At 64.6% G+C, this 43,441-nt stretch carries 38 protein-coding genes and 1 pseudogene; 25 read left to right on the top strand and 14 right to left on the bottom strand.

Features of this window, described 5'->3' with window-relative positions:
* The 9 genes and pseudogenes from CN97_RS18055 to CN97_RS18095 form a co-directional block, all read left to right on the top strand.
* Positions 1-307: pseudogene (locus CN97_RS18055) on the top strand (erythrose-4-phosphate dehydrogenase); the annotation flags it as partial.
* Positions 308-319: 12 nt separating this feature from the next.
* On the top strand, positions 320-1,399 hold the full coding sequence (gene fba / locus CN97_RS18060) for a class II fructose-bisphosphate aldolase (RefSeq protein ID WP_035714480.1): 1,080 nt from the start codon (positions 320-322) through the stop codon (positions 1,397-1,399).
* A gap of 12 nt (positions 1,400-1,411) precedes the next feature.
* A complete protein-coding gene (locus CN97_RS18065; RefSeq protein WP_035714483.1) occupies positions 1,412-2,866 on the top strand; it encodes a form I ribulose bisphosphate carboxylase large subunit in 1,455 nt (484 codons plus the stop codon).
* A gap of 122 nt (positions 2,867-2,988) precedes the next feature.
* Positions 2,989-3,384, top strand: a complete 396-nt coding sequence (locus tag CN97_RS18070) for a ribulose bisphosphate carboxylase small subunit (RefSeq protein WP_035714486.1) — start codon at positions 2,989-2,991, stop codon at positions 3,382-3,384.
* Between the two features lie 81 nt (positions 3,385-3,465).
* Entirely contained in the window at positions 3,466-4,371 is a 906-nt protein-coding gene (cbbX, locus tag CN97_RS18075) for a CbbX protein (RefSeq protein WP_088217497.1), read from the top strand.
* Complete coding sequence (gene rpe / locus CN97_RS18080; RefSeq protein ID WP_035714490.1) at positions 4,368-5,087, top strand: ribulose-phosphate 3-epimerase; 720 nt, start codon at positions 4,368-4,370, stop codon at positions 5,085-5,087. Before cbbX ends, rpe begins: the two co-directional genes overlap by 4 nt.
* A complete protein-coding gene (locus tag CN97_RS18085; RefSeq protein ID WP_035714493.1) occupies positions 5,080-5,799 on the top strand; it encodes an HAD-IA family hydrolase in 720 nt (239 codons plus the stop codon). Before rpe ends, CN97_RS18085 begins: the two co-directional genes overlap by 8 nt.
* Positions 5,796-6,446, top strand: a complete 651-nt coding sequence (gene gph, locus CN97_RS18090) for a phosphoglycolate phosphatase (protein ID WP_035714495.1) — start codon at positions 5,796-5,798, stop codon at positions 6,444-6,446. Before CN97_RS18085 ends, gph begins: the two co-directional genes overlap by 4 nt.
* A gap of 115 nt (positions 6,447-6,561) precedes the next feature.
* Positions 6,562-7,515, top strand: coding sequence for a YncE family protein (locus tag CN97_RS18095; RefSeq protein ID WP_051911423.1), 954 nt, complete (start codon positions 6,562-6,564; stop codon positions 7,513-7,515).
* Positions 7,516-7,517: 2 nt separating this feature from the next.
* On the opposite strand, the gene CN97_RS18100 is transcribed toward CN97_RS18095, so the two are convergent.
* Both CN97_RS18100 and CN97_RS18105 read right to left on the bottom strand, forming a co-directional pair.
* Complete coding sequence (locus CN97_RS18100; RefSeq protein ID WP_035714497.1) at positions 7,518-8,597, bottom strand: NAD(P)/FAD-dependent oxidoreductase; 1,080 nt, start codon at positions 8,595-8,597, stop codon at positions 7,518-7,520.
* 39 nt (positions 8,598-8,636) lie between these two features.
* The gene (locus CN97_RS18105; protein ID WP_254915522.1) at positions 8,637-9,185 is read right to left on the bottom strand and encodes a TetR/AcrR family transcriptional regulator; all 549 of its coding nucleotides are present in this window, start codon (positions 9,183-9,185) and stop codon (positions 8,637-8,639) included.
* A gap of 119 nt (positions 9,186-9,304) precedes the next feature.
* On the opposite strand from CN97_RS18105, the gene CN97_RS18110 reads away from it, so the two are divergent.
* From CN97_RS18110 to CN97_RS18120, 3 genes are read left to right on the top strand one after another with little or no spacing between them, the layout of a single operon-like run.
* Positions 9,305-10,597 (top strand): efflux RND transporter periplasmic adaptor subunit, encoded by a 1,293-nt coding sequence (locus CN97_RS18110; protein WP_084684256.1) that lies wholly within the window; start codon positions 9,305-9,307, stop codon positions 10,595-10,597.
* Positions 10,594-13,680, top strand: a complete 3,087-nt coding sequence (locus CN97_RS18115; RefSeq protein ID WP_035714498.1) for an efflux RND transporter permease subunit — start codon at positions 10,594-10,596, stop codon at positions 13,678-13,680. The genes CN97_RS18110 and CN97_RS18115 overlap by 4 nt, the downstream gene beginning before the upstream one ends.
* 20 nt (positions 13,681-13,700) lie before the next feature.
* Positions 13,701-14,120: a bleomycin resistance protein gene (locus CN97_RS18120; protein ID WP_035714500.1), complete on the top strand. Its 420-nt coding sequence runs from the start codon at positions 13,701-13,703 to the stop codon at positions 14,118-14,120.
* Between the two features lie 476 nt (positions 14,121-14,596).
* Here CN97_RS18120 and CN97_RS18125 read toward each other — a convergent pair whose 3' ends face one another.
* The 7 genes from CN97_RS18125 to xdhA form a co-directional block, all read right to left on the bottom strand.
* Positions 14,597-15,679 (bottom strand): BMP family ABC transporter substrate-binding protein, encoded by a 1,083-nt coding sequence (locus tag CN97_RS18125; protein WP_035714502.1) that lies wholly within the window; start codon positions 15,677-15,679, stop codon positions 14,597-14,599.
* A gap of 30 nt (positions 15,680-15,709) precedes the next feature.
* Positions 15,710-16,636, bottom strand: a complete 927-nt coding sequence (locus tag CN97_RS18130) for an ABC transporter permease (RefSeq protein WP_035714503.1) — start codon at positions 16,634-16,636, stop codon at positions 15,710-15,712.
* Complete coding sequence (locus tag CN97_RS18135) at positions 16,636-17,715, bottom strand: ABC transporter permease (RefSeq protein ID WP_035714505.1); 1,080 nt, start codon at positions 17,713-17,715, stop codon at positions 16,636-16,638. Before CN97_RS18135 ends, CN97_RS18130 begins: the two co-directional genes overlap by 1 nt.
* Positions 17,702-19,243 carry an ABC transporter ATP-binding protein gene (locus CN97_RS18140; RefSeq protein ID WP_035714549.1) on the bottom strand — a complete coding sequence of 514 codons (1,542 nt, stop codon included), beginning with the start codon at positions 19,241-19,243 and terminating at the stop codon, positions 17,702-17,704. Before CN97_RS18140 ends, CN97_RS18135 begins: the two co-directional genes overlap by 14 nt.
* Before the next feature lie 35 nt (positions 19,244-19,278).
* Positions 19,279-20,247 (bottom strand): xanthine dehydrogenase accessory protein XdhC, encoded by a 969-nt coding sequence (gene xdhC / locus CN97_RS18145; protein WP_035714506.1) that lies wholly within the window; start codon positions 20,245-20,247, stop codon positions 19,279-19,281.
* A gap of 145 nt (positions 20,248-20,392) precedes the next feature.
* On the bottom strand, positions 20,393-22,807 hold the full coding sequence (gene xdhB / locus CN97_RS18150; protein WP_035714508.1) for a xanthine dehydrogenase molybdopterin binding subunit: 2,415 nt from the start codon (positions 22,805-22,807) through the stop codon (positions 20,393-20,395).
* A complete protein-coding gene (gene xdhA / locus CN97_RS18155) occupies positions 22,804-24,177 on the bottom strand; it encodes a xanthine dehydrogenase small subunit (RefSeq protein WP_035714509.1) in 1,374 nt (457 codons plus the stop codon). Before xdhA ends, xdhB begins: the two co-directional genes overlap by 4 nt.
* Positions 24,178-24,415: 238 nt before the next feature.
* On the opposite strand from xdhA, the gene CN97_RS21145 reads away from it, so the two are divergent.
* From CN97_RS21145 to CN97_RS18170, 3 genes are all read left to right on the top strand, one after another.
* The gene (locus CN97_RS21145) at positions 24,416-24,559 is read left to right on the top strand and encodes a hypothetical protein (RefSeq protein WP_176414903.1); all 144 of its coding nucleotides are present in this window, start codon (positions 24,416-24,418) and stop codon (positions 24,557-24,559) included.
* A gap of 614 nt (positions 24,560-25,173) precedes the next feature.
* On the top strand, positions 25,174-28,668 hold the full coding sequence (dnaE, locus tag CN97_RS18165; RefSeq protein WP_035714513.1) for a DNA polymerase III subunit alpha: 3,495 nt from the start codon (positions 25,174-25,176) through the stop codon (positions 28,666-28,668).
* A 21-nt stretch (positions 28,669-28,689) separates the two neighbouring features.
* Complete coding sequence (locus tag CN97_RS18170; protein WP_217872245.1) at positions 28,690-30,267, top strand: phospholipase D family protein; 1,578 nt, start codon at positions 28,690-28,692, stop codon at positions 30,265-30,267.
* Positions 30,268-30,388: 121 nt separating this feature from the next.
* Here the strand turns inward: CN97_RS18170 and CN97_RS18175 are convergent, their stop codons facing one another.
* The 3 genes from CN97_RS18175 to tpiA are packed head-to-tail and all read right to left on the bottom strand — an operon-like array spanning position 30,389 to position 32,825.
* The gene (locus CN97_RS18175) at positions 30,389-30,901 is read right to left on the bottom strand and encodes a GNAT family N-acetyltransferase (RefSeq protein WP_035714515.1); all 513 of its coding nucleotides are present in this window, start codon (positions 30,899-30,901) and stop codon (positions 30,389-30,391) included.
* The gene (locus CN97_RS18180; RefSeq protein ID WP_035714517.1) at positions 30,898-32,085 is read right to left on the bottom strand and encodes a cytochrome P450; all 1,188 of its coding nucleotides are present in this window, start codon (positions 32,083-32,085) and stop codon (positions 30,898-30,900) included. Before CN97_RS18180 ends, CN97_RS18175 begins: the two co-directional genes overlap by 4 nt.
* Positions 32,082-32,825 carry a triose-phosphate isomerase gene (gene tpiA / locus CN97_RS18185; protein ID WP_035714521.1) on the bottom strand — a complete coding sequence of 248 codons (744 nt, stop codon included), beginning with the start codon at positions 32,823-32,825 and terminating at the stop codon, positions 32,082-32,084. Before tpiA ends, CN97_RS18180 begins: the two co-directional genes overlap by 4 nt.
* 118 nt (positions 32,826-32,943) lie before the next feature.
* Here tpiA and CN97_RS18190 point away from each other — a divergent pair, with 118 nt between their 5' ends.
* The gene (locus tag CN97_RS18190; protein ID WP_035714552.1) at positions 32,944-34,542 is read left to right on the top strand and encodes a peptide chain release factor 3; all 1,599 of its coding nucleotides are present in this window, start codon (positions 32,944-32,946) and stop codon (positions 34,540-34,542) included.
* 3 nt (positions 34,543-34,545) lie between these two features.
* On the opposite strand, the gene CN97_RS18195 is transcribed toward CN97_RS18190, so the two are convergent.
* Entirely contained in the window at positions 34,546-35,289 is a 744-nt protein-coding gene (locus CN97_RS18195; RefSeq protein ID WP_084684257.1) for a transglutaminase-like domain-containing protein, read from the bottom strand.
* A gap of 86 nt (positions 35,290-35,375) precedes the next feature.
* Positions 35,376-35,792, bottom strand: coding sequence for an OsmC family peroxiredoxin (locus CN97_RS18200; protein ID WP_207391645.1), 417 nt, complete (start codon positions 35,790-35,792; stop codon positions 35,376-35,378).
* Between the two features lie 231 nt (positions 35,793-36,023).
* Here CN97_RS18200 and CN97_RS18205 point away from each other — a divergent pair, with 231 nt between their 5' ends.
* The 9 genes from CN97_RS18205 (at position 36,024) to CN97_RS18245 (ending at position 43,415) form a co-directional block, all read left to right on the top strand.
* Positions 36,024-37,520, top strand: a complete 1,497-nt coding sequence (locus tag CN97_RS18205) for a DEAD/DEAH box helicase (RefSeq protein ID WP_035714523.1) — start codon at positions 36,024-36,026, stop codon at positions 37,518-37,520.
* 107 nt (positions 37,521-37,627) lie between these two features.
* Positions 37,628-38,407, top strand: a complete 780-nt coding sequence (locus CN97_RS18210) for an SDR family oxidoreductase (protein WP_035714526.1) — start codon at positions 37,628-37,630, stop codon at positions 38,405-38,407.
* A 248-nt stretch (positions 38,408-38,655) separates the two neighbouring features.
* The gene (locus tag CN97_RS18215) at positions 38,656-38,880 is read left to right on the top strand and encodes a twin-arginine translocase TatA/TatE family subunit (protein ID WP_035714528.1); all 225 of its coding nucleotides are present in this window, start codon (positions 38,656-38,658) and stop codon (positions 38,878-38,880) included.
* 26 nt (positions 38,881-38,906) lie between these two features.
* Positions 38,907-39,416, top strand: coding sequence for a Sec-independent protein translocase protein TatB (gene tatB / locus CN97_RS18220; RefSeq protein ID WP_035714530.1), 510 nt, complete (start codon positions 38,907-38,909; stop codon positions 39,414-39,416).
* On the top strand, positions 39,413-40,276 hold the full coding sequence (gene tatC, locus CN97_RS18225; RefSeq protein ID WP_035714532.1) for a twin-arginine translocase subunit TatC: 864 nt from the start codon (positions 39,413-39,415) through the stop codon (positions 40,274-40,276). The genes tatB and tatC overlap by 4 nt, the downstream gene beginning before the upstream one ends.
* Positions 40,273-41,118 carry an ATP-binding protein gene (locus CN97_RS18230; protein ID WP_035714534.1) on the top strand — a complete coding sequence of 282 codons (846 nt, stop codon included), beginning with the start codon at positions 40,273-40,275 and terminating at the stop codon, positions 41,116-41,118. The genes tatC and CN97_RS18230 overlap by 4 nt, the downstream gene beginning before the upstream one ends.
* A 63-nt stretch (positions 41,119-41,181) precedes the next feature.
* Positions 41,182-42,087, top strand: coding sequence for a LysR family transcriptional regulator (locus CN97_RS18235; protein ID WP_035714536.1), 906 nt, complete (start codon positions 41,182-41,184; stop codon positions 42,085-42,087).
* A 99-nt stretch (positions 42,088-42,186) separates the two neighbouring features.
* The gene (locus CN97_RS18240; protein WP_035714540.1) at positions 42,187-42,606 is read left to right on the top strand and encodes a DoxX family protein; all 420 of its coding nucleotides are present in this window, start codon (positions 42,187-42,189) and stop codon (positions 42,604-42,606) included.
* Positions 42,606-43,415, top strand: coding sequence for a VOC family protein (locus CN97_RS18245; protein ID WP_088217499.1), 810 nt, complete (start codon positions 42,606-42,608; stop codon positions 43,413-43,415). The genes CN97_RS18240 and CN97_RS18245 overlap by 1 nt, the downstream gene beginning before the upstream one ends.
* Positions 43,416-43,441 lie beyond the last annotated feature (26 nt).

The raw sequence follows: 43,441 nt of genomic DNA on the forward strand, positions 1-43,441 counted from the left end.
GGTTCCGACACCGAACGTCTCTGTCGTGGACCTGGTGTTCGAGGCGGCGCGGGACACGACGGCGGAGGAGATCAACGCGGCGATCCGCCAGGCGGCGGCGGGGCGGCTGGCGGGGATCCTCGGCTTCACGGAGGAGGCGAACGTCTCCTCCGACTTCAACCACGACCCCCGCTCCTCGGTGTTTCACATGGACCAGACCAGAGTGATGGAGGGCCGGCTCTGCCGCATCCTCTCCTGGTACGACAACGAATGGGGCTTCTCCAACCGAATGGCAGATACCGCCGCCGCTATCGGACGGCTGATCTAGGGAGGACTACGGATGGCACTCATCACACTCAGGCAGCTTCTTGACCACGCCGCGGAACGCGGCTACGGCGTGCCGGCCTTCAATATCAACAACATGGAGCAGGGCCTCGCGATCATGGAGGCGGCCCGCGCGGTGGACGCGCCCGTCATCATCCAGGCGAGCCGGGGCGCGCGGAGCTATGCCAACGACATCATGCTGGCCAAGATGATCGAGGCGCTGGCCGAGATCTATCCAGAGATCCCGCTCTGCATGCACCAGGACCACGGCAACAACGAAGCCACCTGCATGACCGCCATCCGGCACGGCTTCACCTCCGTCATGATGGACGGCTCGCTGAAGGCCGACGCCAAGACGCCCGCCGACTACGACTACAACGTGACCATCACGGAGCGTGTCTCCCGCATGGCGCATTGGGTCGGCGCCAGCGTGGAGGGGGAACTGGGTGTGCTCGGGTCGCTGGAAACCGGCGAGGGGGAGGCGGAGGACGGGCATGGCGTGGAGGGCAGGATCGACCACGCGCTGCTGCTGACCGACCCCGATCAGGCCGTGGACTTCGTGGCCCGGACCGGGGTGGACGCGCTGGCCATCGCCTGCGGCACCAGCCATGGGGCTTACAAGTTCTCGCGCAAGCCGGATGGCGACATCCTCGCGATGAAGGTGATCGAGGAGATCCACTCCCGCCTGCCGAACACGCATCTGGTGATGCACGGCTCCTCCAGCGTGCCGCAGGAGTTGCAGGACATCATCAACGAAAATGGCGGTGAGATGCCCCAGACCTTCGGCGTGCCGGTGGAGGAGATCGTGCGCGGCATCCGCCACGGCGTGCGGAAGGTCAACATCGACACCGATTGCCGCATGGCGATGACCTCTGAATTCCGGCGCATCGCCAAGGCCAACCCGCGGGAATTCGATCCGCGCAAGTTCCTGAAGCCCGCCATGGACAGCATGGCGAAGCTCTGCCGCGATCGCTTCGAAGCCTTCGGCACTGCCGGGAATGCTTCGAGGATCAGGGTGATCCCGCTCGACGACATGGCGAAGCGCTATGCCTCCGGCACGCTCTCGCCCGCCACTTCCACCGCCAAGGCTGCCTGAGGAGGACATGCCATGACCGAGATGAAGGAAATCAAGGGCAAGGAACGCTACAGGGCGGGTGTTCTTAAATACGCCCAGATGGGCTACTGGGACGGCGACTACGAGCCCAAGGACACCGACCTGCTGGCGCTGTTCCGTATCACTCCGCAGGAGGGCGTGGACCCGATCGAAGCGGCGGCCGCAGTCGCCGGCGAAAGCTCCACCGCCACCTGGACCGTAGTCTGGACCGACCGCCTGACGGCCTGCGACCAGTACCGCGCCAAGGCCTACAAGGTGGAACCGGTTCCGGGCCGTCCGGGGGAGTTCTTCTGCTACGTCGCCTATGACCTCATCCTGTTCGAGGAAGGCTCCATCGCCAACCTCACCGCGTCGATCATCGGCAACGTGTTCAGCTTCAAGCCGTTGAAGGCCGCACGGCTGGAGGACATGCGCCTGCCGGTGGCTTACATCAAGACCTACAAGGGCCCGCCCACCGGCATCGTGGTGGAGCGCGAGCGGCTGGACAAGTTCGGCCGCCCCCTGCTGGGCGCGACGACGAAGCCGAAGCTCGGCCTGTCCGGCAAGAACTATGGCCGCGTGGTTTATGAGGGGCTGAAGGGCGGGCTCGACTTCATGAAGGATGACGAGAACATCAACTCGCAGCCCTTCATGCACTGGCGCGACCGGTTCCTCTACTGCATGGAGGCGGTTAACAAGGCGCAGGCGGAGACAGGCGAGGTCAAGGGCCACTATCTCAACATCACCGCGGGCACGATGGAGGAGATGTATCGGCGGGCGGAGTTCGCCAAGTCTCTGGGTTCGGTCATCGTGATGATCGACCTGATCATCGGCTACACGGCGATCCAGTCGATCTCCGAATGGTGCCGCCAGAACGACATGATCCTGCACCTGCACCGGGCGGGTCACGGCACCTATACCCGCCAGAAGGGCCACGGCATCTCCTTCCGCGTGATCGCGAAGTGGATGCGCCTTGCGGGGGTGGACCATATCCACGCGGGCACAGCGGTCGGCAAGCTGGAAGGCGATCCGCCCACCGTGCAGGGCTACTACAACGTCTGCCGGGAGATGCATAACCCGGTCGATCTGGAGCGCGGCATCTACTTCGAGCAGGACTGGGCCGACCTCAAGAAGGTGATGCCCGTCGCCTCCGGCGGCATCCATGCCGGCCAGATGCACCAGCTGATCGACCTCTTCGGCGAGGATGTGGTGCTGCAGTTCGGCGGCGGCACCATCGGTCACCCGATGGGCATCCAGGCGGGCGCGACCGCGAACCGCGTGGCCCTGGAGGCGATGATCCAGGCCCGGAACGAAGGCGTGGACATCAGGAATGAAGGCCCCGAAGTGCTGCGCAAGGCCGCCAAGTGGTGCAAGCCGCTGGAAGCCGCCCTCGATACCTGGGGCAACATCAGCTTCAATTACACATCGACCGACACGTCCGACTTCGTGCCGACCGCAGCGGTGAACTGACGGCAGGCCGGACGCGCGCGGGCCGCTTTCCCCCGTTCCCTTGCGGGGAGCCGGTGCGGCAGACCGATCCCCCCATCCGGCGGAGTCTCCGCCCCCTTCATAATACCTCACAGGAGGCAAAGATGCGTATCACCCAAGGCTGCTTTTCTTTCCTGCCCGACCTGACGGACGAGCAGATCACCGCACAGGTGGAATATTGCCTGTCCCGGGGCTGGGCCATCGGTGTCGAATACACGGACGAACCGCACCCCCGGAATACCTATTGGGAGATGTGGGGCAATCCGATGTTCGACCTGCGGGACGCCAAGGGCGTGATGATGGAGCTGGACGAATGCCGCAAGGCATTCCCGGACAGCTACATCCGCCTGAATGCTTTCGACAGCACACGCGGGTTCGAGACGGTCACGATGAGCTTCATCGTCAACCGTCCGAAAGTGGAGCCGCGGATCCGCATGGTGCGGACCGAGGTGGACGGTCGGTCCATCCGCTACACCCATGAGGTCGTCCGCCACGGGTGACCTCTGCGTTCCTCCGGCCTCTCTCTCATCATCCCCTCCGGCCGGGGGGACGCCCGATTCCCGGCAAACGGAGAAATCACCATGAATGCCGACACGCCGCTGACCGTCGATCTTGCCGCCGAATACGAAAGCTCTGGCGTCCGCGAAGTGCTGGACGAGCTGGACCGGGAACTTATCGGACTCGCGCCCGTGAAGGAGCGCATCCGGGAAACCGCGGCGCTGCTGCTGGTGGACCGTGCGCGCCGCCAGATGGGATTGACCCAGGAAACGCCGACGCTGCACATGTCCTTCACCGGCAATCCGGGGACGGGCAAGACCACCGTGGCGATGAAGATGGCAGGTCTGCTGCATCGGCTGGGCTATGTGCGCAAGGGGCACCTCGTCTCCGTCACGCGGGATGACCTTGTGGGCCAGTATATCGGCCACACCGCGCCCAAGACCAAGGAAGTGCTGAAGAAGGCCATGGGCGGCGTGCTGTTCATCGACGAGGCCTATTACCTCTATCGCCCGGACAACGAGCGCGATTACGGGCAGGAGGCGATCGAGATCCTGTTGCAGGTGATGGAGAACAACCGCGATGATCTTGTCGTCATCCTCGCGGGTTATGCTGATCGGATGGACAGGTTCTTCCAGTCGAACCCCGGCTTCCGCTCCCGCATCGCGCATCACATCGAATTCCCGGACTACACCGATGGGGAGCTGCATCGCATCGCCGATCACATGCTGGAGGATCAGAGCTACACGCTGACGGAGGAGGCGTCGCGGGTGCTGGCCGATTACATCGCACTCCGGCGCCAGCAGCCGCATTTCGCCAATGCCCGCTCCATTCGCAATGCGCTGGATCGAGCACGGCTCCGGCAGGCCAACCGGCTGTTCACCACCTCCACAGGCCCGGTGGACGCCGCGACCCTGAGCCGGATCGAGGCCGAGGACATCAATGTCAGCCGCGTCTTCAGGGGCGGGCTGAAGATCGGGGCGGAGACATGAGCACCTTCGACAGACGCATTCGTATCGCGCCCTCCATCCTCGCGGCTGATTTTGCGGATTTCGGACGAGAGTGTGAGGCGATAGAGGAACAGGGCGCCGATTGGGTCCATGTTGACGTGATGGACGGGCATTTCGTGCCCAACCTGACCTTCGGACCCCAGCTTTGCACGGCGATCCGGCCGCATATCCGGGGCGTCATGGATGTCCACCTGATGATCGCTCCGGTCGACAGCTATATCGACGCCTTCGCGGCCGCCGGGGCCGATATCCTGACGGCCCATCTCGAGGCCGGCCCGCATATCCACCGCACGCTGCAGGCGATACGCGGCGCCGGAATGCGCCCCGGGCTGGCGCTCAATCCGGGAACGCCGGTGGAGGCTGCGGCCCCGCTGCTCGACATGATCGAGCTGGTCTGCGTGATGACCGTCAACCCCGGCTTCGGCGGTCAGAAATTCATTGCGAGCCAGGTGGATCAGGTACGCAGGCTCCGCGCCCTGATCGGCGACAGGCCGGTGCATATCGAGATCGACGGCGGCGTGATCCCGGAGACAGCGCCCCTTGTCGCAGCGGCGGGGGCGGATGTGCTCGTCGCCGGCTCGGCAGTGTTCAACGGCGGATCGGTGGCCGATCCCGCCCCCTACGGCAACAATATCCGGGCCATACGTGCCGCCGCCGAAGCGGCGGTTCCGCGCAGAAGGGAGGAAGCCCATGCCTGAACATCGCTGGCCGCGCGCGCTCATCTTCGATGTGGATGGAACGCTGGCGGAGACGGAGGCTCTCCATCTCGCCGCGTTCAACGAGACCTTCGCCGCCCGTGGCCTGCCATGGCGCTGGTCCCGTGAACAGTATCGCGACCTGCTGACGACAACCGGCGGCAAGGAGCGCATTTCCCGCTTTCTGGAGGAGCTTGGCGAGACGCCGGACGATTGGCCTGTGGCCGCGCTTCACGCCGAAAAGACGCGCCGGTTCGGCCTGCTGCTGGCGCGGGGCATACCGCTTCGCCCCGGGATCGCCGCACTTGTGGCGGAGGCGCGTGGGGCAGGTTGCCTTCTGGGCGTCGCGACAACCACGACGCCTGCGAATGTGGAGGCGCTTTGCCGTGCGGCTTTCGGCGTGGGCGCGGGGGACGTGTTCGACGCCGTGGCGGCGGGGGACATGGTGCGGGCCAAGAAACCTGCGCCCGATGTCTATCGTCTGGCGCTCTCCATGCTCGGCGTCGCGCCGGGAGAGGCGGTGGCGTTCGAGGATTCGCGCAATGGTGTTCTTTCGGCGCGGCAGGCAGGCATTCCCGTGGTGCTTTCGCAGGGGATATTCACGCAAGGGGAGGCCGCGGAAAATCCAACGTTGCAGCTGTCCTGCTTCTCTGATCTGGGTGGGCTGACGGGCCTTCGGACAAGGCTGGGCAGAAGAACCTGGGTGGCTGCATGATTGTTGTCTTCGACCTCGATGGCACGCTGATCGACAGTGCTGCCGACATTCATGCCGCCGTGAACCATGTGCTGACGGAGAACGGCTTGCCGCCGCTGCCACTGACGGCCGTGCGCAGTTTCATCGGTGAGGGGACGCGCGTGCTCATGCAGCGGGTGATCGCCGCGGTTGGTGGGGATCCGGCGCTCCTGGAGCAGTGGCACGCGTCCTTCCTTGCTGAATACGAGCGTAATCCGGCAGTCCGCACCACCGTCTTTCCGGGGGTCAGGGAGGCGCTTGGCCAGCTGCGCGGCCGCGGCGCACGGCTCGGTCTCTGCACCAACAAGCCTGCGCGTGCGACAGGCCTGTTGCTCGAAGCGCTCGACCTTGCGGTCTTCGAGCAGGTGACGGCGGGCGACACGCTGGCCGAGCGCAAGCCATCCCCGCTTCCCGTGCTCCATACCATCGACCTGCTTGGCGGTGGCGAGGCGGTGTTCATCGGTGACAGCGAGATAGATGCCCGCGCGGCGCAGGCGGGTGAGATCCCGTTCGGTATCTTTACCGGCGGTTATGCGCGGGAGGATCTGGACATGTTCCCCTCCCGTTTCCGCTTCTCCGACTGGAGCGAACTACCCGCGCTCGTCGATCCCGCAGCATCCCCCGCCTGAACAAGGCATTTCGTTCAGACCTCGGGCCTGCCGCCCTCTCAGGGTGGGACGCTTTTGCCACTGGACCCTGCGCGCACCTCCGGGAATGGTGGCCCGGGCAAGCAGGGAGGGGCCGATGGCGAACCGATCAATGACAGGACGCGCCGGCGGGGTCTGCGCGGTGCTGCTGCTTCTCGGCGGCCCCGTGGCGGCGCTGGATCTTGCAGTCGTCACCTCGCAGAATGCCGGAAAGGTCACCATCCTCGATCTGCAGAGCGGGGCCGCCCGTAGCACATTGGACGTGCCGGGCGATCCGGTGTCGGTGGCAGTGGACGGGCGCAGCGCCCGCGCCTTTGTCGTCGCAGTGAAATCCCGCATGCTGCATGTCATCGGCCTGGACGGGCGAGAGATCATGCGTCACCCGTTGCCCGGCGCGCCCTTCGGCATCGCCTATGATCCGATCTCGCGCCACGTGTTCGTCACCGACTGGGAAGGCCGCGCGCATGAGGTGGACCCTGCGACCGGGGCAGTGGTGCGGAGCTTCGAGACAGGCGCCAATCCCTCCGGCATCGCTGTCTCGGAGGATGGACATCTGCTCGCCGTAACGGATCGCGATTCCGATGCGCTGAGCCTGTTCGATCTCGGCTCGGGGGCGGTGGTGGAGCGGATTCCCGTCGGCCATCATCCCTTCGGCGTGACACTGTGGGAGGGACGGGCCTATGTGGCCGATGTGCTCGACAACAGCGTGACGGTGGTCGATCTGGGACGCCGTGCCGTGGTGGGCAAGGTGGAAACCGGGGAGCGACCCTATGCCGTGGCTTTTGCCGCTGGTCGGGGGTTCGTGACGGACCAATATGGCGGCACGCTCACCGTCTTTGATCCCGCGACGCTGGCGGTGACGGGTCAGGTGATGGTCGGAGACTATCCCGAGGGAATTTCCGTGGCTGCCGATGGGCACACGCTCTTTGTTGCCAACTGGCTCAGCGACAGCGTAATGCGCATCAATGGCCAGACCCTGACCGTGGAGCAGGAGATTGCCATGCCGTCCGGGCCCCGCGCCTTCGGTTCCTTCATCGCCGATACGAACTGACTTCAGAACCGCGCGGGCGAGAGGGCGGCGACGGCGGCCGCATCGAGTTCCGGCGCCGTGCCTCCCGCAAGATCTGCGGCGAGGCGGCTGGCGGCGGGGCTTGTCTGGAAGCCGTAGCCGCCCTGTCCCGCCTGCCAGAAGAAATCCGGCACATGCGGGTCGAAACCGATGACCAGCACCCTGTCCGGCGCGAAGGTCCGCAGCCCCGCCCAGCTCGATTCAAGCCGTGTCACGGGAGCGGTCACCATTTCCTCGTAGCGCGCCAGTCCTTCGGCCAGCACCATGTCGTCGGGATAGGCGTCGTGCGGCTCGGCCGGGTCTTCATCGGCGGGGGAGACGATGAGCTTGCCCGCATCGGGTTTGGCATACCATGTCTCGCCCGCGCCGAAGATCATCGGCCATCCGCTGACATCATGGCCGCCGGGCGCGGGAATGCGCGCCATGGAGCGGCGATAGGGCGTGAAGCCGAGCGGCGCGACACCGGCCATCGTCGCCACCCTGTCCACCCATGCCCCGGCCGCGTTGACGAGGATTCGCCCCGACCAGCCCCGCGCGCCCGACTGCACGTCCCACCCGCCACCGGAGCGCCTGCGGATCGTATCGACCGGCGCGCCCGTGACGATCAGCGCGCCATTGCCCCGCGCCTCCCGCGCAAAGGCCTGCACCAGCCGGTCGGTGTCTATGTCGCGCGCCCCATCGCCCACCGCGACATGGGCAACCGTTTCGGGGTTCAGGATGGGGACGCGGGCGCGGGCTTCCTCCATCGTGACGGGAGAAAGATGCATCTGCGCGGCATCGGTGTGGAACACATCCTCCTCGCCTGCGCGCGCGACGATCATCACTCCCCGGGGCGTGGTGAGTTCGCGCGCCGGGTCGAAGTGGTAATCCTTGCTTGCGCGGTTCAGCGCCACGACAGCCGGAGCACCATAACCCTCCTCATAGAGGGCGGCTGAGCGGCCGGAGGCGTGATAGGCCAGATGCGGCTCCGCCTCCAGCACGATGACCCGCCCCAGATAGGAAAGCCGCGCCGCAGCCGAGATGCCGGCGATCCCGCCGCCGATGATAAGGAAATCGCTGTCCATTCGTTTGTCATGCCATGCCGGGGCAGGCCGGGGAAGGGGTCAGGTGAGCTTCGCGCTCATCCGCTCCAGCACGTCCCGCGCTTTCTCTCGCGGGAAGAGGTCGAGGCCCAGAAACTCCGCCATCCAGATGCCCTGCACGGCCAGGAAGATCGTGGTCGCCCGCTCGGGGTCGGCGGAATTCGCCCGGAGCCGTTCCAGAAGGTCGCGCCCGTAGCGCCGCGCGGGGTCAAGGATCGCGGGATTTTCCGCCGCAGCGGCAAGCATACCACTGGCCGGAGGCGCACCATCACCAAGGCGGTGAAGCATTTCGGCCAGATAGGCCCGGAGCAGTCCATCCGCCGCGTCAAGCCCCGGACGCGCGGAGATATCGGCGTCGAAACGGCTCAGATGCGATGACACCACCGCTTCCAGCAAACGGGTCTTCGACGGGAAATGGTAAAGCAGGCCGCCCTTTGACACGCCCGCGCATTCCGCCACGGCCTCAAGCGACATCTTGCGCGCGCCCTGCTTCCGCACGACCGCCTCCGCAGCATAAAGAATTCGCTCTCTCGCAGTGTCTCGCAGGCGGTTCAGGCGCAATCCCTCCACTTGACAGAACCGTCTGGACGGTACAGTCAAAACGTGGTCGTTTTCAACACTATGTGATAGGGTCGACCGCGTTGGCCCGACCCGGAATCGGGCAGGGCCCGGTGCCGGAAGGGGTCCGTATGATCAAGAGACTTGTCATTGCCGTCATCCTGCTTGCCATCGTCGTGGGCGGCCTTGTCGGGTTCAACCTGTTCCGGTCGAAGATGATCGCGGATTTCTTTGCAAACCGTCAGGTGCCGCCCGCGGCGGTTGCCGTCTATGAGGTGAAGCCGGTCACATGGTCGCCGGTGATTGAGGCGATCGGGACGGCCAACGCATCGCAAGGTGTCCAGCTGACGGTTGAGACGGCCGGGATCGTGCGGGAGATCCTGTTCAGCGCCAACGACAAGGTCGCGCAGGGAGAAACACTCCTGCGGCTGGACAGCCGCGTTCGGGCCGCCGATGTGGAGGCCGCGCGGACGCAGGTCGATCTGACCCGGCAGACTCTTGCGCGGAACCAGCAGCTTCAGCGGCGTGGCGTCTCCACCAACGTCTCGCTTGAGGAGGCAGAAGCCTCTGCCCGCGCGGCCGAGGCGCAGCTCGCCTCCGCCGTGGCCGTATTGGATCAGACCAAACTCGACGCGCCCTTCCCCGGAACGGTAGGGATCCCGCGTGTCGACCTTGGCGAGTATCTGTCGCCGGGTACCACCGTCGCCACGCTTCAGGATCTGGAAACGATGCGCGTCGATTTCAGTGTACCGGAGCAGCGTCTGCGGGAGCTTTCCATCACGCAGCAGCTCAGTGTCTGGGCAGGCGGTATGACCGAAGGGCTGGCGGGGCAAGTGACAGGCATTGATCCGCGCGTCGATCCGCAAAGCCGGCTCGTTTCCGTACGCGGGTCGGTGGCCAATCCGGGCCAGCAACTGACGCCGGGACAATTCGTCCGCATCGCGGTGGCGCTGCCGCAAGAGACGGGTGTGATCGCCGTGCCGCTGACTTCCGTCGTCTCGAGCCTTTACGGCGACTATGTCTATCTCGTGCAGCCGAAAGAGGACAATGCGGAGCAGTTGGAAGTCCGTCAGTCCTTCGTGACGATCGGTCGCCGCTCCGGGCCCGTCGCGGAGATCGTGTCGGGGGTAAAGGCGGGGGATCGGGTGGTGACGGCGGGTCAGAACCGATTGAGCAACGGTCAGCCCGCTGAGATCGACAACGCCATCAATCCCGCCGTTCAGGAGACCGAGGCATATATCCGCTCCGGCGACGTGGGCCGCAACCCGACAGAAAACGGTAGCAGCGAAGCAGGGCAGGATGCGCCAGCGGCGGGAGCCGGCACCGGAGCCACGGAGGGCAGCCCGGGCGAGACCGGCGATGCGACAGAGGGCGGTGGTGCAAATGGCAGTGGCACGACCGGTGGCGGGACGACTGGCCAATGAGCTTTTCGGACATTTTCATTCGCCGTCCGGTCCTGTCCACGGTTCTCGGCGCGCTCATCATCCTGCTGGGGATCCAGGGGCTGTTTTCGCTGCAGGTGCGGGAGTATCCAGAGGTCGATGAGACGGTGATCACCGTCACCACCACCTATCCCGGTGCCTCCGCCGATCTGATGCAGGGGTTCATCACTGCGCCCATTGCCCGCTCCGTCGCCACGACGGAGAATATCGACTATGTGGACTCCAAGTCGCTGCCCTCTACCTCCATCGTGACCGTGAACATGCGGCTCGGCTCGGATCCGGACGCGGCGTTGACGGAAGTCATGTCGAAGGTGCAGGAGGTCCGCAGCCAACTGCCGTCGGAGGCCGAAGATCCGACAATCGTCAAGGGCACCGGGATGCAGTTCGCGACGATGTATTTCGCGTTCCAGAACCCCAACATGACTTCCGAACAGGTCACCGAGTATATCGAACGCGTGATCCGGCCGCGCATGTCCACCATTCCGGGCGTCGCGGAGGTGGAGGTTCTGGGCGCCTCCGAATATTCCATGCGGATCTGGATCGACCCGATCCTCATGGCAGGGCATCAGCTTACCGCCGCAGATGTCTATCAGGCGATCACCACGTCAAACTTCCTTGCCGCGCCGGGCAAGACGCGGAATGAACTTGTCGCCTACCCGATCACCATGCAGTCCACGCTGCAGACGCCCGAGACCTTTGGCGCTCTGCCAGTGAAGGCCGAGGGCGATGACGTGGTGCGGCTGCGCGACATCGCACGCATCGAGCTTGCCGCAGCTTCCAGCGATACCATCGTCAATTTCAACGGCGAGCCCGGGACGTTCATCGGTGTGTTCCCGACGCCCTCCGCCAACCCGCTGACCGTGTCCTCCGCGGTGCTGGAGGAACTGCCTGCGATCCAGGGCAGTCTGCCCAGCGGCATGAGCATGACGCTGATGTATGACGCGACGGAGCAGATCTCCGCCTCCATCGAGGAGGTGTTCAAGACCATTCTGGAGGCGGTGGCCATCGTGGTGGTGGTCATCCTGCTGTTCCTTGGCTCCTTCCGCTCGGTGCTGATGCCGATCGTGACCATTCCGCTGTCGCTCATCGGGGTGCTGTTCGTCCTTTACCTGCTGGGCTTTTCCATCAACCTGCTGTCGCTCCTCGCCATGGTGCTGGCCATCGGGCTGGTGGTGGATGACGCGATCGTGGTGGTGGAGAACATCCACCGCCATATCGAGGAAGGGTTGAGCCCCATGCAGGCCTCTTTCAAGGGGATGCAGGAGATCATCGGCCCCATCGTCGCCATGACGGTCACACTGGCCGCGGTGTTCGCGCCGCTGGCATTCACCGGCGGGCTGACCGGCGCGCTGTTCCGGGAATTCGCGCTGACGCTCGCGGGTGCGGTGATGATTTCGGGGGTGATCGCCCTGACGATCACCCCGATGATGTCGGCGCGTCTCCTGAAGCAGGGGGAGGCGAGCCGCTTCCAGAAATTCGTCGATACGACCTTCGAGAAGCTGGCCGATCGCTATGAGCGGCTTGTGCGGGGGTCGCTGAAATACCGGCCGATCACGCTGCTGATGGTGATCGTTCTGGTGGCGCTGATGGGGTTCCTGTTCACGCGGACATCTTCCGAATTGGCGCCGGAGGAGGATCAGGGGGCGCTTTTCTCGATCATCAACGGCCCTTCGAACGCGACGGTCGATTACACGGCGGCCTATGTCAATCAGATGCGCGACCTGACAAAGGATCTGCCGGAGTTGAAGGCCAACTTCTCCATCGTCGGTTTCGGGGGCGGGACCAATTCCGCCATCGCGCTCTGGGCGTTCAATGACTGGGCCGACAGAGACCGTGGCCAGGCGGAGATCCAGCAGGATCTGCAGGCGCGCATCGCGCCCGTCACGGGGGTGGAGGCCTTCGTCTTTGCGCCGCCGACGCTGCCGGGAACGGGGGGCGGGCTGCCGATTTCCTTGGTGCTGCAATCGACGGGGCCATCCTCCAATGTCTATGAACTGGCCGAGGAGGTCCGCCTCAGGGCGTTGGCGGCCGGTCAGTTCATCGTGGTGCAGAACTCGCTCGCCTATACCCAGACGCAGGTGACCGTCACCATCGACCGGGATCGCGCGGCGGCGATGAACGTGCCCGCCCAGACCATCGGCCAGACGCTGACGCTGCTGGTCGGCGGCAACAAGATCAGCCAGTTCGACCGGGATTCCAACAGCTACGACGTCATCATGCAGGTGCCCGACATCTACCGCAACAACCCTGAGCGGCTGGGTGATTTCTTCATTCGCGCGACGACGGGCGACATGGTGCCCCTCTCGGCGCTGGTGGACATCAAGACAAACGTCTCGCCAACCGCCATCGAGCAGTTCAACCAACTGAACTCCGCCACGATCTCTGCCCTGCCGCTTCCCGGGGTTTCCACGGGCGACGGGTTGCAGACCATCGTGGGCATTGCGCAGGATCTGCTGCCCGAAGGGTTCTTCATCGACTATTCCGGCCAGTCGCGGCTTGAGGTGACCGAGGGAAACACCATCCTCATCGCCTTCGGTGCGGCTGTGATCGTGATCTATCTCGTGCTCGCCGCGCAGTTCGAGAGCTTCCGCGATCCGTTCATCATCATGATGTCTGTGCCGCTGTCGATCTTTGGCGCCATCATTCCGCTGAACCTCGGCGCCTCGACGCTGAACATCTATACGCAGGTGGGGCTGATCACGCTTGTCGGGCTGATCACCAAGCACGGCATCCTGCTGGTGGAATTCGCCAACCAGCAGCGGCGCGCGCATAACCTCAGCCGGGAGGAGGGGATCATCCTCTCCGCCCGCGTGCGTCTCCGCCCGATCCTCATGACGACGGCGGCGATGGCGCTGGGTGTGGTGCCGCTCATCACGGCGGCGGGTGCGGGGGCGGCCGCGCGCTACTCCATGGGGTTGGTGATCTTTACCGGGCTGATTATCGGTTCTGCCTTCACCCTCTTCGTCGTGCCGATGTTCTACAGCTACATCGCCGAGAAGGAGATGCCGCCGGAGCCGGAGAAACCCGATCCGGAAGCGATGGCAGCAACCTCCGAAGCGCATTGAGCGGCTCGGGCAGCGGGGCCATGCCGAACGATCTCGTGCCCGAACTGGCGGTCACGGATTGGCGGCGGTCGCGGTGCTTCTACTGCGATCTTCTGGGGTTCGCCGTCATCTATGAGCGGCCGGAGGAAGGGTTCAGCTATCTGCGCCTCGGGGCTGCCGATCTCATGATAGATGAGATCGGCAAGGGCCGAACCTTCGACGCGGGGGAGGGACCGTGGCGAGCGCCGCTCGGGAGAGGCATGAACCTGCAGATTCGCGTGGCCCAGATCGCTCCATTACTGGCCGCCCTGGAGGGGGCCGGTCGGTCCCTCTACCTGCCGGTGGAAGAGCGATGGTATCGCACGGGCGCGGGGGAGGTTGGCAACCGGCAGTTCATCATTGCGGACCCCGACGGATATCTCCTGCGCTTCCATGAACATCTTGGATACCGGCCGGCCTGACATGCGCCGCGGGCGCTTACGGGCTGCTGACAATGGCTGTCAGGCCTGCATGGCGGCTTTCCTGATCTGACGAAGTACACCCGGATACCGGCAGATTTCGGACCATTGTCGCACCGATCTCCAGATTTGGAGGGAGTGGGGCATGACACGTCAGGGCTTTTTCAGCGGCCCGCTAAGGGTCTGACCTTATGCGCTTCGATGTTGATGACACTGGCAGACATGTTTGCGGATCGACAGAGTCGGTTTGACGGTAACGTGCTGCTGAGAAGGCTCTCGCACATCTCGCCACCGACGATCTGTGAGGCGATTGGCGCGCCGCCCCGTTCAGGACGGCGCGCGAAGTTTTGACGGTGCCCGAAGTCGGCCATCGGACAGCAGCGAGGAGGGCGGGCGCCTCCTCCCAAGAAATCTGCCTGACTCCGGAGCTTTTGCGGCAGTGATCGACGGTCCCGCCGCCGATCATCGCGATTGCTCGATCAGCTCGGGATTTTGCCCTGAATACCCTCGACGTAGAAGTTGAGCCCGTGGAGCGCACCGTCATCCGGTACTTCGCCCTCCTTGAGCCAGACTGAACCATCCTGCTTGTTCAGCGGGCCGGTGAACGGATGGTATTCGCCCTTCGCGATCCTGTCCTTCAGCGCGAGCGCCTCCGCCTTCACCTCGGCAGGGACGGCATCGGTGATCTCGCCGATCTCGACCGTTCCAGTGCCGACGCCCTCCCAGTTCTTCGCCGTCTCCCACTTGCCGTCCAGCAGCAGTTGCACACGCTCTATGTAATAGGGTGCCCAGTTGTCGATGATGGAAGAGATCCGCGGCTTCGGCGCATAGGCCGACATGTCGGAAGCCTGACCGAAGGAGAAGATGCCCGCTTCCTGTGCCTTCGCCTGCGGTGCGGTGGAGTCGGTATGCTGGAGCAGCACATCCACGCCTTCGGCGATCAGCGCGGCGGCAGCGTCGGCCTCCTTCGCGGGGTCGAACCAAGTGTAGGCCCAGACCACCTTGATCTCCACATCCGGGTTCACCTTCTTCGCATGGATGAAGGAGGCGTTGATCCCCTGGATCACTTCCGGGATGGGGAAAGAGCCGATGTAGCCGATCTTGTTGGACTTGGTCATCCGCCCGGCGAGCGTGCCCATGATCGCCCGACCCTCATAGAAACGGGCGTCATAGGTGGCGAGGTTCGGCGCGGTCTTGTAGCCCGTCGCATGCTCGAACTTCACCTTCGGGAACTTGCCGGCCACGTTCACGGTGGCTTCCATGAAGCCGAAGGACGTGGTGAAGATGAGCTGGTTCCCCGCGAGCGCAAGCTGGGTGATCGCACGTTCGGCGTCTGCGCCCTCCGGCACGTTCTCGATGGCGCTGGTGACGACGCGGCCACCGAAATGCGCTTCCATTTCCTTGCGGGCCTGATCGTGCTGGTAGGTCCAGCCGCCGTCGCCCGGAACACCGACATAGATGAAGCCGACCTTCACCGGTTCCTGCGCGAGCGCCATGCGACCCATGCCCCCCGCCGCGAGAGCAAGAACGGCACCGCCGGCCAGTAGTTCGCGTCTGTTCATTCAAGTTTCTCCCGTTGGATGGAATTTGCCTCAGGACGAGGCATGGAATACTCGGCCGAGCGATCCGGGCACACCCCGCGCCCGCCGCCGGCCCGATATGAGGACGAGAACGATGATCGTAATGACATAGGGTGCCATCGAAAGGTACTGCACCGGAATGTTCACCCCGCGCGCCTGCAGGTTCAACTGCAATACCGTGACGCCGCCAAAGAGATAGGCGCCGAGAACCGCGCGCCATGGCCGCCAGGAGGCAAAGACGACGATGGCAAGGGCGATCCACCCGGCGCCGGCCGTCATGCCTTCGGTCCATTGCGGCACACGTATGAGGCTGAGATAACCTCCGCCCAGTCCCGCGCAGGCCCCGCCGAACAGAATGGCGAGGAACCGGATACGCAGTACGCGATAGCCGAGCGCATGGGCGGCGTCGTGGTTCTCTCCCACAGCCCGGAGCACCAGCCCGCCACGCGTTCGCGTGAGCCACCACCAGACCGCAAAGGTAAGAAGCAGCGACCCGTAGACCCAGATGTCATGACGGAAGAACATGGGCCCCAGGACCGGCAAATCAGACAGGGGACCGAGGTCAAGTTTCGGCGTGCTGACCGGGCGCATACTGCTGTAGCCCTGCCCGATAAGCGCAGAGAGGCCCAACCCGAACAGCGTCAGAGCAAGCCCCGTCGCGACCTGATTGGACAGCAGAAACAGCACGAGGACAGCAAAGAGAGCCGCGAGCAATGCCCCGCCCAGAGCCGCCCCGAGCATCCCCAGTACAGGATTTTCCGTATGGATCGTGACGGCGAAGCCGCAAACCGCGCCGCAGATCATCATCCCTTCCACGCCGAGGTTCAGCACGCCCGAACGCTCCACCACAAGCTCGCCTATGGCAGCGAAGAGGATAGGGGTCGAAGCGACCATCAGCATCGCGACAAGTGTCGGAATGTCGAAACCGGCAATGACCATCACACGGTCTCCTTCGCGATGCGGATGCGATAGTCGGACAGCACGTCGAGTGCCAGCAGGAAGAACAGCAGCATCCCCTGAAACGCCTGTATGGCGGAGGCCGGAAGGCCCAGCATGGATTGCGCGATTTCTCCGCCGATATAGGTCAGCGCGAGCAGGAACCCGGCGAGCACGATCCCGATGGGATGAAGGCGCCCAAGAAACGCCACGATGATCGCCGTGAAGCCGTAACCGGTGGCGAAGTCGGGCGACAAGGTGCCGGACGGACCCGAAACCTCGAACATGCCGGCCAGTCCTGCCAACGCCCCCGAGACACCGAGACAGAACACCACCAGCTTGTCGGGGCTGACGCCGGCAAAGCGCGCAGCCCGCGGCGCGAGCCCCGCCACGCGGATCCGGAAGCCCAGGATATGCCGGGAGAGGATCACCCATGTCGCAAGCACCGCAAGTGCGGCCGCGATGACGCCCCAGTGAATGCCGGTGCCGGCCCAAAGCTCGGGGTTCGCAGCGGGCGGATACTGCTGAAGGTTGCGGCTACCTGGAAAGCCGTAGCCCTCCGGGTTCTTCAGCGGGCCGAAGGCTACCCACGACAGAATGTGCCCCGCCACATAGACCAGCATGAGCGAAACGAGGATCTCCGAGGTGCCGAAACGGATCTTGAGCACCGCCGGGATCATCGCCCACAGGAAGCCCCCCAATGCTGCCGCAAGCACCATCAGGGGGAATATGTACCACCCCTCCGCCGGGTAGAAAGCCAGCGCGACTGCGGCGCCGCAGATTGCGCCGATGATATACTGTCCCTCTGCCCCGATGTTCCAGATGCCCGCCCGGAAGCCCAGCGACAGGCCGGTCGCTATCAGGATAAGCGGCGCGGCCTTCACAAAAAGCTGCGGACGATAGTACCAGGCATTCTCCGAAAACAGCGGATCCCAGAAGATCGTGCGGATCGCGATGACCGGATCCTTGCCCAGAAGCGCAAACAGCAGCCCCCCGAAGATCATCGTGAGGACAACGGCGAGCAGGGGCGTCACAACCGCCCAGAGACGCGACGGCGTCCCGCGTTTCTCAAGCCGGATCATGCAAGACCTCGCCCGCGTCGGGTTCGGCGGGACGCATGCCATGTGCCCCGCCCATCATCAGCCCGATTTCTTCGATCGTCAGGCCCTGCGTCGGCCGCGGCGCGGAAAGGCGCCCTTCGTTCAGCGCCGCGAAACGGTCGGCGATTTCCATAAGTTCGTCCAGATCCTGACTGATTACCACGAGCGCCGCGCCCCCGGCCGCAAGGTCGATCAGCGATTGCCGGATGGCCGCCGCCGCTGCCGCGTCCACGCCCCATGTGGGTTGGTTGACGATGAGGGCGCGAGGCGATTGCAGCACCTCCCGCCCGATGACGAACTTCTGCAGGTTGCCGCCTGAGAGCGCACGGGCGGCCGTTTCCGTTCCGGGTGTGCGCACATCGAAATCACGGATGATTTTGGTTGCAAAGCTGCGGGTGCGGGTCCAGTCGATGAAACCGTTGTGGACCAGTTTCTGCCGCGTGCCGCCGGTGAGCAGAGCGTTTTCCGTCAGGCTCATCTCTGGCACGGCCGCATGGCCCAGCCGCTCCTCCGGGGCGGAGAGAAGGCCGCGCGCGCGCCGTTCCTCCGGACCCATTGCGCCGACCGGAGCGCCCTCGAGCAGGACACACCGGCCCGCTGATCGCGCCTCGCCCGAGAGCGCGGCCAACAGTTCGTCCTGACCGTTCCCGGCCACGCCGCCGATGCCGAGGATCTCCCCCTCCCGCACCGTGAATGACACATCGCGGAGCGTGGTGCCAAAGGCCGCCTGAGAGGACAGCGTCAGGTTCTGCACCTCCAGCACCGGCTTTCCGGGGGAGAGCGCCGGGCGGCTGGGGGTCTGCAGGGTGGTTCCCACCATCATCTCTGCCAGCTCGCGCGCGCTCCGCTCCGCCGGGGCGCACTCACCCACCACCTTGCCCAGTCGCAGGATGGTGGCGGAATCGCAGAGCGAGCGGATCTCCTCCAGCTTGTGGGAGATGTAGAGGATAGACGTGCCCTCTCCCGACAGCTGGCGCAGGGTCCGGAACAGGATCTCCACCTCCTGCGGCGTCAGGACGGAGGTCGGCTCGTCCATGATGAGCAGCTTCGGATCCTGGAGGAGACAGCGGATGATCTCCACCCGCTGGCGTTCGCCGGCGGAAAGATCGCCGACCAGTCGCGCGGGGTCGAGCGGCAGGCCGTAGGTTTCGCTCACCTCCCGGATCCGGGCAGAGAGCGCGCGCAGGGGCGGCGGATTTTCCATCCCCAGGGCCACGTTCTCCGCCACATTCAGCGCCTCGAAGAGCGAGAAATGCTGAAAGACCATGGCAACGCCACGACCCCGGGCCTCCCGCGGTTCTGCGGGCGCATAAGGCTTCCCGGCAAGGGTCATCCGCCCGCTGTCCGGCCGCACGAGGCCATAGATCATCTTGACCAGCGTCGACTTGCCCGCGCCGTTCTCCCCCAGGAGGGCGTGAACCTCACCGGCATCGACGGCAAAGGATACGTTGCTGTTCGCGACGACGCCGGGATAGGCCTTGGTTACGCCTTCAACCCGGAGCAATGGCATGGCTCCGCTTGCCGCGGTTTTGCTGTGTTCCCCGTTCATGCCCCAGTCACCAGGCGCTTTCCTTTTTTCGTGGATTGTGTTGCTTCCGCGGGCTTTAGTAGCTGGGCGGCGACGCCGACAGCAATGGCCTGCGGGTGTTTCCCAAGTGTTGGATCGCCTATCGGACAGGCAATGGCGTCAATTTGTGCGGGCATGTGCCCCAGCTTGGCGAGGCGAGACCGGAAGCGCGCCCATTTCGTCGCGGAGCCGATGAGGCCGCAGCGAGAGAACCCGTGTTGCAGCAGGGCATGGCAGAGCGAGAAGTCTATCTCATGGGAGAAGGTGACGATCAGGTGGTCTGCCTTCTTCGGCCCATGTCTGACCAGTCGCGCCGGCTCTGCCGCGACGATGCGGCTTACACCGTCCGGCAGGCTTTCCGGCATTCGGCTTTCGGAAGTGTCGATGAGGGTGATAGCGAAATCGGGGAGCGGCGCCAGGACCGCGGCAATGGCCCTTCCGACATGACCGGCACCCCAGATCCAAAGGGCGCGGGGTTCCGTCGCAACTGGTTCGATCAACCAGCCGTGACTGAATGCCGGTCTCGGCAGCGTTCCTGCCCTGCGCGCATGGGCGAGACTCCGGCGCAGCGCCAGCGGCATCTGCGCCTCCCCCTCCACTCGGCGCGCGAAACCCGGCAGCGCGTCGGAGAGCCCGGCAAGGCGCGCCGCAGTCCAGATTTCCGTGACGAGCGTGACGGTCCCGCCGCAGCATTGACCCAGCGCCGGGCCGAGCGGCAGGCGCTGCACCGCGCTCTCCCGCCCGCAGGCGATCTGTGCACGGGCAGCAGCAATCGCCTGCCACTCCAGCGCGCCACCGCCGATGGTGCCGGAGAGGCCATCGGCCCAGACCAGCATCGCCGTACCAGCTTCCCGGGGAGCGGAGCCATACACTTCCGCGACGACAATCCGCGCGACCGGCCCGTGAATTTCAGTGACCGTGGCAAGAAGGCTGCGATCAAAGCTCATTGTCTGCGCCTCCCTTGCCGCATTTCCGCGGGCCACCGTGCCGGCTTTCCATCAATCGTCGCTGAGGGCCTGGTCATCTTCAGCGGGCCGGTTCGGGGGTCGCGGGGGCCGTCCCCCGCGCTGCCGGGGCCAAGTGGGCCACTGGTCATGCTTGCCTCCGCTGCTGCGCGACGGCGGCGAGGATCCGCTCCGGCGTCGCCGGGGCATGGAGGTCGGGGTAGGAGGAGCCGTCCCCGCAGGCCGCGATGGCGTCGGATAGCGCCATCAGCGCCGATATGCCGTGCATGAAGGGCGGTTCTCCCACCGCCTTGGAGCGATAGATCGTGTCCTCGCGGTTTCTGCCCTTCTCCCACAGATGCACGTTGAAGCTGCGGGGCCGGTCAGAACATGCAGGGATCTTGTAGGTGGAGGGCGCGTGGGTGCGGAGCCGCCCCTTGCCGTCCCAGACCAGTTCCTCCGTGGTGAGCCAGCCAGCGCCCTGCACATAGCCGCCCTCCACCTGGCCGATATCCAGCGCAGGGTTCAGCGATGTGCCAGCGTCATGCAGAATGTCGGTCCGCAGAATCCGGTTCTCTCCTGTCAGTGTGTCGATGACTACTTCGGTGACGGAGGCGCCATAGGCGAAGTAGAAGAACGGACGGCCTACGCCCCTCAGCCTGTCCCATGTGATCTTGGGCGTGGCGTAGAAGCCGGTGGAGGACAGGCTCACCCGGTGCTGATAGCAAAGCGCCGCTGCCTCGGCGAAGCTGTAGCTTTCGCCCGCCACCTCCACCCGTCCGCCGGAGAACCGCACCTTTTCGGGCGTCGTCTGATGACTTTCGGCGAGGTGGGCCGCCATCCGGTCGCGGATCGTATCGGCGGCCGCCTTAGCCGCCATGCCGTTCAGGTCTGATCCGGAGGAGGCCGCAGTGGCCGAGGTATTGGGCACCTTGCCGGTATCGGTCGCGGTGATCTTCACCCGGTCGGCTTCCACGCCGAAGGAGGCCGCGGTGACCTGCGCCACCTTCTGAAACAGTCCCTGTCCCATCTCCGTGCCGCCGTGGTTCAGGTGGATCGAGCCGTCCGAATAGACATGGACCAGGGCGCCCGCCTGATTGAGATGGGTGAGCGTGAAGGAGATGCCGAACTTCACCGGCGTCAGGGCGATGCCGCGCTTGAGCAAGGGGTTCACCCGGTTCCATGCGCGTATCGCGTCGCGCCGGGCGTGATAATCCGCCATCTGTTCGAGCTCGGCGACCAGCTCATGCAGGACGAAATCCTCGACCGGCATGTGATACGGCGTGGTTTGCAGCCCGTCAGGATCGACATGCACCCGTGTCACCGTCTTGTCGCCGGAGGTCACGCGATCCTCCTGCACCTCGGGACTCGGCGTTTCGGGTGCCGGTTCCCCGATGACCACCGGATGCGCCTCGGGCCGGGTGGGGGCGTAGAAGTTGAGCTTTCTGATCTCCAGCGGATCGCGCCCCACGGCATGGGCGATATGGTCGAGCACCCGCTCGATCCCCAGCATCCCCTGCGGGCCGCCGAAGCCGCGATAGGCCGTGGCACTCTGCATGTTGGTTTTGAGCCGGTGCGAGGTGATCCGCGCGGCGGGCAGGTGATAGGCATTGTCGGCATGCAGCATCGCCCGGTCCGCCACGGCCAGCGTCAGGTCCTGGCTCCAGCCCGCCCGGGTATACTGATCGAAGGCGATGCCGAGGATGCGGCCCTCTTCGTCTATGCCGACGCGGTAGTCGATGCGGAAATCGTGCCGTTTGCCGGTGACCGTCATATCGTCATCGCGGTCGTAGCGCATCTTGCAGGGCCGGCCCGTCGCCCGCGCCATCAGCGCGCAGGCCACGGCCAGGTGGTTCCCCTGGCTTTCCTTGCCGCCGAAGCCGCCGCCCATGCGGCGCACCTCCACCCGCACGGCATTCATCGGCAGGTCGAGCGCTTCCGCCACCTTGTGCTGGATCTCCGTCGGGTGCTGGGTGGAGGAGTGGACGATCATGTCCCCCCCTTCCTGCGGCAGGACGAGTGCGGCCTGTCCCTCGAGGTAGAAGTGCTCCTGCCCGCCCATGTCGATCCGGCCTGTCACCACCCGGGGGGCGGCGGCGATGGCAGCATCGGCATCGCCCTTGGTCCAGGTCACCGGTCCCTGCTCGAACCGGCTGCCGGCGGCAAGGGCTGCCTCCACGCTGAGGATGGGTTCTTCCTCCCCATAAGTCACGCGGGCCAGCCGTGCCGCCCGCCGCGCGGCGCGGTGGCTCGTGGCGGCAACGATGAACAGCGGATGGCCCACATAGTGAACGACACCATCCGCGATCAGCGGCTCGTCATGGGCGCCGGGAGAGACATCGGGGATCGGATGGAGATCCTCCGGCCCCAGCACCGCCACCACGCCCTCTGCCGCGCGCACCGGGGCGAGATCGAGGGATGTCACGCGCCCCCGCGCCACGGTTGAGAGCCCGAAGGCCAGTGACAGCGTATTGGCGGGCACGGGAATGTCATCCACGTAGCGGGCCTTGCCGCTGACATGCAGGGGGGCCGCGTCATGGGGGAGGGGTTTCGCCACGCTCATGGCTGCACTTCCAGAATGTTCACCGATGCGCCCGCGAGATCGTGGAAGTAGCGGACAAGCATGTTGCCCGCCGTCTCCAGTCGGTAGGCGGCAGAAGCCCGCATGTCGGTCAATGGTGTGAAATCCTCGGCGAAGGCAGGTATCGCGCGGGCGATGGCGGCCTCCGTCCAGGGCTGGTGGAGCAGCAGCGCCTCCACGGCGGCGGCGCGTTTCGGGACGCCCGCCATGCCGCCGAAGGCGATGCGCGACGAGGTGACCGTGCCATCCTCCACCGTCACGTTGAAACAGCCACAGACCGCGGAGATGTCCTGATCGAAGCGTTTTGAAAGCTTGTAGCAGCGCAGCCGGTCGGGCTGCCGGGGAATGCTCACCCCCTCCACGAACTCTCCGGCAAGCCGATCCTGCTTGCGATAGTCGAGGAAGAACGCCTCCAGCGGCAACGAACGCCGCTCGTTACCCCGCCGCAGGTGGAGTGTCGCACCAAGCGCGATCAGCGCGGGCGGCCCGTCTCCGATGGGGGAGCCGTTGGCGATATTGCCCCCGATGGTCCCTGCGTTACGGATCTGGGTGCTGGCGAAGCGCCGGATCATCTCGCCAAGGCTGGGATGAAACGGGGCCATCGTGGTGCCGAAGTCGGAGAGGGTGACGCCCGCGCCGATGCGGATTTCCTCCTCCCCGATCTCGATGCGCTTCATATCGGCGATCCCGGCAAGGAACGCGACAGGGGCTAGATCGCGGAGTTCCTTCGTGACCCACAACCCGACATCCGTGGCCCCTGCGACCAACACGGCTTTTGGATGCTCCAGATACCACGTGGCGAGCGCGTCGCTGCTGCGGGGCATGAAAACATCGTCTCCGCCGGCGGGTTCTGCAACGTCCGGCGTCTCGTCATGCATCCAGCCGGGCACGGGCGCGCTTTCGGCATCCTCAGCCGCGCGCACGATGGGGGCATAGCCCGTGCAGCGGCACAGGTTGCCCGCAAGCACCGTGTCATGATCGCGCCGGCCGTTCAGATGCGCGACAGCCATGGAAACGACGAAACCGGGCGTGCAGAAGCCGCACTGGCTGCCATGTTTCTCCACCATGGCGGTCTGAACGGGATGCGGCTCGCCTGCTGGCCCGGCGATACCTTCGACGGTGCGAACGGCCTTGCCGTGAAGCTGTGGCAGAAACAGGATGCAGGCGTTCAGCGCACGCGCGCCGTCCTTGTCGGCGACCATCACCGTGCAGGCGCCGCAGTCGCCCTCGTTACAGCCTTCCTTGGTTCCGGTAAGGCCGCGATCCTCCCGCAGCCAGTCGAGAAGGGTCCGGGTCGGCGGTTCGCCTGCAACCCTGACCGGCGTTCCGTTGAGCAGAAACGCGATCTCCATTGAATATGACCTGCCGCTTTACTCCCTGAAGCGTCTGTTACCCCATCCGATGCGGCGTAAGAGGGGCGCGCGTTCTTGGGTCGAGGTAAGCGCAGCCCTTCCTGCTTGGCAACAGATATCTGCGTGCAATGCCCGCCGGGGCGGTGCCTTGCGACAGGAATGTAACTGAAATGCTCATAAAATGTCGCTGGCTGATACCATTGGCTCTTTCCGCGTGCTGTTCAGGTGTAGGAGCAGGATGGCACGGATCGTGGTCCTGTTTCTTCCTCATGTTCAGCCTGCTTTGACGGAGGGACTCGCGGATGCCCTGCGTCCTTCTTTCCTCGCTTTCATTTTTGCCGAAGTTTTCAGTCCTCCGATGATCGTCCCGCGCGAGGGCTGACTCACGGGGCCTCGATACCGGCGGACACAGCCATTCCGTACCGCCGTCAGGTCGCTCCCGGTGTTGGTCTTGCAGCCGTGACCCTCCGCCTGCGGGCTGGGCGCCTGTGCCAGCCATGAAGAGCTGCTGGAGCAATGAGAGCCGCATGGGAGGGGCCTTTCCGGCGATGTGAACGGTGCCACCAGGGGAAATTCACTTGATTGCCGCTCGCGGTCGCAGAGCTAGCTGTGGCGGATCTGGACCAACTCGCTCCGCCCGACCACGCCATTGGGATGCCTATCAGGGAGATGGCGGGTATCTGGCGGTTTCACGGAGAGGAGGCACTCGTCGCCGGAGCCGGGGGATGCGTGCCCGGCCTTCGGAACGATCTCCTTGCCTCGCTGCTGAAGGGTGATCGTCCGCCGAGCAAAGCAAAGCGCTGCACCAGCGCATAATGCAAAGATCGCGCCTCTACCCCCAGCACAAGGTATGGAACTGGGCCGCTTACCGAGGCGATGGCCAATGCGGAATAATCCAGAAGCGCTCCGCGCGGGCGGAGGTCGGGCCGCGACGGAACGCCTTGAGGCACGCCCGCGCCGCTTTGCTCTCCCGGCCGAAGGGCGTAAGCTCCCCTCATGACCGCCCCCCGATTCATCCATCTCCGCGTCCATTCCGAATATTCGCTCCTCGAAGGGGCGGTGCCGGTGAAGAAACTCGTAAAGCTCTGCGTCGAGGCGGGGATGCCCGCCGTCGCGCTGACCGATACCAACAGCATGTTCGGTGCGCTCGAGTTTTCCACCTTGGCGAGCGGAGCAGGCGTGCAGCCTATCGTCGGCTGTCAGGTGTCGTTGCTGACAGGGGCGGCTGCGCCCGGCCAGAAGGCCCGCCGCACCGCGCCGCTCGTGTTGCTGGCGCAGAACGAGGCAGGCTACCGGAACCTGATGAAGCTCTCCTCCTGTCTCTATCTGGATGCGGGGGGCGAGCTGCCGTCCGTCACCTTGGAGGAGCTGGCGACCCATGCCGAGGGGCTGATCTGCCTGACCGGCGGGCCGGAGGGTGCGGTTGGCCAGCATCTGATCGCCGGTCACCGCGACAAGGCGGAGCTGCTGCTGGAGCAACTGGCGCGCATCTATCCTGACCGTCTGTATGTGGAGCTCCAGCGCCATCCGGGAGAGGGCGGAGCTCCTGCGGCGGCAGAGCGCGCGACGGAGCGGGGTTTCGTGGAAATGGCCTATGCCATGGACCTGCCGCTTGTCGCCACCAACGACGTCTATTTCCCCAAGACCGAGATGTACGAGGCGCATGATGCGATGATCTGCATCGCGGACGGCGCCTACGTCGATCAGCAGGAGCCGCGCCGGAGGCTGACGCCGCAGCATTACTTCAAGTCCGAGGCGGAGATGGTCACGCTCTTCGCCGATCTGCCCGAGGCGGTGGAGAATACGGTGGAGATCGCCCGTCGCTGCGCGTTCAAGGTGAAGAAGCATCCGCCCATCCTGCCGCGCTTTGCCGATGACGAGGTGGAGGAATTGCGCCGTCAGGCGTGGAACGGGCTGCGCGATCGGCTGGCGGTGATCCCGCATTCCGCGAGCGTCGCGGAATATGAGGCGCGGCTGACCTTCGAACTCGACATCATCGAGCAGATGGGCTTCCCCGGCTACTTCCTGATCGTCGCCGACTTCATCAAATGGGCCAAGCAACGCGACATTCCGGTCGGGCCGGGCCGGGGGTCGGGAGCGGGCAGCCTCGTCGCCTATGCGCTGACCATCACCGACCTTGACCCCCTGCGCTACAGCCTGCTGTTCGAACGCTTCCTGAACCCGGAACGGGTGTCGATGCCGGACTTCGACATCGACTTCTGCATGGATCGGCGGGAGGAGGTCATCCGCTACGTTCAGGAGAAATACGGCCGCGACAAGGTGGGCCAGATCATCACCTTTGGCGCCCTGCTGTCGAAGGCCGCGGTGCGCGACGTGGGCCGGGTGCTCCAGATGCCCTATGGGCAGGTGGACCGGCTGTCGAAGATGATCCCGGTGGAGGGGGTGAAACCCGTCTCCATCGCCAAGGCGCTGGCCGATGAGCCGCGCCTGCGCGAAGCGGCGAAGACGGAGGAGGTCGTGGCCCGCCTGCTGCGCTATGCCGAGCAGATCGAGGGACTGCTGCGCAACGCCTCCACCCATGCCGCGGGGGTGGTGATCGGGGATCGGCCGCTCGACGCGCTGGTGCCGCTTTATCAGGATCCGCGGTCGGACATGCCGGCCACCCAGTTCAACATGAAATGGGTGGAAGCGGCCGGGCTGGTGAAGTTCGACTTCCTCGGGCTGAAGACGCTGACCGTGATCCAGAACGCCATCGACCTGATCCTTGCGGGCGGCGGTGAGCTGCACCGCTCCGCCGACGGCCGGGCGCTTTACGCCCCGAAGGAGGGGGCTGCGAACGATATCGGGCATATCCCGCTGGACGACGTGCCGACCTATGAGCTTTATGCCTCCGCCAAGACGGTCGCGGTGTTTCAGGTGGAAAGCTCCGGCATGATGGATGCGCTGCGGCGCATGAAGCCTACCTGCATCGAGGATATCGTGGCGCTGGTCGCGCTCTACCGGCCCGGTCCGATGGAGAACATCCCCACCTATTGCGAGGTGAAGAACGGCCTCCGGCCGATCGAGTCGATCCATCCCTCCATCGACCATATCCTGGCGGAGACGCAGGGCATCATCGTCTATCAGGAACAGGTGATGCAGATCGCGCAGGTCATGGCGGGCTACAGCCTGGGCGGTGCGGACCTGCTGCGCCGCGCCATGGGCAAGAAGATCGCCGAGGAGATGGCGAAGGAGCGGCCCAAGTTCGTCAACGGTGCCGTGGCGAACGGCGTCGACACGAAGAAGGCGGGCGAGGTCTTCGACCTGCTGGAGAAATTCGCGAACTACGGCTTCAACAAGTCGCACGCCGCCGCCTATGCCGTGGTGAGCTACCAGACCGCCTGGCTCAAGGCGAACCATCCGGTGGAGTTCATGGCGGCCGTCATGAACTGCGATATCCACCTGACCGACAAGCTGAACGTCTACAAGCGTGAGGTCGACCGGCTGGGGATCGAGACGGTGCCGCCCTGCGTCAACCGTTCGCTTGCCACCTTCAGCGTGAAGGACGGCCGTGTGGTCTATGCGCTGGGTGCCCTGAAGAACGTCGGGGTGGAGGCGATGCGCGCCATCGTCGAGGCGCGGGGCGACAAGCCCTTCCGCGACCTGTTCGATGTTGCCCGCCGGGTGGACCTGAAGCGCATCGGCAAGCGGCCGCTGGAGATGCTGGCACGGGCAGGGGCCTTCGACACGCTTGACCGCAACCGTCGCCGGGTGTTCGACAGCCTTGATGCGCTGGTCGCTTGGTCCGCCGCGGTGCACGAGGCGCGCGTCTCGGCACAGGTGTCGCTGTTCGGGGAGGCGGGAGACGATCTGCCGGAGCCGCGACTGGTGAACTGCGATGATTGGCTGCCCGTGGAGCGGCTGGCGGAGGAACATCAGGCCATCGGGTTCTATCTCTCCGGCCACCCCTTGGACGACTACATGCCTTCGCTGAAACGCAAGGGCGTGCTCACGCTGGAAGCGCTGTCCCGGCAGGCCGAGCGTGGCCCGACCGTGGCGAAGCTGGCGGGGTCCGTCTCCTCCCGGCAGGAAAGGAAATCGGCCAAGGGGAACCGTTTCGCCTTCGTGCAGCTTTCCGATCCGACAGGACTATACGAGGTGACGGTGTTTTCCGAGACGTTGGAGGCGACGCGGCAGTTTCTGGAGCCTGGGTCGGCGATCGTGCTGACGGTAGAGGCGACGATGGAGGCCGACACCCTGAAACTGTTGGCGCGGGGCGCGGCGCCCATCGACGGTGTGGTGGCCGATGCAGGAACCGCCGGGCTTCGCATCCATCTGGAGGAAGCGCGCGCCGCGCGGTCCGTCGCCGCGCTGTTCGAGCGGATGGCGGAGCAGCGCATCCGCTCCCGCGCACCGATCGAATTCTGTGTGACCGACCCGGAAACGGGCAGGGAGATCGTCATTCGTCTTGGCGATGACTATCCGGTATCTCCGCAGATCAAGGGCGCGATCAAGGCCATCGGAGGGGTGAGCCTTGTCGAGGAAGTCTGACGCGCGCCGGGGCGACGCGGAATGGGACGACGCGGAATGATGCGGGCGGTCTTGATCGGGCTGGCTATCGTCGCTCTGGCTATTGTCGTGGCGATCATCGTTCTGCGCCTTGTCTTTCCGCTGCCCTCCCTGGAGGGGCGAACGGAAACACATGCTGCCGTGCCTTCCGTGGACACGCCGCTGGGCCGGTTCATCGTCGGAGAGGCAGCAGCCCATGGCGAGGAGAGCGGCATACGCCCGCTCTTCAGCGGCCCGGATGCCTTTGCGGTGCGAATGGCGCTGGCCGATGCGGCGGTGCAAACGCTCGATGTGCAGTATTACATCTGGCAGAACGATCTTACCGGTACGCTGCTGCTCGATGCTCTCCGGCGGGCGGCGGAGCGTGGGGTACGGGTACGGCTGCTCGTCGATGACAATGGCGTGCCTGATCTGGATCAGGAACTTGCGGCCCTGAATGCGCTCCCAAATGCCGAAGTACGGCTTTTCAATCCGTTCACGATCCGCAATCCGCGCTGGCTCGGCTACTTCTACGATTTCATCCGGGTGAACCGGAGGATGCACAACAAGTCCTTCACCGCAGACGGGATCGCCACGGTCATCGGCGGACGGAACGTGGGCGACATCTATTTCGAAAGCGGGCCGGACGCGCATTACCTCGATCTCGACGTGCTGGGCGTGGGGCAGGTGGCCAAGGACGTGTCGGTGGATTTCGACGGCTACTGGGCAAGCCCATCGGCCTATCCTGTGGATCGTCTCGTCACACTGCCAGAGGATCCGCGCGCGTTGCTCGATGCCCGGATCGCGGCTGCCCGCAAGGACTCCGCTCACGATGCCTATGTGGCGCGTGTCCATTCCGACCCGGCGGTGGTCGAGCTTCTGGACGGTGTCTTCAACGTGGATTGGGTGCCCGTGAAACTGGTCAGCGACGATCCTGCGAAGGGGCTCGGCAAGAATGACCGAAGCGGGCTGATGGCCGTTCGCCTGGGCGAGATACTCGAAACGCCCCGGCATTCCATTGACCTGATCTCCGCCTACTTCGTGCCGGGAGACCAGTTGTCCCGGCAGTTTGAGAGATGGGCGCGCTCGGGCGTGGCAGTGCGGGTTCTGACCAATTCTCAGGATGCGACGGATGTTCTGCCCGTGCATTCCGGCTACATCAAGCATCGCGAAAGGCTGGCCGAGGCGGGGGTGCAGCTTTACGAGCTGAAGTCGGACGCGGGCAGCACCCAGCGGCGGCAGTCGGAGAACTTCGGCCTCCTTGGTTCGTCCATGACCAGCCTGCACGCCAAGACATTCACCGTCGATGCAAAGCGGATCTTCATCGGCTCGTTCAACTTCGATCCGCGTTCGGCCTATCTGAATACGGAAATGGGGTTTCTGATCGAGAACCCCGAACTTGCGCAGCGCATGGTTAGCGCCTTCGACTCCCAGATCCCCGATGAGGCCTATAGCGTCGCGCTGGAGAATGACCGGATCATCTGGCTGGATCCGGTTCCGGGCGGCGAACCTGTCACCCATCTGACGGAGCCGAACACGACCTGGGTTTCCCGCGCCACTGTCCGGTTCCTGAGCTGGCTCCCGATCGACTGGTTGCTCTAGCCGCCTTCGGAAAAGCTGGGAGTGCTGCGCTCTCCTGTTGGATGGTTCAGGCTGCGAGCGGTTACCGCCCGTCTCGGAGCATGGAACGGCTTCTACGGCGTTCCCCATGCACCCGAGTTGCTCAGCGACCCTGCGCGGATGCGGCATCGAGCCGGAGTTGCATGAGGACGAGATCGAGCCAGCGCCCCTGCCGCACGCCCACCTCCGGCATCATGCCGACATGGGTGAAGCCGAGCTTCTCGTGCAGCGCGATGGAGGCGGCATTGCTTGCCCCGATGGCGCCCACCATCACATGTTTGCCAGAGGCCCGCGCGGCGTCGATCAGCGCCTGCATGAGCGCCCGACCCACGCCGCGGCCGCGCGCTTCCGCTGCGAGATGGACGGAATGCTCCACCGTCAGACGATAACCCGAGAAGGGCCGGAAGTCACCGAAACTGGCATATCCCAGCACGCAGCCCTCTTCCTCCGCCACCAGAACCGGATAGCCCTGAGTGCGGCGGGCGGCGAGCCATTGGGCGCGATTTTCTGCATCCACAGGGGCATCGTTCCAGATGGCATCTGTGGTGGCCAGGATGTCATTATAGATTTCCGCCAGTCGCGGCAGGTCGGCGGGAGTCGCCTCGCGGAGGATCATCGCGTCAGTCTTTCATAAGTGACGGGAAGGGCTTCCAGCCCGTGAAAGTGGTAGACGTCGGCGTAGCGCGGCAGGCTGGAAAACTGAAGCCCCTTCAACCGCGCAAACAGGATGGGCAGAGCGATCTGCAGCTCAAGCCGGGCAAGGGGCGCGCCGACGCAGAAATGAATCCCCGCGCCGAAGGCAAGCTGCGGCCCCGGTGCGCGGCCGGGGTCGAAACGCGCGGGCTCCGGCCAGATGGCGGGGTCGCGGTTCGCGGCGGCGAGCAGACATCCAACCTGATCACCCGGGCGGAAGCGGTGGCCGAACAGCTCCGCCTCCTCCCGGCACCAGCGGGTAAAAAGATGGAGCGGCGGGTCATGGCGCATCACCTCCTCCACCAGAGGAGCGGCGGTCTCCGCCACCGGCACGATGCCCCGTGGCAGAAGCGCGTTGAGCGCGTTGCCGAGGGTGTGGACAGTCGCCTCATGCCCGGCGTTCAGAAGGAGGATGCAGGTGGAGATGAGTTCTTCCGTGGAGAGCTTGTCCCCCGCCTCCTCCGCCGCGATCAGAAGGGAGAGGAGATCGTCGGCAGGCGCGGCACGGCGCTCCTCCACATGTGCGTGGAGGAAGGCCACGAAGTTCTCCGTCGCGGCAATGGCGCGGGCTTCCATCTCTGGCGTGCGCCCCGCCTGATACATGCCCACCATGGCGTTCGACCAGCGGAGCAGATCGTCCGCCCGATCCTCGGGCACGCCCAGAAATCGCGCGATGACGATCACCGGGAGCTTCTGGGCAAAGGCGGGAAGCAGGTCCGCCTCATGTTCCGGCAGCGCGTCGATCAGGTCGTGGCAGAGCGTGGCGATCTCCGGCCCCAGGGCTGCGATCCGCCGCGAGGTGAAGGCGCGCAGCACCAGCCCCCGAAGCCGCGTGTGGCGAGGCGGCTCCAGCTCCAGCATGGAATGGGCCTCCACCGCATAGAAGGGGGCCAGATGCGCCGGGATTTCGGGTGCGAAGCCCGGCGGTGGCTCCCGCCCGAAACGGCGGTCGCGGAGGAGAGCATTCACCTCTCCATGGCCCGCCGCGCAGGGAAGGGCGTAATCCTCCCACAGAAACAGCGGCCCGGCGGCGCGGGCACGATCGTAGAAAGAATAGGGATCCTGCACGAAGGCGGGTTCCGTCGGGGATTGGCGGAGGGCTTTCATCCGGCGGCGGAAAGCGCCTCGACGATGGGGGCGAAATCCTCCGCCTTCAACGAGGCGCCGCCGACCAGCGCCCCATTGACATTCGCGATGGCGAAGACGCTCGTGCAGTTGCTGGCCTTCACCGAGCCGCCATAGAGCAGCCGCATCCCGTTGCCCGCCGATCCGTAGCGGATGGCAAGGCGGCTGCGCAGGAAGGCGTGGACTTCCGCGATCTCGGTGACGGTGGGGGTGCGGCCGGTGCCGATGGCCCAGACGGGTTCATAGGCGATGACCGTATTCTCCGCCGTGGCGTCGTCCGGGAGCGAGCCTTCGAGCTGTCGTCCGATGACGTTCAGCGTTCCGCCCGCGTCCCGCTCTTCCTCTGTTTCGCCGACACAGACGATGGTGATGAGGCCGGCCGACCATGCGGCCTGCACCTTGCCGCGGACAACCTCGTCCGTCTCGCCATGGTCGCTGCGGCGCTCGGAATGGCCGAGGATCACATATGTCGCACCGGCATCGGCCAGCATCTCGGCGGAGATGTCACCGGTATGCGCGCCGGAGGTCAGCCAGTGGCAATCCTGCCCGCCGACAGCGATGGCGCCCTCGGCCTTGTGGACAAGCGGCGAGATCAGCGTGGCAGGGGGACAGATCAGCACGTCGCATCCCGGGTCCGGGCAAGCGGCGATCAGCCGGTCCACCTCAGCCAGAGAGGTTCGAGTGCCGTTCATCTTCCAGTTACCCGCTGCGAGCTTCCGCATACCGTCTCTCCGTCATGGCTTTGCTCCAGCAATAGGCGATCACCGGACGGCGCGAAAGCACCCCCTTCGACGGAGGCCGCGATTGCGCCTTTGCGCTGCTTCGGCTATGCGCGGGCGCATGTCACAGAACCGCGCCGCCCTTCCGCCCGAAATCGCCCGCCGCCGCACGTTTGCGATCATCTCGCACCCGGACGCCGGCAAGACGACGCTGACCGAGAAGTTCCTGCTGTTCGGCGGGGCGATCCAGATGGCGGGTCAGGTCCGGGCAAAGGGAGAGGCCCGGCGCACGCGGTCGGACTTCATGAAGATGGAGCAGGACCGGGGCATCTCCGTTTCGGCCTCCGCCATGTCGTTCGATTACCGGGAATTCCGGTTCAATCTCGTGGACACGCCCGGCCACTCCGATTTCTCGGAGGATACCTATCGCACGCTGACGGCGGTGGACGCGGCGATCATGGTGATCGACGGGGCGAAGGGCGTGGAAAGCCAGACGCGGAAGCTGTTCGAGGTCTGCCGCCTGCGCGACCTGCCGATCCTGACCTTCTGCAACAAGATGGACCGGGAAAGCCGCGACACCTTCGAGATCATCGACGAGATTCAGGAAAACCTCGCCATCGATGTATGTCCGGCCAGTTGGCCCATCGGAATCGGGCGCGATTTCCTTGGCTGTTACGATATCCTGCACGACCGGCTGGAACTGATGGACCGGGCCGACCGGAACCGGGTGGCAGAGTCGATCAAGATCAGCGGGCTGGATGACCCGAAACTGGCCGATCATGTTCCTGCCGAGCTGCTGGCGAAGCTGCGCGAGGAGCTGGAGATGGCGCGCGAGCTGCTGCCTGCCTTCGACCGGGAGTCTCTGCTGAACGGGTCTCTCACGCCGATCTGGTTCGGCTCCGCGATCAATTCCTTTGGCGTGAAGGAGCTGATGGACGGCATGGGCGAGTGGGGCCCGGAGCCGCAGCCGCAGAAAGCACTGGAGCGGCAGATCCTGCCCGAGGAAACCGCCGTGACCGGCTTTGTCTTCAAGGTGCAGGCGAACATGGACCCGAAGCATCGGGACCGGGTGGCCTTCGTGCGGCTCGCATCGGGGCATTTCGAGCGGGGGATGAAGCTTCTGCACGTGCGGACGAAGAAACCGATGGCGGTGTCAAACCCTGTCCTGTTCCTTGCCGCCGACCGGGAGTTGGCGGAGGAAGGCTGGGCGGGGGACATCATCGGCATCCCGAACCACGGGCAGCTCCGCATCGGAGACGCGCTGACGGAAGGGGAGGCGCTGCATTTCACCGGCATCCCCTCCTTCGCGCCGGAACTGCTGCAGACCGTGCGCGCCGGCGATCCGATGAAGGCAAAGCATCTTGAAAAGGCGCTGATGCAGTTCGCAGAGGAGGGCGCGGCAAAGGTCTTCAAACCGATGATCGGCTCCGGCTTCATCGTCGGCGTGGTTGGGGCACTGCAGTTCGAGGTACTGGCGAGCAGGATCGAACAGGAGTACTCCCTGCCCGTGCGGTTCGAAGGGTCTCAGTTCACCTCCGCCCGCTGGGTCTCCGGCCCGAAAGCGGAACTGGAGCGGTTCGTCAACATCAACAAGGGCCACATCGCCGAGGATCACGATGGTGATGTGGTGTTCATGACGCGGCTGCAATGGGACATCGACCGGGTGCAGCGCGACTTCCCCGAGTTGAAGCTCACCGCGACGAAGGAGATGATGGTCTGACGTTCAGACCGCATCCGTCCAGACGCGGAACCCTTTCAGCTCATGCGGGCCATAGCTGGCGAGCATGGGGACGTCCGCCGCGTCCCGGCCACGTGCGATGACGATGCGCCCGATGCGCCGCTGGTTGTTGCGGGGGTCGAAGGTCCACCAGCGATTGCCGAGCCACACCTCTATCCACGCGGAGAAATCCATCGGACTGGCCTGGGGCGGTATTCCGATATCGCCGAGATACCCATTCACATAGCGCGCAGGAATGTTCAGCGCACGGCAGAAGGTGATGGCGAGATGGGCGAAATCACGGCACACTCCGGTGCCATGTGCGAGGGTCTCGGATGCGGTTCGCGTGGAACTCGCGCGCCCATAGTCAAAAGCCACCTGCGACTTGCCGTAGTCCAGTATTGCCTGAACCCGGCTTCTGCCTGGCGGGAGATTTCCGAACAGATCCCAGGCGCGCTGGCTCATCGTGTCGGTTTCGCAATATCGTGAGCCGGTGAGGTAATAGAGCGCCTCTGGCGGGAGGGCAGACACGGGCATTTCCGCAGCACTCTCATCCGCGGGATCGAGAAGGCCGTTATCGCGGATCAGCCCGTCAAGCAGGATGGTCGTGTCGCCCGCCGGCGCGGTAAAGCGGCGGCAGATGTTGCCATGGGTGTCCAGATAGGTCTCGACGTCGCCTATCCCGCCGCGAACTTCTGCTGCCACGGGGGTCAGCAGATCTGTCTGTCGTTCGGGGTGGACGTCCAGCATCGCCACAACAGGAGTTGGCGCGCTGCAACCGATGATCAGTTCACAGCCAAAACGGATGGTGAGGGGATGCCGGACGTCCAACAAGATCAGCCTTTCCGCGCTTCCATGCTGATCTCCGCCTTGAACAGCTTGGAGACGGGGCAGCCGGTTTCAGCTTCCTTGGCGGCAGCGACAAGGGTCTCCTCATCCGCATCCGCCCGGATCACGACGACGAGATGCGCCTTGGAGATGGCGCCCTGGCTCGGGTCCAGCGTGATCTTGGACGTGGTGTCGATCTCATGGGGAGTAATCCCCTTTTTCCCAAGAATGCTGGCAAGCGCCATTGAGAAGCAGCCGGCATGGGCAGCGCCGAGAAGCTCCTCCGGGTTTGTACCGCCGCCTTGCTCGAACCGTGTCGCATAGCTGTAGGACTTGTCGGTCAACGCATTGCTCTGCGTGCTGATGGAGCCGTGGCCTTCCTTCAGCGATCCGTTCCAGACGGCGGTGCCATATTTCTCGATCATGCGAACTCTCCTTATTGCGGGACAACGCGGTGCCCCGCTCATTGGTTTCACCGGCGCGGGCATCCGGCAAGCGGCGAATGCGGTCGCTGAGGAGCATCTGGGCCGCTATTGTTGACCTTCCAGTGTAATTACTGTAAGGAATTTTGTCCGCGCCTGCGGACCCAAGCCGGGGCGCATGGAACGGCGTCCTCATGACCGCGCGGCCCGATGCCGCCGAACCACTGGACGCCAATGACAAAATTTTCAGATCTCAATCTCGACCCGAAGGTGCTCCGTGCCGTCGAAGAGGCGGGCTATGAGACACCGACCCCCATTCAGGAAGGAGCCATCCCGCCCGCTCTCGAAGGGCGTGACGTGCTGGGCATCGCTCAGACCGGTACCGGGAAAACCGCTTCCTTCACCTTGCCGCTCATCACCCGGCTTGACAAGGGCCGTGCCCGCGCGCGGATGCCGCGGAGCCTCGTGCTTGCGCCCACGCGGGAACTGGCGGCGCAGGTGGCCGACAATTTCGATGTCTACGCCAAGTACACCAAGCTGACCAAGGCGCTGCTGATCGGCGGCGTCTCCTTCGGGGAGCAGGACAAGCTCATCGACCGGGGTGTGGACGTTCTGATCGCCACGCCGGGGCGGCTTCTCGACCATTTCGAACGCGGCAAGCTGCTGCTGACCGGTGTGCAGATGATGGTGGTCGATGAGGCGGACCGGATGCTGGACATGGGCTTCATCCCGGATATCGAGCGCATCTTCTCTCTCACGCCCTTTACCCGGCAGACGCTGTTCTATTCTGCCACGATGGCGCCGGAGATCGAGCGGATCACCAAGACGTTCCTCTCCAACCCGGTCCGGGTGGAGGTAGCGCGTCAGGCCACGACATCCGAAACGATCGAGCAGGGGCTGGTCGAGTTCAAGCCGAGCCGCAAGGACCGGGCCGTGGTCTTCAAGGAGAAGCGCGCCGTCCTGCGCGGCCTGCTGCGGCAGGAAGGCGCGTCCTGCACCAACGCGATCATCTTCTGCAACCGCAAGATGGACGTGGATGTGCTGGCGAAATCGCTGAAGCAGCATGGGTTCAATGCCTCCCCGATTCACGGCGATCTGGAGCAACGGCAGCGGATGCAGACGCTCGACGGCTTCCGCGACGGCTCGATCAACATTCTCGTGGCCTCGGATGTGGCGGCGCGGGGTCTGGACATTCCGGCGGTGAGCCATGTGTTCAACTTTGACGTACCGAGCCACCCGGAGGACTACGTTCACCGCATCGGGCGGACGGGGCGGGCCGGGCGGAAGGGCAAGGCCTTCACCATCGCGGTGCCGTCTGACGACAAGTATCTTGCCAATGTGGAGAGCCTGATCAAGCAGCCGATCCCGCGCATCGAGAATCCGATCTCCATCGCTGCGGTCGAGGAGAACGAGGCTGCCAGCGAGCCGCGGAAGGAAAAACCCACCCGCACCCGCACCCGTGGCGGTCGCCGCAAGGCGGACGCCGTGGAGCCTGTGGAAACGCCCCAGACCGAAGCGCCGATCCGCGCCGAAAAGCCCAAGGCCAAGCCGGCCCCTGCGGAGGAGCCAGCCGTGACAGCAGAAGCCCCCTCGCGTGAGGAAAAGCCGCGCCGGTCCCGTGAGGATCGTCGCGACCGGAAGGACCGGCGGGATGACGCGCCCGTCGTCGGTATGGGTGACCACGTGCCGGAGTTCATGCTCCGCTCCTTTGCTACGCCTTCGGGCAACTGACCGAAGCCCAGCCCGCTGCCGTTGCAGGCCCAAGCGCCTGCGCCGCGCGGCTGGCCTTCCGCGCTGCCGGATGCTACCCCTGCTCCAAGCAAGTGAGGGAGAAGCGGATGGATTTGGGTATTCGGGGCAGGAGGGCGCTGGTCTGCGCCTCATCGAAAGGGCTTGGGCGGGGCTGTGCCGAGGCTTTGGCTGAGGCCGGGGTGAACCTCATCCTGAACGCGCGGGGCGCGGAGGCACTTGAGGCGACTGCTGCCCATATCCGCGACCGCTACGATGTCGAGGTCACGACCGTCGCCGCCGATATCGTTGATGCCGAAGGGCGCGCGCGGGTGCTGGAGGCCACGGGGCAGGCGGATATCCTCGTCACCAATGCGGGCGGTCCGCCCCCCGGTGTCTGGACGGACTGGTCCCGCGATGACTTCATCAAGGCGCTTGATGCGAACCTTCTCACTCCGGTAGCGCTGATGCAGGCACTGGTGCCCGGTATGGCGGAACGTGGCTGGGGCAGGGTGGTGAACATCACCTCGCAGTCCGTCCGTGCACCTATTGCGGCGCTGGGTCTGTCCAACACGGCGCGGACTGGGCTGACCGGCTTTGTCGCCGGCACGTCCCGGCAGGTCGCGGGCAAAGGCGTTGCCATCAACAATCTGCTTCCCGGCATCCACGATACGGACCGGGCGACAGCGCTCGACGGTGGCATGGCCAAGCAGGCGGGGATTTCCGTCGCGGAGGCCCGTCAGCGCCGCTATGCCAGCATTCCCGCCGGACGATACGGTACTGCAGAGGAATTCGGCGCCGCCTGTGCCTTCCTTTGTTCCCAGTATGCTGGCTTCTTCATCGGGCAGAACTTCATGCCGGATGGCGGCCTGAACAACCTGACAATGTGAAGGGTGATTCCCCCTCTCTGCGGAAGCTGGCGACAGCGTCCGCAGACCCTCATCTGGCGCATCGCACGTGCGATACATGCTTTTTTCAGTCTTTTCAGCTATCCAGCGACTGAACGATTTTCCGTGATTATGCCCTTGTAGGGGCTTTGAAACGACAAAAGGGGGGAGTAAGTCTGTCAGTCAGCACGTTAACACCCGGCCTTGGGAACGGGAAAATGGGCGTAGTGTCGCCTCAGAAGGAGTAAGCCATGGGTCGTTTCGGAGTAACCGAAATCCTCATCATCGGTGTGGTGCTGCTGGTGCTCTTCGGGCGCGGTAAGGTGTCCTCGCTGATGGGGGAAATCGGCAAGGGCATCACCGCTTTCAAAAAAGGGGTGAAAGACGGGTCGGATGAGATTGAATCCGCTTCCGCCGCTTCGGCGCGTGACGTAACGCCCGGAACCACCCCGGAGCAGGAAAAGACCAAGGTCTGATCCCGCGAACCTGAAGGCAGCGGAAGATGTTCGACATCGGCTGGAGCGAACTCGTCCTGATCGGCATTGTGGCGCTGATCGTGGTGGGGCCTAAGGATTTGCCTGCCATGTTCCGTACACTGGGCCGTGTGACGGCCAAGGGACGCATGATGGCGCGGGATTTCCAGCGCGCCATGGAAGATGCAGCGGACGATGCCGGGCTGAAGGATATTCAGCGCGACCTGAATTCCATTCGCTCGCCCATGCAGTCGGGTCTCGATGCGGTCAATCGCAAGCTGGACAGCTGGGATGACCGTTCCCGCGCAAACCGGGCGACCGCGTCTAGTGTGACCACCCCTTCGGCGGCGAATGGAACTGCGCCCCCCGCTGCCGCCCCGGTGCCCCCCGCCGTTACCGCGCCGCTGGAGACGCCGGCCAGCACGCAGGGCGATGATCCTGCGGCGGTTGAGCCGCATGCGGCAATACCCGAACCCGTATCCGAACCCGCCTTGGTGAAAACCTCGGCCGAAATCCCCGGAGACGGGACCAAAGTATGAAGTCCGAAGATATCGACGATTCCTCCGCCCCGCTGATCGAACATCTGGCGGAACTGAGAAAGCGGCTCATCTGGTCGGCGCTCGCCTTCGTGGCGGCGATGTTTCTGGCGTTTACCGTCTGGAACCCGATTTTCAACTTCCTGACCTGGCCTGTTTGCGGCGCCCTCGCGGAACGGGGTCAGGATTGCGGGCTTGTCCTCATCAAGCTGCAGGAAGGCTTTTTCGTCGCCATCAAGATTTCGATGTTCGGCGGTCTGTTCCTGTCATTCCCGATCATCGCCTATCAGCTCTGGCGCTTTGTCGCGCCCGGGCTTTACCGGTCGGAGAAGGCCGCTTTCCTGCCCTTCCTGATCGCATCTCCGGTGATGTTCCTCATCGGAGCGGCTTTCGCCTTTTTCGTGGTCATTCCGATCGCGTTCAATTTCTTTCTGACCTTCCAGCAGGTCGGAACACCCGGCGTGCCGGTTCCGGCGGAACCGGGCAGTGTCACGCCGCATACCGCAGGCATCACCTTCCAGGGATCCGTTGCGGAATATCTGTCCCTGACTATCAGTTTCGTGACGGCATTCGGCCTGTGCTTCCAGCTTCCGGTGCTGCTGGTGCTGATGGGCAAGGCCGGACTGATCAGCTCCCGCGGGCTTGCCAGCGTCCGGCGTTATGCGGTCGTGGCCATCCTTATCGTGGCGGCGGTCGCCACGCCGCCGGATGTCATGAGTCAGATCATCCTGTTTGCCGCGATCTATCCTCTCTATGAAATCTCCATCTACCTTATCCGTCGCATCGAGCGCCGGAGAGAGGCGGAGTTGAAGGCGGAGGGACTCTGGGTCGACGATGAGGAAGACGGGAAGGACAACGCATGACGGCGCAGGCGCTCGAACGGATTGCTGCGGCTCTGGAGCGCCTGAGCCCGCCGCCTGCCGCACTCCCGGATTTCACGATCGCCGATGCTTTCGTGTGGCATGTCGGGCCTGACCGTCTCGAACCAGTGCCCCACGTCGCGCGCGTGGACCTTTCACTTCTGATCGGTGTCAACCGGGCGCGGGACATCCTGCTGGAAAACACGCTGCAATTCGCCCGGGGGCTATCGGCCAACAATGCCCTACTCTGGGGTGCGCGGGGGATGGGGAAGTCCAGCCTTGTGAAGGCTGTCCATGCCGAGGTCCGGCGTCAGGGCCGGCCGCTGAAACTGGTCGAGGTGCAGCGCGAAGACCTGCCCTCCCTGTCGAGGCTACTGAACCTCCTGCGCGGGTCCAAGGAGCGGTTTCTTCTGTTCTGCGACGATCTTTCCTTTAGTCACGACGATCAGCACTACAAATCCCTGAAGGCGGTTCTGGACGGCGGTATCGAGGGTCGCCCCGAGAACGTGCTGTTCTATGCCACCTCCAACCGGCGTCACCTGATGCCGCGCGACATGATAGAGAACGAGCGCTCCACCGCGATCAACCCCGGTGAGGCGGTTGAGGAGAAGGTCTCTCTCTCCGACAGGTTCGGCCTGTGGCTCGGCTTTCATCCCTGCGATCAGGACGAGTATCTGGCCATGATCCGCGGCTATTGCGACGCGTATGGCGTGTCCGTGGCCGAGGATGAACTGCGGGCCGAGGCTATTGAATGGCAGGCCACGCGCGGAGGCCGGTCCGGGCGCGTCGCATGGCAGTTCTTCACGGACCTCGCCGGCCGCAAGGGCGTTCCGCTGCAGACCTGAAGAAACGCTTTTCTCCTGACATATAAAATGCTTACCTGCTTTCCGTAGCAGGGGAGGCCCCAGGTGGACAGGCTTGAAGCCGATCGGATGTTCGTGTCGGTGATCGAGGCGGGAAGCTTTGCCCGTGGTGCCGAACGGCTGGGGGTCAGCCCCGGACAGGCGTCGAAGCTGATCGGCAAGCTGGAGCAGGATCTTGGCGTGCGCCTCCTGCACCGCACCACGCGCGCCCTTCATCCGACGGATGCAGGCCGCGCCTACTACGACGGACTTCGCGATCTGTTGGTGGAGTTCGATGCGCTCGATGCCGCGGTGCGCAACGCCTCTCAGACCGCAGCAGGACGTGTCCGTGCCTCCGTGCCGTTGTCTTTCGGAGTATCCGCGCTCACGCCGGTACTGCTTCGCTTCGCGCGAGCCTATCCGGAAATCCTGCTCGACGTGTCCTATACCGACCGACAGGTCAATCTGGTGGAGGAGGGCTACGATGTTGCCGTCCGTATCGGGCGCATCGGTGATTCCCCCTCATTGATCGGGCGCAGGCTGTCCGAGACGCGGCTTCTGCGTTGCGCGGCTCCTCATTATCTCGCCGATCACCCCCGGCCCGAGGTGCCGGACGACCTGCGTGATCATCGCTGTATTCTGGACACCAATATGGCGGACCCCTTCCGGTGGAAGTTCCGTGACCCCCGGACGGGGGAGGGGCTGGAATGTCCTGTCACCGGCCGCCTTCGTTTTGCCAATGCGGAAGCGTGCCTGCGGGCCGCCGAGGCGGGGGAGGGTGTCGCGTCAGTTCCGGCCTTTCTTGCCATGGAGAGCGTTCGCGGTGGTCGCGTCACGCCCCTGCTGGAAACGTGGGAGCCAGAAGCGCTCCCCATCTTTGCGCTCTATCCGCAGGGACGGCACCTCGCGCGGAAAGTGCGGGTTCTGCTTGATTTTCTTGTGGCGGAGTTTCGGGTGCCAGCGTGGCAATAATTTCCACATTGGAATGAATATCCCGCCGACATCGTCATTTATTGCCGTGACGGATGTCGCCATATTCCCTGCATGAAATCGAATCCTTGAGGATCTGTCATGCTGGATATCCGAACCGCACCCTATGCCGCGTTCCTGCTTCGCGTCACTTTGGGTGTCCTGTTTCTCGCCCATGCCGGGCTGAAGCTGTTTGTGTTCACCCCCGCGGGAACCGCCCAGTTCTTCACATCACTCGGCCTCCCGGGGGGACTGGCCTACATTACCATCGCCTGGGAACTTGTCGGCGCCGTGGCGCTTATTCTCGGCGTTTATGCGAGGTGGGTGGCTCTCATCATGATCCTGCCCCTGATCGGCGCGATCGCGACCGTCCATGGCCCTGCGGGATTCTTCTTCACAAACCCGAATGGCGGCTGGGAGTTTCTTGCGCTGTGGATCGTGGCTCTGCTGGCCGTCGCGCTGATTGGTGATGGCGCATTTGCCGTGAAAGCCTCGCGTACGACGACAGAGGGGAGAGTATGATGACATCTGAACATGGTCCTGACCGTGACCCGGTGAGTGTCGATAGCGTCATTCTCCGCGTCCGGGACTTGGAAGCCGTCACGCGCTTTTACGAGCAGGTTGTCGGTCTGTCGGTGCTCACCAAGGATGGTGAGGGTGCTGTTCTGGGAGCCGCAGGGCGCGCCCTGCTCGAACTGCGCAACGATCCGAGCGCACGGCCGAGGGTACCGCAGGAGGCCGGCCTGTTTCATACGGCCTTTCTCCTGCCTGACCGCGGCGCTCTGGGAGGATGGTTGCGCCATGTCGCGGAGCTTCAGATACCCCTGCAAGGCCTCTCCGATCACTTGGTTAGCGAAGCTGCCTATCTGGCAGACCCTGAGGGGAATGGCATCGAAATCTATGCCGACCGTCCGCGAAGCGTCTGGCAGTGGCGGAACGGAGAGGTCGCGATGACCACCGAACGGATGGATGTCGCCGCCGTCCTGGAGGCCGCGACGCCCTGGGCGGGCGCGCCGGAGGGAACGATGATCGGACATGTGCATCTGCAGGTCGGGGCGCTGCCGGAGGCAGAGGCGTTCTATGCGGGCCAACTTGGCTTCGACATTACCACCCATTACCCCGGCGCCACGTTCTATGCGACCGGCGGCTATCATCATCACCTCGCGACGAACGTCTGGAACAGCCGCGGGGCAGGGGTAAGGCAGCGCCCTTCCACCGGGCTCGAAGAAGTCCGCCTCGCAGTGAGAGAACCCGACCGCATGAAAGGGGCGGAATTGCTGTATCTGGACGACCCTTGGGGGACCACGATTCGTCTTGGCCTCACAGAGTGACGCGTATCTTTGTCTGTGTTTTGTAA

Origin of the sequence: Haematobacter massiliensis (assembly GCF_000740795.1) — a bacterium.
Classification (GTDB): domain Bacteria; phylum Pseudomonadota; class Alphaproteobacteria; order Rhodobacterales; family Rhodobacteraceae; genus Haematobacter; species Haematobacter massiliensis.

Excerpts from the sequence above, each read along its gene's own strand:
- fba (WP_035714480.1), top strand. The coding sequence starts at position 320 with ATGGCACTCATCACACTCAGGCAGCTTCTTGACCACGCCGCGGAACGC.
- CN97_RS18065 (WP_035714483.1), top strand. The coding sequence starts at position 1,412 with ATGACCGAGATGAAGGAAATCAAGGGCAAGGAACGCTACAGGGCGGGT.
- CN97_RS18070 (WP_035714486.1), top strand. The coding sequence starts at position 2,989 with ATGCGTATCACCCAAGGCTGCTTTTCTTTCCTGCCCGACCTGACGGAC.
- cbbX (WP_088217497.1), top strand. The coding sequence starts at position 3,466 with ATGAATGCCGACACGCCGCTGACCGTCGATCTTGCCGCCGAATACGAA.
- rpe (WP_035714490.1), top strand. The coding sequence starts at position 4,368 with ATGAGCACCTTCGACAGACGCATTCGTATCGCGCCCTCCATCCTCGCG.
- CN97_RS18085 (WP_035714493.1), top strand. The coding sequence starts at position 5,080 with ATGCCTGAACATCGCTGGCCGCGCGCGCTCATCTTCGATGTGGATGGA.
- gph (WP_035714495.1), top strand. The coding sequence starts at position 5,796 with ATGATTGTTGTCTTCGACCTCGATGGCACGCTGATCGACAGTGCTGCC.
- CN97_RS18095 (WP_051911423.1), top strand. The coding sequence starts at position 6,562 with ATGGCGAACCGATCAATGACAGGACGCGCCGGCGGGGTCTGCGCGGTG.
- CN97_RS18100 (WP_035714497.1), bottom strand. The coding sequence starts at position 8,597 with ATGGACAGCGATTTCCTTATCATCGGCGGCGGGATCGCCGGCATCTCG.
- CN97_RS18110 (WP_084684256.1), top strand. The coding sequence starts at position 9,305 with ATGATCAAGAGACTTGTCATTGCCGTCATCCTGCTTGCCATCGTCGTG.
- CN97_RS18115 (WP_035714498.1), top strand. The coding sequence starts at position 10,594 with ATGAGCTTTTCGGACATTTTCATTCGCCGTCCGGTCCTGTCCACGGTT.
- CN97_RS18120 (WP_035714500.1), top strand. The coding sequence starts at position 13,701 with ATGCCGAACGATCTCGTGCCCGAACTGGCGGTCACGGATTGGCGGCGG.
- CN97_RS18125 (WP_035714502.1), bottom strand. The coding sequence starts at position 15,679 with ATGAACAGACGCGAACTACTGGCCGGCGGTGCCGTTCTTGCTCTCGCG.
- CN97_RS18130 (WP_035714503.1), bottom strand. The coding sequence starts at position 16,636 with ATGGTCATTGCCGGTTTCGACATTCCGACACTTGTCGCGATGCTGATG.
- CN97_RS18135 (WP_035714505.1), bottom strand. The coding sequence starts at position 17,715 with ATGATCCGGCTTGAGAAACGCGGGACGCCGTCGCGTCTCTGGGCGGTT.
- CN97_RS18140 (WP_035714549.1), bottom strand. The coding sequence starts at position 19,243 with ATGCCATTGCTCCGGGTTGAAGGCGTAACCAAGGCCTATCCCGGCGTC.
- xdhC (WP_035714506.1), bottom strand. The coding sequence starts at position 20,247 with ATGAGCTTTGATCGCAGCCTTCTTGCCACGGTCACTGAAATTCACGGG.
- xdhB (WP_035714508.1), bottom strand. The coding sequence starts at position 22,807 with ATGAGCGTGGCGAAACCCCTCCCCCATGACGCGGCCCCCCTGCATGTC.
- xdhA (WP_035714509.1), bottom strand. The coding sequence starts at position 24,177 with ATGGAGATCGCGTTTCTGCTCAACGGAACGCCGGTCAGGGTTGCAGGC.
- CN97_RS21145 (WP_176414903.1), top strand. The coding sequence starts at position 24,416 with ATGGCACGGATCGTGGTCCTGTTTCTTCCTCATGTTCAGCCTGCTTTG.
- dnaE (WP_035714513.1), top strand. The coding sequence starts at position 25,174 with ATGACCGCCCCCCGATTCATCCATCTCCGCGTCCATTCCGAATATTCG.
- CN97_RS18170 (WP_217872245.1), top strand. The coding sequence starts at position 28,690 with ATGGGACGACGCGGAATGATGCGGGCGGTCTTGATCGGGCTGGCTATC.
- CN97_RS18175 (WP_035714515.1), bottom strand. The coding sequence starts at position 30,901 with ATGATCCTCCGCGAGGCGACTCCCGCCGACCTGCCGCGACTGGCGGAA.
- CN97_RS18180 (WP_035714517.1), bottom strand. The coding sequence starts at position 32,085 with ATGAAAGCCCTCCGCCAATCCCCGACGGAACCCGCCTTCGTGCAGGAT.
- tpiA (WP_035714521.1), bottom strand. The coding sequence starts at position 32,825 with ATGCGGAAGCTCGCAGCGGGTAACTGGAAGATGAACGGCACTCGAACC.
- CN97_RS18190 (WP_035714552.1), top strand. The coding sequence starts at position 32,944 with ATGTCACAGAACCGCGCCGCCCTTCCGCCCGAAATCGCCCGCCGCCGC.
- CN97_RS18195 (WP_084684257.1), bottom strand. The coding sequence starts at position 35,289 with ATGCTGGACGTCCACCCCGAACGACAGACAGATCTGCTGACCCCCGTG.
- CN97_RS18200 (WP_207391645.1), bottom strand. The coding sequence starts at position 35,792 with ATGATCGAGAAATATGGCACCGCCGTCTGGAACGGATCGCTGAAGGAA.
- CN97_RS18205 (WP_035714523.1), top strand. The coding sequence starts at position 36,024 with ATGACAAAATTTTCAGATCTCAATCTCGACCCGAAGGTGCTCCGTGCC.
- CN97_RS18210 (WP_035714526.1), top strand. The coding sequence starts at position 37,628 with ATGGATTTGGGTATTCGGGGCAGGAGGGCGCTGGTCTGCGCCTCATCG.
- CN97_RS18215 (WP_035714528.1), top strand. The coding sequence starts at position 38,656 with ATGGGTCGTTTCGGAGTAACCGAAATCCTCATCATCGGTGTGGTGCTG.
- tatB (WP_035714530.1), top strand. The coding sequence starts at position 38,907 with ATGTTCGACATCGGCTGGAGCGAACTCGTCCTGATCGGCATTGTGGCG.
- tatC (WP_035714532.1), top strand. The coding sequence starts at position 39,413 with ATGAAGTCCGAAGATATCGACGATTCCTCCGCCCCGCTGATCGAACAT.
- CN97_RS18230 (WP_035714534.1), top strand. The coding sequence starts at position 40,273 with ATGACGGCGCAGGCGCTCGAACGGATTGCTGCGGCTCTGGAGCGCCTG.
- CN97_RS18240 (WP_035714540.1), top strand. The coding sequence starts at position 42,187 with ATGCTGGATATCCGAACCGCACCCTATGCCGCGTTCCTGCTTCGCGTC.
- CN97_RS18245 (WP_088217499.1), top strand. The coding sequence starts at position 42,606 with ATGACATCTGAACATGGTCCTGACCGTGACCCGGTGAGTGTCGATAGC.